Genomic DNA, 56,273 nt, shown 5'->3' with positions numbered 1-56,273 from the left:
GCTTTTTTCTCCAGAGCGGAGACGTATTCACGCTCTCTTCGTGATAAAATGTGATTTAAACAGTACGCGCGATAATATCCGTTCCGTTCGGAAGACAGGACGGCAGCATCGCGCGGCGAAACCGACAAACGACGAAAGAGAGCGCCTCCCGATCGCTGGAGAAGCGACGCCGCGCGATGGAGAAAACATGGAAAACGACGACAAAAGATCCTGTCTCTGCAATCTGCCCTGCGCGACCCCCTCGCCGCTGCTTTCCTTTCTGCCCGGGAAGGCTCGCCTGCGGCTGGTCAGGTACTCGTCGCAGAAGGATTGCGCCCGCGGCGAAACGCTGTTCCGCGAGGGCCAGCCGATCCGGTCGGTCCTGTTCATCGTCGCCGGAAAGGTCAAACTCTGCCGCTACGACGCCGAAGGCGAAGAACACATCTTCGACATCCTGCACGACGGCGACACCGTCTGGGACGGTCTGCTCATGGAGAACACCGTCTATCCCTACGCCGCCGTCTGCCTCACTCCCGTCAGGCTGTGCCTGGTCGGCCGCGGCGAATTCCTGCGCCTGCTCGGCGAGCAGCCGCAGATCGCCATGACGCTGATCTCCCTGCTCGGCCGGAAGCTGCGCCAGGCCAACGAAAAGAACCTGCTCCTCTCCGTGCGCGATCCGCGCCTCCGCCTCGCCGGCTTTCTGCTGGACCGCGACCGGCGCTGCATCGGCCCCGACATCGAACTGAAACTCGACGACATCGCCGCCTCCGTCGGCCTGCGTCCGGAAACGGTCAGCCGCGGCCTGAGCCGCTTCGAGAGAGACGGCCTGATCCGCCGTACCGGGCAGGGGCGAATCCTCGTCGTCGACCGCCCGGGGCTGGAAGACATCTATCGGGCCGAGAGCCAAAGTTGACTGCAATCAAGGAATCGTTCCCGAAAAAACGCTATATTGGTCCCGAAGGCGAAAGCCGCAGGGGCGGAAAAAACACGGCGCGGAAAGCCTTCTCAGGTTTTCCGCGCCGTTTCCGTCTCCGCCGTTGGGACAAAAGGGGGAGAGGACAATGTTGCAGGGAAGGATCCATTCCACCGAATCGTTCGGTTCCGTCGACGGGCCGGGCGTCCGTTTCGTGATCTTTTTCAAGGGCTGCGCCATGCGCTGCCGCTACTGCCACAACCCCGACACGTGGGGCTGCCGCGGCGGCGAGCTGAAGACCGCGGCCGAACTGCTCGACCGGGCGGAACGCTACCGCAGCTACTGGGGCAAGGAGGGAGGAATCACCGTCAGCGGCGGCGAGCCACTGCTGCAGATCGACTTTCTGCTGGAACTGTTCAGGGAAGCCAAAAAGCGCGTCATCGACACGGCCGCGCAGCCCTTCACGCGCGAAGAGCCGTTTTTCGGGACCATTGCCGAGCTGATGGAATACACCGACCTGCTCATGGTCGACATCAAGCACATCGACCCCGGACCGCACAAAAAACTGACCGCCTGCGGCAACGAGAACATCCTCGACTGTCTCCGCTGGCTGTCGGGGATCGGCAAGCCCGTGTGGCTCCGGCACGTGCTCGTCCCCGGCGTCACCGACGACGACGGCGCGCTGTTCCGCATGCGGGCCTTCATCGAAACGCTGGCCAACGTCGAAAAGATCGAAGTGCTGCCCTACCACGCCTTCGGCGAGTACAAGTGGAAGCAGAGGGGGCTGCCGTATACGCTGTCCGGCGTCCTGCCGCCGGCGCCCGACCGGGTCGCCAACGCCGAGGCCGTCCTGCGCGGCCAAAAGAGCCCCGGCCGCCCGATCCCGTTCGAAACGATCAAACGCGATCACAATCAGGGAGTCGCCGCGAAAAAGGCGGCACACTGCTGGCACGGCGAGCGGGAGAAAACCGCGCGTCTTCCGTAAAGAAATTTTAACGCGGCCGCCGCGGCCGCTTCAAAGAAAGGGAGCATGAACATGAGGGAAGAATGGAGAGGCTTCACCGGAGCGCATTGGCGCGACGACGTCAACGTCCGCGATTTCATCCAGCGCAATTACAGCCCCTACGACGGCGACGCCGCCTTTTTGGCCGGACCCAGCGCCGCCACCGCCAAGCTGTGGGACGACGTGCAGAAACTGCAAAAGGAGGAGCGCGCCAAAGGCGGCGTGCTCGACATGGAGACCGAGACCGTCTCGTCGATCACGGCCTACGGGCCAGCCTACATCGGCGAGGCCGACAAAGCGCTCGAGAAGATCGTCGGGCTGCAGACCGACAAGCCGCTCAAGCGCGCTTTCATGCCCTACGGCGGCATCAAGATGGCCGAGGAGGCCTGCACGACTTACGGCTACACGCCCAATCCCGAGCTGCACAAAATCTTCACCGAATACCGCAAGACCCACAATCAGGGCGTGTTCGACGCCTACACGCCGGAGATGATCGCCGCCCGCCGCAACAAGATCATCACCGGCCTGCCCGACACTTACGGGCGCGGCCGCATCGTCGGCGACTATCGCCGCGTGGCGCTCTACGGCGTCGATTTCCTGATCGAAAAGAAAAAGGCCGACTTCGCCAACTGCGGCTGCGGCATCATGACCGACGGCGTGATCCGCCAGCGCGAAGAGCTGAGCGAACAGATCCGCGCCCTCGAACAGATGAGGGAGATGGCCGCCGCCTACGGCTTCGACATCTCCCGTCCTGCGCGGAACGCCCGCGAGGCCGTGCAGTGGCTCTATTTCGGCTACCTTGCCGCCGTCAAGAGCCAAAACGGCGCGGCCATGAGCGTGGGGCGCGTCTCCACCTTCCTCGACGTTTACGTCGAGCGCGACCTGCGCGAAGGGACGCTTACCGAGGCGGAAGCGCAGGAGCTGATCGACCAGTTCGTGCTCAAGCTCCGCATCGTCAAGTTCGCGCGCATCCCCTCCTACAATCAGCTTTTCTCCGGCGACCCCATCTGGGCTACGCTGGAACTGGCGGGGCTGGGGCTGGACGGCCGCCACATGACGACCAAAAACGACTTCCGCTTCCTGCATACGCTGGAGAACATGGGGCCCGCGCCCGAGCCGAACCTGACTGTGCTTTACTCTTCGCGCCTGCCGGAGAACTTCAGGCGCTACGCCGCCGCCGTTTCCGTTTCGACCAGCTCCATCCAGTACGAAAACGACGACGTGATGCGTCCCGTCTGGGGCGACGATTACAGCATCTGCTGCTGCGTGTCCGCCACGCAGACCGGCAAGGAGATGCAGTTCTTCGGCGCCCGCGCCAACCTCGCCAAGTGCCTGCTCTACGCCATCAACGGCGGCGTCGACGAGAAGACCGGCGCGCAGGTCGGCCCCGAGTTCCGTCCCATCACCGCGGAGACGCTGGATTACGATGAAGTCATGGCCAAGTTCGACGCGATGCTCGACTGGCTGGCGGGGCTGTACGTCAACACGCTCAACCTGATCCAGTACATGCACGACAAATACTATTACGAGGCCGCCGAGATGGCGCTGATCGACACGGACGTACGGCGCACCTTCGCCACCGGCATCGCCGGATTTTCCCACGTCGTCGACTCGCTCTCGGCCATCAGATACGCGCGCGTGTCCCCCGTCCGCAACGAGCGGGGCGTGACGACGGATTTCAGGATCGAGGGCGACTTCCCGCGCTACGGCAACGACGACGACCGCGCCGACGAGATCGCTGTGTGGCTGCTCAAGACCTTCATGACCAAGCTGCGCCGCTTCCACACCTACCGCGGTTCGGAGCCCACCACGTCGATTTTGACGATCACTTCCAACGTCGTCTACGGCAAAAACACCGGCGCGCTGCCCGACGGCCGCAAAGCCTTCGAACCGCTCTCGCCCGGCGCGAACCCCGCTTACGGCGCGGAAAAGAACGGCCTGCTGGCCTCGCTCAACTCCGTCGCCAAACTGCCCTACGAGTGCGCCCTCGACGGCATCTCCAACACCCAGACCATCAGCCCCGGCGCGCTCGGCCACACGGCGGAAGAGCGCAGCGCCAATCTGGTGCACGTGCTCGACGGCTACTTCGACCGCGGCGCCCATCACCTCAACGTCAACGTCTTCGGCGTCGACAGGCTCCAGGACGCCATGGACCACCCCGAAAAGCCCGAGTACGCCAACTTCACGATCCGCGTTTCCGGCTACGCCGTCAAGTTCATCGACCTCACCCGCGAGCAGCAGCTCGACGTCATCGCCCGTTCCGCCCACGAGCGCATGTAGCTTTCAAACAAAGGGCGCTGCGAAGATGGCGGGAAAAGCGGTACAAAATGAAGAAAGCGCGGCATCCAGTCGGACGCCGCGCTTTTTTTCATCTGTGGGTTTCGCCGCAAAACAACGTTTCTTCGCGGTGCCCTTCCGTCTTGCCTTATCTGGCGGCGTTCTTGACGCGCTCTTCGAAGTTCGTTCTCAGTTCGGCGCGTTCGTCGAGGCAGCGCTGCCAGTTCACGGGCATGGAGTTGGCGACGATGCCGGCGGTGGCGGCCGCGTCGTAGGGCGCTTCGGGGTGATCCTTGCGCACGGAGTGCATCCACGCCTTGACGATGTACTTTTGCCCCTCGGCAGAGAGGAACCAGTCCGTCAATTCCTCGCAGACTTTTTCGTGGCCGTGGGCGCTCCACTCGTCCTTCACGGTCATGATTGGCGAGGGCACGCAGATCGTGCCGTCTTCGGGATAGATCACTTCGATGGCGCTGCCTTCTTCCTCGCGCTTTTTCAGCACCGATTCCTCGAGGATCATGATCTCCTTGCATTCGCCCGTCTCCAGCTTGGTCAGCGCCACCGAGCCGGACTCGACCATGACGCGGTTGGCGCCCAGCCTGTCGTAATACCCGTAGCCGTACTTGTCCTTCAGCGCCGAGATGGCGACCAGCGCCGTGCCCGAGGTGAGCGGGTTGGACATGGAACCGACGCCTTTCATGGATTCGCCGGCGAAATCGCCGAACGTGCGGGGCACGTCTTCTTTCCCGTACTTCTCGGGATTGTACGCCAGGATCATGTTACTGACGCGCACGGGATACCAGCACCCCTCCGCGTCGTATTCGAAGGCCAGATGCGCCGCTTCCTTGGAAACGTAGGGATGCAGGAGGCCCTTCGCCTTCAGCTCCAGCGCGTAGGACGGGTCGGCCACCATGAGGATGTCGCAGCCCAGCTTTTGAGTGTCCATCTCCGCCGCGATCTTGGCCTGCAGTGTGCCGGTGCCGCCGTAGAAGAACTCGACGTCGTAGTCGGGGAACTTTTCCGCGAGCACGTCCGTCATCGCCTCGATGATGTCCTCGTACATCGAGGTGTAGATCGTCACCTTGGGCCTCTCCGCCGCGCCGGCCGCGCCGGCCGTCACCCATACCGCCAGAACCAGAGCCGCAAACTTTTTCATGTGCATCCTCCCGAACCGTTGATTTTTATGGTACGGCCCCAGTCTAACACAAAGAAAGGAAAAATGCAGACGCGCTTTCCGGTTTCCCGGCGCGGAAGAAGCGTCTCGTTTCATCGTTCCCGCCGCAAAGCGCGATTTGGAAAGTTTGCCCTGAAGCGTGCTTTATCGTATATGATGCGGACAAAACGCGAGACGGAAGTTCGGCCCCGCGCCGAACGCCCGAATCGAATTCAAATGAGGAGGCAACGTCATGCCGGGAAATCTGATCGTCTACTATTCGCGCAAGGGGCAGAATTACGTCAACGGCTCGATCGTCAACCTGAAAAAAGGCAACACGGAGGTCGCCGCCGAGTTCGTTCAAAAAGCCGTCGGCGGCGACCTGTTCGAGGTCGAGCCCGTCAAGGACTATGCGGCGGACTACGCCGCCTGCACCGAGGAAGCCCGAGCCGAGCTGCGCGCCAACGCTCGTCCCGCGCTGAAAAGATACCTCGACTCGCTCGACGGCTACGACACGGTTTTCGTCTGCGGCCCCTGCTGGTGGGGCACCTTCCCGATGGCTGTGTTCTCGTTGCTGGAGCGCCTTGACTTCGCCGGCAAAAAAGTGCTGCCGCTGATGACGCACGAGGGCAGCGGCCTCGGCAGCTGCAAACGTTCGCTCAAATCCCTGTGCAAGGGGGCCTCGTTCGGCGCGGGGCTGGCCGTCCACGGCGCCGAAGCGGCCGCCTCCGAAGCCGTTATCGCCGCTTGGGCAAAGGCGAACGTGTGACATCCATCGAAAGACAGGAGGAATTTCGCATGAAAGACGTGATGATTTGGACCGGCGCCGGGCAGATCGGCATGGCCATCGCCCGCCGCGTCGGCTTCGGAATGAAGATCGTCGTCGGCGACAAGCGTCTGGAAAACGCCGAAGCCATCGCCAGGACCATGAATGAGGCCGGATTCGACGCCGTCGCCGTGGAAACCGACATCTCCTCGCGCGACTCGGTGCGCGCCCTGATCGCTGAAGCGCAGCGATACGGCAGGATCACGCGCTTTGTCAACGCCGCCGGCGTATCGCCCAGCCAGGCGCCCGTGCCCGTGATTTTAAAAGTCGACCTTTACGGCACGGCCATGCTGCTTGAAGAAGTGGGCAGCGTCATCGCCCGCGGCGGCACCGGCGTGACCATCTCCAGCCAGTCGGGGCACCGTATGCCGGCGCTCACCCCTGCCGAGGACGAACTGCTGGCCTGCACGCCGGCGGAGGAGTTGCTGTCGCTGCCTCTGCTGCAGCCGAAAAACGTCCGCGACACGCTGCATGCCTATCAGCTGGCCAAACGCTGCAACGTCAAGCGCGTCATGGCCGAAGCGGTCAAGTGGGGCGAGCGCGGCGCGCGCCTCAACTCCATCTCGCCCGGCATCATCGTCACGCCGCTGGCGCTGGACGAATTCAACGGACCGCGCGGCGAATTCTACAGGACCATGTTCGCCAAATGCCCGGCCGGTCGTCCCGGCACCGCCGACGAAGTGGCGAACGTCGCCGAACTGCTCATGGGGCCGCAGGGCGCTTTCATTACCGGCGCCGACTTTCTCGTCGACGGCGGCGCCACGGCTTCGTTTTTTTACGGTCCGCTCAGGCCGCAGAAATGAGAGGGCGCGCCATGAGAAAGCTCGGCGTCGCGCTGGCGTTCGCGTTTTTCGGCTTCGTCGCATCCGACGCGGCGGAAAGGAGAATACCCTTGCAGATCCTCATCGACGGGAAAACCTATGCCGCCGCGCTCGAAGACAACGTCACCGCGCGCGACATCGCCGCGCGCCTGCCTCTGGAACTGGACATGAAACGCTTCGGCGGGCACGAGTTCTACGCCGAGCTGCCCTTCCGCCCGGAGTTCGCCGCGGAACGCACCTCGCAGGTCAAGGCGGGACACCTCTATTACTGGGACGGCTGGAACGCCTTCGTCATCAACTACATCGACAGCGACATTGCCCCCTACGAGGTCGTCCACCTCGGCGAAATCGGCGACAAGAAAGTCTGCGAACGGCTGGCCGCTGCGCCGGAACGGATCGGCGCGCGCGTCGAAAGCGTGTCCGGCGTTGCCGCCGGCGAGAACCCTATTGGCGACTCCGTTGCGGCGAAAAACGTCCCCGGCAATTCGCCGCTCGCATTGTGAAAGAATCGTCGTCTTGCCATGAGAGCCGGCTTCAATGTTATACTGACGCCGGGCGGCGGGGTTCCGTCCCCAATCGAAAATTTTTCACACAGAAAGAGTGGTTCCACATGAAAAAGTTCATTCTCGCGCTGACCGTCCTGGCGCTGGCCGCCGGCTGCGCCCCGGCCGCGCCGCGGGGCAAAACGCTCGTCGCCGTGTTCTCCAAGACCGGCGAGCAGTACCATGTCGGCGTCATTCAAGAAGGCAACACCATGATCGTCGCCAAGATGATCGCCGCCGCCACCGGCGCCGACCTGTTCGAGATCAGGGCCGCCAACGCCTATCCCGAAGGCTACGACGAGACCACCGACATCGCCAGGAAGGAACTGCGCGCGGGCGTGCGCCCCGAACTGGCCGAGGACAAAGATATCGGCGCCTACGACACGGTCTTTCTTGGCTATCCGATCTGGTGGGGCGAAATGCCCATGGCCGTGTTCACCTTCCTCGAATCCCACGACTGGAAGGGCAAAACCGTGGTTCCGTTCGCCACCCACGAAGGCAGCGGCATGGGGCGCACGCAGGAGTCGCTGCAAAAAGCCCTGCCCGACGCCAAGATCCTTGGCGGCCTCGCCGTGCGCGGCGCCGTCGCCCAGAACGAACGCCCTCAGGCCCAACAGGCCGTAACCGAGTGGCTCGCGAAGCTGGGGCTGTGAAGGGGCGCTGCTTCTCGATAAAAGAATCTCACATGGATGTTGTCCTAATTCTCGTTATCAAAAAGGGCTCAGGGGTTCCTTGCCACCCCATGATGGCTCGAAACGGCCGAAACCCTTTGGGACAAAAATATAAATTATAATTTGCATTATGTATTTATAAAAACCTCATCGGCGGCGGCACGCAGAATTATAATTCGTTCGAAAAGCTCTGCGCTTTTTCAACCTGTCCGAAGGGGTTTTTATAAATGGCTGAAATTCAGCAAATTCTCGTGCCGGAGTATTTTCCCAAATTCCAGTGCAAGTGCGGCGCCTGCCGCTCGTGCTGCTGCAAAGGCTGGGGCGTTTGCGTGTCCCGGGACGACTACTTCCGCCTGGTGGGCATGAACTGCACGGCCTCGCTGCGCAAACGCCTGGACCGCGCTTTTTCCGTGCTCGCCGACGCGACGCCCGAACGTTACGCGGGCCTGAACCACGACTGGCGCGGCCGCTGCTACCTGCAGCGGGAAGACGGGTACTGCGCGCTGCAGCGGGAGCGCGGCGAAGCGGCGATCCCCGGCGTGTGCCGGCTCTATCCGCGCGCTCTGCGCGTCTCTTTCGAAGGGGAATGCTCCTGCGCCAACAGCTGCGAGCGCACGCTGGAACTGCTTCTGGAGCAGCGGGAGCCGCTGCGCTTTTTGCTCATCGAAAAGCCCGCTTCGCTGCCCGACTTCCGGATCGGCGAAGACGGCGAACGGGCGCGCCGCGACAGAGAGACGCGCGACCGCTGTCTTGCCGTTCTTCAGGACCGCGGTTGTCCTGTGCCGCGGCGGCTGATGAATTTAGGAGCGCTGGCCGGGCTTGTTCCCGGGGAAGCGGAGCCTGACCGCGCCGCGGCTTTTCGCCTCTGCGCGCTGCTGATGGGCGAACTGGCCTGCGACAGCCTCAGTTTGGGCGACTACGCCCGGGAAGTTTTCGCCCTCTACGGCCTCCCTCTCGATGGGGAAGCGCTCAAGACTGCCGCGGCGGCGGAGCTCGCTCCCGCCGTGGAAAAGTACGTTCGTTTTTCGGAAGACTTCGAGGCGGAATTTCCGGAATGGCCGGTTTTTGCCGAACACCTGCTGGTGAATCACGTGTTCTTTTGCGGCTTCCCCTGTTCCGCGGCGACGGAGTCGCTGAGAAAAGAACTGGCAGCGTTCTGCGCCGTTTACGCTCTGGCGCGTTTTGCAGCTGTCGGCTGGACGCGCGCGCACCGGAGCGCGGAAGCCTTGATCGACGTCTGCGCCGCCGCCTTCCGCTTCATCGAACACGGCAGCTTCGCCCGGAACGCGCCCATCGTGCTGCGCGAAGCCGGCGCGCTCTCGCCCGACGGCGTGGCGAAGCTGGCGCTGGGGTAAAAAAATGAAAACGCAAAGGCAGGAAAGGGAGACGATCTCTCCTTTTCCTGCCTTTCTGTTTCGCGAAATGCCTGGTTATTTGGCGATTTTGAGCGCGTGGTTCCTGGCGATCAGGTCGATGAAGACCAGGTCTTGGTCGTTGTCGTTGCGCAGCGCGTGGCTCTCGCCGGGGCCGGCGATGGTGACGGACTTGGGGCCGACTTCGATCTCCTTGCCGTCGCTGCCGGTAAAAACGCCCGTGCCGGCGATGATGATGTAGGCGTCGTCGTTGTCCACGTGCGGATGCATGCCGATGGAAGCGCCCTTTTTCAGGGTCATCAGGCCGATCTCCTTGATGGCCTGGTCGTCGGTGGCCTGCTCGCGGCGGAAGGCGAACTTGCCGTAGAGCACTCCCGTGCCCTTGCCCGCGCCGGCCTTCTCGACGTTCTTGTCGAAGAGGTCTTTCAGCCGGAAGCATTGGCCGGTGGGGTTCTTCGCGAGCGCTTCAAGGTCGGCGGCGTTGTTCTTGGCGATGATGTCGAGGAACACGAGGTCTTCCTTGGAGAGGTTGGCGAGGCCGTGCGACTGGCCGGGGCGGGCCAGCGTCATGTCGCCGGGGCCGACGACCCAGGCGTTGCCGTTGCCGTCGGTGAAAACGCCCTTGCCGGAGACGATCAGGTAGGCGTCCTCGTTGTCCTTGTGGGAGTGCAGGCCGATGTAGGCGCCGGGCTTCAGCGTCATCCAGCCGATCTCCTTGATCGCGTCGTCTTCGAGCGCCTGCTCGCGGCGGAAGGCGAACTCGCCGTGCAGCGTGCCCATGCCGCCGCCGGCGCCTTTCTTGTCGAGGATGAAGAGCTGTTCGGCCGTGTAGCACTGGCCGTGCTTCTGCGGCTTCAGCTCCACGGCGGCGAAAGCCGCTCCGGCGCCCAGCAGCGCGGCAGCGAGACAGAGCCCGGCACGATATTTTTTCATGAAACACTCCTCCTTCGGAAATAAAAATAACGTTAAGCATGAAAAGTATATATTTATTCCCTGAAAAACGCAAGATTTATGACGGCACGGTGCGGAAAACGGCGTTGCCGATCGGATATTTTGATCGACGAAAAGCGTCAATCTCCCGTCCGTTCGATCCTCTGCAGGATCTCTTCCCATGTCTTTGCGGACTGAGCGCCTGAGAGCGTGTATTTTCCGTCGATGACAAATCCGGGCACGTTGCCGTCCATTCCGCAGCGATCGTTCAGCACGGCATTTTCCCGAAGGCGCTCGCCCCACTCCGGAGCTCCCCACGCGACCTCGAGCGCCCGGGGGCCGAGCCCCGCCGTCATAGCCGCTTCTTCGATCACGGCCTCTTCGGAAATGTTTTTTCCCTCTTCCATATAGGCTCTCCAGATCGCGCGCAGAAAATTTTCTCCCTTGCCGATGGATTTCGCGTACTCGGCGGCGAGCAGGGCCTTGCGCGTGTTGGAGAAAACGTCCCTATCGCGGAAACGGACGCCGTAAGGTGCTCCCATCGCGTTCAGCATGGCGAAGAACTTTTTCGGTTCGGGGATGTGCCAGCTCATGGGCATCCCGCCTTCCGGCGCGTCGGGATGTATTTCCATAAAGAGCAGGGTCACGTCAAGATCGTAACGGCCGCGCAGACTGTCCAAAATCCCTTTGGCCAGGTAACACCATTCGCAAATAACGTCAAGGAACATCGTGACACGGTGCTTTTTTCCGCTTTCGTCCATCTTTTCCTCCTCGTTGTCGGGGTTTTCGATGTGCAGGAAAGGATTTGCCTTTGTCGGGCCGAAACTGTAAAAATATGGGCGCCGCGCGGCAAATGCCGACCGGCGCCCTTGTTCCTTCCGTCCTCCGTATCCCCTGCCCCTGCGTCACTCCTCTTCAAAGAACGCCAGAGTCCGCTCGCGGAAGGGTCTGTAATAATCCCTTTCCACCCAGAGCGCGTGCCCCGCGCCTTTCATGAAATTGCAGGCGGAACCGTTCGGTAGCTTGTCAAGGGCTATTTTGACCCGTCCTTTGTCGACGTACACGTCTTTGTCCCCGAAATGAAGAAGGACGGGGCACGTGGCCGTCTCCGGTTCGATCAGCCATTTGTCCCCTGCAGCCGAGATGTCGCGGTTGCCTCCGTTGGGACGTCCGTGCCCCGCGTCGTTTTTGAACACCTGTTCGACCCACAGACTCACCAAACCGTGCTCCACCGTCGCATAGTCGACTTCCGTATCCGAGCCGTTCACCCTTTGAAACACGCGCACGCAATACGGATAGGAAAGCGTGGTAAAAGGTTCTTTGACCACGGTCGTCGGAAGCGTGCCGCCAAAACAGGGGCCGACCCACGCCATTCTTCGGAACAGTTCGGGACGCATCGCGGAAGCCCGGGCGGAGGTCATGCTTCCCCAAGACCAGCCAAGGACGTTCAGCTTGTCGGCATGCTGGCGCGCGCAGATTTCCCCGGCGACGGCGACAACGTCCTTCGCCGCGTTCTCCGTGTCCACATCGAAACCGTTCTCGTATTTGTCCGACAGCCCATAGCCGCCGTAATCCATGCACCAGACGTTATAACCGTTTCGCGCGAAATAGCGCGCCACGCTGTAATCCTTGTAATCGAGGTCAAATACGTGGTTCGACGACGTCAGACCATGTACGCAAAGCAGGTTCTTCGCGTCGTAGCTGGCCGGACAGAAGCACCTGTTTACGAAGATCTTCTTGCCGTTGTCTTTTCTCCGTACAAAAACGCTTTCAAACGAGAACTCCATGAATGCCTCCTTTTTCACAATCCGAATTCGTTCGCCGCGACTCCCCGAAGTGCCCGCGCATCGTGAGCCGCGCGCCGTATCCGATGTCTGCGCGGCCCCTCCGGCAATCTGTGCGGACATCCGCTTTTTCCCATAGAATCTTAGCCACCGCGTTCCACAAACGTACAGACCATTTTCGCGCCCTTTTCGCCCGCCTGCGCGACGGTCCTCATTTCTGCGAGGCGGTACGTTGCGCCTTCGTAGACGTACTCTTTCCCCACGGAATAGACCGCGCGGAAAACGTCGACCACCGGCGGCGGCAAACGGCCAAAATCGTCGAATTCAAGAACCAGGCCGCTGTCGTTTTTCCGCACGGTCCTCGCGGCCAACGAGGGCGCTCGCAGTTTGACGCGCGCGCCGCCCAACATCAGCGCAACGACGGCGACGATGAAAACGATGCAGTTCAGCGCTGTCATAACAGATTCCTCCCCCGTTTGTGCCGGCTTAATTGGTTCTACCACTTTATTTGAGAAATAATCACACGCCGTTTCCTGCGTCTTTTTTGCCGATCCGGCCGGCCATCAGGCTGATCGTAAAATAATGCTCGTCGATCGCTGCGATGCCTGCCGCTTTGTCGTTATGGATGAAGCTTTCGAAGAGTTTCGTATGAGCTTCGTGCAGCTGCCGCATGCCCTTTTCGGGCATCGACTCCAGCACCTGCCGCACCCACCGCGAGTACACCTCGGAAATGCTGCTCATGACGATCGAAAGGATCTGGTTATCCGCCATTTTTACCAGAGCGTAATGGAACTCGTTGTCCCTCCGGATCCGCTCTTCCAGCGGCTGTTTCATAAAGTCGTCCAGTATTTCGGAGATCTTGCGCAGCTGGTTGTTTTTGTCGGGGTTGCCGAAAGCCAGATCGAAAACGGCCAATTCCGTGCTCTTGCGGTAGTCCGAAATCTCTTTCATGTCGATCTTCCGCAGCAGGAGCATCACGTCGAGAGCACGCTTGACGCTGCCGGAAATGCTGCCAGAAATGTAATTTCCCGAACCATGGCGGCTTTCGACGACGCCCATGTTCTCGAGAGCGCGTACGCCTTCGCGCACGGAGTTCCGACTGATGCAGAGCTCCGCCGAGATCTGCCGCTCCGAGGGGATCTCGCTCCCGACGACTGCCCTGCCTTCGCGGATCTCGCCGATGATGTAGTCTATGACTTTTTCGAACTCTCGCAGACAGGCCATCTGTTCCTCCCCTGACTAATTTTGGTCCTACCACTTTTCACCCGCACAATACTCCTAAAATACATCACTGTCAAGACGGCTATAAGACGCGGCAAAATTTTTCCGGCGTTAAAGCGCAAAAATGACCGCCCGCGCGCTCCAGGGGCCGGTCATTTCCATCACATCACGTTAAAAACGGCGGCGCGCTCCCGTCAGACCAACGGCTGCCGCGGACTGCGGACGTTCAGCATTTCTTCTCCCGCCAATTCTATGAGGTAATAATGTTCGTCGATCGCTTCAAGCCCCGCCGCCTTGTCGTTGTGGAGAAGGCTTTCGTATATTTTCGTATGGGCGTTGTGCAGGCGGCGCATGCCCCGCTCTGGCATCGCGCCGAGCCCCCGCGTCACCCAGCGTCCGTAGATTTCGAAGATCGCGGACATCAGCATCGTCATAACTCCGTTGTCCGTCATTTCGGTCAGCAGATAATGGAACCGCTGATCCAGCCTGATCTGCGTCTCGATATTCTCTTGCGGGAAAGCGCCGAGGACTTCTTTCATCTCCGCCAGCTCGAGCCTTTTGTTCCGATTGCGGAACGCGAGGTCGTAAACCGCCAGCTCCATGCTCTTTCGAAAAGCGCCGACGTCGCGCGGCCCGACGATCCCCAGCATCCGCATGACGTCGAACGTGTGGGTGAAGCCGTTCGATACACTTCCGAATATATAGGGTCCCGACCCGGAACGTTTTTCGACGAGGCAGAGAGTCTCCATCTCGCGAAGGGCCGCGGCGGACTCGCTTTCGGAAACGCCGAGCGCCGCGGCGAGCTCGCCGGCGGACGGAAGTTCCTCTCCGACCTTTATCCGCCCGGCGCGCACTTGCTCGAAAACGTGATCCAGGATCCACGCAAAGCGCTCTGGAACGTTTCTTTTCATCTCGGCCGCCGTCCGTATCTTCATGTCCCGTCCTCCTTTCCGCCTCTTCCGGCGCGGCGCGCAAAAAAGCCGCACGCCGGTCAACGCGCGTGCGGCCCCATAGATTGCGGCTACTTGTTCAGGAAGTCGAGGATCGTCTCCCTGGTCTTCTTGTAGTAATCCTTCTCGAGGTACATGCAGTGGCCGGCGCCGTGCAGGTGAAGAAGCTGAGAACCTTCCGGCAGTTCCTTGGCCGCTTGGTAGACGCGGTCGATATTCACATAGAAATCGCAGTCTCCGGTAACGATCAGAACGGGACACGGGACTTTCTTGGTCTCGACCGACCATTTGTCGCCGCAGCCAAGAATTTCCCTGTTTCCGCCGTTCGGGCGGCCGTGCTTGCCGTCGATCTTGTAGACATGGTCGCACCAAAGTCCTACGATTTCGGGCTCGACAGTGTCCATGTCGACGTCTTCATCGCTGCCGGGAAGATGCTGGAATACCCGAACGACGTACGGATACTGCAGGAAAGTAAACGGATCCTTGCACTCGGCGGGAGGGAAAGCGCCGCCCAGGAACGGTCCCATCCAGACGATCTTGCTGATATGGGTACTCTTGTCGAGTTCGGCGGCCTTCGCCGTCGTCATGGTTCCCCAGGACCAGCCGACGACGGGGACCTTCTCGACCTTCTGGAGTTCGCAGATTTTCTCCACAGCGCAGAGGATATCTTTCGCAGCGTTCTCGGTCGTGACGTCGAAACCGTTTTCGTATTCTTCCGAACGTCCGTATCCGCCGAGATCGACGCGCCACACCGTGTAGCCGTTTTTCGCAAAATATTCGCAGACGCTGTAATCCTTGTACTTGATGTCAAAAACGTGCTGGGTGTAGGTCAAACCGTGTACGAGCAGTACATTCTTGTCGCCCCAGCTGGCGGGACAGTCAAATTTCGTAAAGTACAGTTTCTTGCCATTGTCTTTCCTTGCCAGATCGATCACTTCGCAATTGTACTTCATAAAACCGTCTCCTTTCAGGTCTTTCGATGAACGCTGGATTCCCGGCGCTCTCTCGTTAAAAACATCATACTATGCGCGCTTTCCGTCCGCATTCTTCACATAACGAAATTGTCTCCATTTTGCGCAGTTGTGAAAAATGCTCATCTTTGGCCATTTACTCCTCGATAAGCGTGTGCTGTCCAGCTTCCGGTTTTTCTTCCAGCATGTCGAGAGCCTTTTCCAAGCGTTCCTCGCGGTATTTGAATTCCTGCTCCTTCGGCAGTTTCGGGTTCCCAAAGACGTGCAGGACGCTGTTGCCCCTGAGGATCCTGTGACTGCCGATCCCCTTGGAGATTTCCGTCAGGTTCGTCACGTGGATGACCGGGATGCCGGCACGTTCGATCTCTTTCGTCATCACTGCACCGCAGCGTGAAGACGTGCCTCACGTGCTGGTCAGGATGACCGCGTCGACATCCTGCTTGCGCAAGTCCGCGGCGATCTCGCTGCCGAATTTTTTGCCCATTTCCATCGGCGTCATCACGCCGGCCGTCGTGTAGTACGAATCCAGCAATTCGCCGATCACGCCCTTCTTCTTGAGATCAAGCGCTGCGTCCACGGGAACGAGGCGGTTCGGGTCGTCCAACACGAAAGCGTTGTTGTAGCCTTGGTGGCTGACTTCGTAATCTTTTGCGTCAAGGCGCGCCACGTTGCCGATTCTGTATTTGTTGAAGGTCTTGGAATTGGTCGGCACCATGCTGTCCGGATTGCCCTTGGGTACAAGCCCCCCGTCCGTGACCAGAGCGAGTTTGATCTCTTTCAGCGGTTTATGCAGCACCGGAAGCGGGATCTCCTCGTGATTCGGCATGCGGACTTCCGTCGCGAAGGGCTTGTTATGATATTTGGCAAGCAGCATATTCACTCCCCGGCGGCTGGCGGGAACGGAATAATCGATCTCCACGGCGGGACCGGAGCCATGGTAGCCTTCCTTCTTCCCGTCGCCGATTGGGCTTCCCGCCGCAAGCCGTTTGGCGAACGCCGCCAGCTTGGGAAGCGTTTGCCGCATGCCCGCCGCGCTGTTGTCGGTCTGCAGGATGTAACAGCGGTCCTTGTAAAGATCCGTGCCGGGATTTTCGGAGTATAGCGCGGTCACCGCGGGAAGTTTCATCTTTTCCGTTACGTAGGCAGTCGAAGCGCCGCAGCCGATCCCGTAACGTCCCGCGTTAAAGCCGGGCCCGGCGATGAACAGCTGGGCGTCGTACTTCCGGATCAGCTTGTCGAATTCGGCGAGAATCTCGTCTGTTTTTTCGGCGATCGTGTTGTCGCCGCAGATGATCGTCGCAACGATCTTATAGTCGTCCCCCAGTTCCTTCTGCAGCCCGAGTCCGGGGCCAACCGGCTCCTCTCTGACGGAAACGCCGACGCTCGCGGTATCTTCCGCGCCCATGCCGGCGAAGAACTGATTGATGTAGTGCACCACTCTGATCGGTTCAGACATGTCGATTCCTCCTTTCCCGGTCACTTGGAGTAGGGAAGGTCCGCGTCCGTCGTCACGTAACAGTCGCCGAGCTGCGACCAGATCCCTTGATACGCGAAGTTCGTCGTATGCGTGAACGGCCCCTTCGCGTCCACGCCCAGCAGCGAGGGCACGTTCGTCCCCTCCCCGATCAGGCGCTCCACGCGCGGATGGTGCAGATCGTAGTTCCGGCCGCTGTTGATGACCGCGTCGATCCTCGGGTCGGCGATGACCAGCATGTCGCCGGGCCTGTCGTTGGAAACGGCGCTCAGATTCATCACGCACCGCATGCCCATCTTCTCTTCCCAGTTGAAGGCGAGCGCCTGATCCAGCTGGCAGTGCCCCATGCCGGACTTGTTGACGATGACGCAGTCCGCCTTCAGCGTTTCCTTGCAGAGCGTCGCCGCAATCATGCCCATGGTATCCTTGCCGTCGATCTTCATGACGTTGTTGGAGAAGACCACGCCGGCAAAATCAATATCTTTGCCGTGGCGTTCCATCAGTTCCTTGATGTAGATCTCTTCCTGCAGGAAGTAGTTCGGCTCCCAGTAGCGCCAGATCATCGCTCCGTCCAATATCTCGGTCGGCTGCACGACGATCGGCAGGAAGTTCAGCGCGCTCTGCCCGTACATCAGGAAGTTCCAGGTATCGTGCGAGGCCATGTGGACGACGTGATACGCCACCCGGGGAAGCGGCTTGCCGTCGGGGCCCGGGCCTACCGGACCGAGCTGGTACGTTTTCGTCTCGTCCGGGGTTTCGCCGATGCCGAGTTTTGCCAGACGGACGTTGATCGTCAGGGACGCGTATTTCAGCGCTTCCGCATAGCTCAGGTCGCTGACCCCTTCCGCCGGTTCGGCGTCCAGGATCACGTGGAAGTGGCGCGAAAAGTTCGTGTACCTGGCGCACTCTCCGCCCATGTCAAGATAGTATTTGACGTTGCACTTGGCGTAGTAAATGTCGGAAACGACCACGCCCTTGAGCGCCACCGTGCGTCCCTCGCCCACGGGGGCGAGTTTCCCCCAAATGCCGGGATACGACGTCTCGGGCGCGTCCGCTTTGCACCGGGGCTGCATAATGTCGTGGATGCCGAGGATGCGGCAGTTTTCGCCGGGACGGGCCAGTTTGATGTCCAGCTTTCCGAACAGCTCGCTGCCCGCCATATCCAGCAGTTCCTGTTTGTCGATGGTCAGGACGCCGTGATCGAGCGCCGTTCGGTCCCCGAACTTCACGTCTTTAATGTGGATGTAATCAATCTGCAATCTCTTGCTCATTGATTTTCCTCTCCTTTCCGTTTACATCGTCGCACAATGTTTCGCCGGAACTCTTTCATACGCACATTCTCCATCCGCACAAAAAAACAGACAATAGGCAAAGGACGCCTATGTCTGTTTTCTTTACATATTATTAATCTGTTCAAAAAGACCTCGCTCAAGCGTCATCCGGCACGTCTAGGCAAAGTCCGCGCACAGCCTGCGCAGCGCCGAGCAGACGATGCGCCGCCGCCGTCGGCGTTCCTCCTGCTGCGAAAGCCCCGCAAAACCAACCGGACTCCCCACGCTGGCGCCCTTTTCGACGTGCCGCACGCCCATGCTCCACGCGATCTCCGTGAGGTTCGTGATCTGCACTGCGGGAATCCCGCGATCTTCCAGCGCAAGCGCGATGCAGGCGCCGCATCGCGTGCTGGTTCCACAGGTTGAAACAATAAGCACGGCGTCAATCGAACAGGCCGACACGCGGACGGCAATCTCGCGCCCTATCCTGCGCGCCGTCTCGGAAGGCATCATGACGCCCGTCGTCGACAGAAAACGCGGATAAACGCCGCCGATCTCCCCTGCGCGCGTCATCTCCCGCAGGATATCCAGCGGGAGCAGGCGGTTCGGGTCTTCGTCGACGTCGCCGTGATCGTAGCCCTGATGAGACACTTCGTATTCTTCGGCTTTGAATCGCTCTGCAAAACCGAAACCATAGGCGTGGAACTCCCGCGCGTTGGACGGCGGCAGGCAGTCGGGATTCCCTTTCGGCACCAGCCCCCCGTCCGTGACCATCATGATCCGCGCCGCCGCGAGCGGAACGGAAAGAACCGGCGTCACGTGCTCTTCCGGTACGGGCATTTTCACTTCCGAGCAAAACTTTTCCCCGTAATACTTGGCGAGCAACATGTCGAGACAGCGTTTGGGCGCCGGCGTATGGTACGCGATGAACGGGATGACGTTATCCCGCGCCTCGCCCGATTCCTCCGTCACAGAATAAATGATTTCCGCTTTGTTCATGACGCCTGTATTCCCCCAATGTTTTTCGTCGCACCGCCGCGTTTCGATATCTGTTTATTTTCGGACATGATGGCGTACATCTCGCTCTGTACGCGGAATATCTCGCTGACTTGCTCGAAATAACTCCTGTAATTGTCGCGCATCCCCGCATGGATCCAGTCCCGCATCAGCCCCACCAGAGCGTGAGCGTTCATTTTCGCGTAAACGGTGATCTCGTACTCGCTCAGCTTGAACCCGGACGCCGCATACACCATGTCGATGTTGAGCTTCCACAGTTCGAAGAAAAAATCCGTCAAATGCTGGTACAACGAATCCTGACCGTCGTACTGCATGCAGGGGTAGTAAAACTTCTTCCTCCGGTACATAAAACCGCACATGGACACAAACGTTTCGGGAATGCGCATGGGGTCGTCATAATTTTCCACGTTCTTCGCCATGTCGTCGTCTAGGATCCAGTTCATCAGCTCGTACTTGTCCTTGAAGTGATAATAGAATGTATTCCGGCTGATGCCGCAGGCTTCAGTAACGTCCTTTACGGGGATCTTCGAAAACTGCCTCTCCAGGAGAAGGCTCTCCAGCGTCGAAGCGATCGCTTCCTTCGTAATAAGATTTACAGACATTTTCCGTCTTCTCCTTCCTGGCCGGTTCGGATCGACGCTGCATATCGTTTCGGCACGTTTGGAATACAGATATTCCCATGAAAATTACATGCTTTTAACAATCTATTACATACATTTTATAGCACACTTTCGGTTTAAAAAAAAGGGATTTTCCATTCTTCCACGTTATAATTTGCGCATATCGTGATACTGTACGATTTTTGTGCATTTTTTCGCATGCACGTCGGGGCTGTGTTAAAAATTCATACATTTCCAGAGTCTGTACGGTTCATATTTTTTCGCAAACACGTACTATAAGGGCGACGTCGGAACGTCCTTTCATCAAATCTCATCGCGGCCTTTATTCCCTGCGCTTCCGGGGGCACAAGGCGAAAGGAGACTTACCCGCATGTATGCATTGATTGCCGCCGTACCGATCTTGCTCACTATCGTCTTCATGGTCTTTATGAACTGGTCCGCCAAACGATCGCTGATCATTTCATGGCTCGCGGCTTTTGCTGTCGCGTGCTCCGTCTGGGGCATGGGGATCGGAGAAGCCGCCGCCCGAACGGTCGCCGGCTTCCTGGCTTCTTTCGAAACGAGCGCCATCATTTTCGGGGCCATCCTGCTGATGAACGTGCTCAAGCAGTCGGGTGCCATGGCTTCCATCAACGGAATGTTCTCCGGCATCACCGAAGACGCGCGTCTTCAGGCTATCATCGTCGGCTACTGCTTCGCCGGATTTATCGAGGGGGCGGCGGGGTTCGGCACGCCGGCCGCCTTGGGCGCGCCGATTCTGATCAGCCTGGGATTTCCCCCTCTCGCCGCGGCGGCGATCTGCCTCGTCTGCAACTCGACGCCTGTCAACCCCGGCCCTGTCGGCGTGCCGCTGCTCACGGCTTCCAAAGTCGTTGCGGACGCGGTGAAACATCTCGGCGGCGATCCCGAAAAATTCACGACGGTGCTGACACGCTGGGTCTGCATCCCGAACATGATCGGCGGTCTGTTTATCATCATGGCCGTCGTCTTCATGATGTGTAAGGCGTTCGGGAAGAACCGTTCGTTCAGGGACGCCGTCCCTGCCGTTCCGTTTTGCCTGCTCACCGGCGTCGTCGTTGGCTCGATCTACATCGTCATGTCGTTCTTCGCCGCCCCCGAATTGATTTCCATGACGGCTTTCCTCGGCGGCATGATCGTGATGATGTTCTGCGCGAAAAAAGGCGTCTGCGTCCCCAAAAAGGTCTGGACCTTCGACGGCTACAAAGAATGGGGCGAGCCCTCCTGGCAGTCCACCACAGTTGTCACATCCGTCAAGGACAAGAGCATGAAGCCACTTCTGGCCTGGACGCCCTACATCGTCATCGGCGTTATCCTGGTGCTGACGAGGCTGAACGCTTTCGGCCTCAAAACCCTTTTTAACAACGATCCGTTTATCCTGCGCGTCGGGAACATCCTCGGCTTCGAGGGAATCGGCTGGGACTTCAAATTCCTGTACAACCCCGGCATCATGCCCTTCGTCCTCGTCGCAATCCTGACGGTTCCGCTGCACCGCATGTCGCGGGAAGAGACCAAAATCGCCGTCGTAGATTCCGTGAAAAACTGGTCCGGCGCGGCCACAGCCTTGCTGTTCGGCGTCGCCATGGTCAACCTGTACCGCTACACGTCGAGCGCGCAAATCGGGGCGGCTGTCGCCGGCGCCGCGGCGGGCTCGGAGTTCACGTTCAAGAACAGCTCGATGCTCTACGTCATGGCCGACGCGCTGGCGAAACTCTTCCAGGGGACTTACTTCATTATCGCTCCGCTCATCGGCGTTCTCGGAGCGTTCATGTCGGGTTCCTGCACGGTGTCAAACACGCTGTTCGCTTCGCTGCAGTTCGAGACCGCGACCCTCGTCGGCCTGTCCCAGGTCCTCATCGTGGCGCTCCAGACCATGGGCGGCGGCATCGGCAACATGATCTGCGTCAACAATATCGTTGCAGTCTGCGCCACCACCGGCACCAACGGCAACGAAGGCAAGCTGATCCGTACGAACATCCTTCCCTGCCTGGTCTATGCCGCTGTCGTCGCGGCGGTAGTCGGGCTCCTTCTGGCCGCCGGGGTCGATCCGATGCCGGAACTACTGACACAGTAGCAACTCTATGGACGACGTATCGATGAGAAAGCTCGAAAAGAGTTCCATCTGCAATACGCGTTGGGGTGAGGCGAACGACGTCGTTCGCCTCACCCCAACGCGTATTGTGGAACCGGAGAACTTCATCCCGCGGAAACAACGAAGGACCGGGAACGTTCTTCTGATACTACTTCTTTATAGTATAGCCAAAGTCCCCGTAACTCAGTTATAACGCCTCCGAGGTGATATAGAATGTCCGTGAAATACGAGATCACATCAGAACAGCAAGCGGAAATCGAAGCCGCGCGGAAAAAGAATCGCAACAAGAAGATCAAAGCCAAACTGAGAATCCTCAGCTTGCGCGCCGGGGGGAAAACCTTGAAAGAAATCAGCGAAATCACGGAATACCACTTCACGAACGTCAGCAAGATCATCTCGCAGTTTATCGATCGCGGCCTCTCGTATATGCTGCATGCCATTACCTTGGCAACCATCGGAACATGACCTGTGAGCAGGAAGAAGCCGTACTTGCGCCTTATCTGGAGAAAGCCGAGAAAGGAGAAATCGTTTCGGTGGCGGAAATAGCCCATCAGACCGCGGTGGGACATACTATCAGTCCGACTCATATTTATGCGGTCCTGAAACGTCATGACTGGAGAAAAGTCATGCCGCGCAGCCATTACCCCAAGAAAGCGCGCGAGGAGGCCATCGAGGCCTCAAAAAAAATTAACGCTCAAGTTCAGGAATTAAAAGAGTTATCCACATCAGGGAACGTCAGACCGATGTTCCAGGACGAAGCCGGCTTCGGCAGGATCGACAAGCCCAAATACTGCTGGTACAGAAGGCGTCCGCCCGAACGTTCCCTGCCTTCACATCCGCGAATACCGCTATGCTTACGGCGCCATAGAGCTGCTTACGGGAGAAAGCCTCTTTTTGATCATGCCCAGCTGCGACAGCGATTGTATGAACATTATCCTGCGGGAACTTTCACGCCGATTTCCGGAAGATCATATTCTGCTCTGCTGTGACGGAGCCGCTTGGCACAAGTCCAAAGCGCTTCAGGTTCCCGCCAACATCCCCTGTTCCATAATACCCCCGAGATGAACCCCATCGAGCGTCTGTGCCGCACGATCGGAAATCTCACCGTTCAGACCATAAGGAGTATTACCGCAAGACAATGGGTCGTTAGGTGCTTTAAATGAGAAGGAGTATGAATAACTATTTCTCGATAACAAGGCCAAACATAAGGGCGTGGGAGGAAGTCCCGTCGCTCAGGACTACCTCGACCGCGGCGCGGCCTGTGCGGCTCGCTTGGTGGATCTTCCTCGTCGCGCCCGGCAGGCTCTGTTAACGCTTTTTAGCGAGAAAGAGCATGGGGGAGATGAGCGTCTCCCGATCCCGATGAGGGAGTGCTGCTGTTTCAATAAAACGACGCGGGCAACAATGAGAACAAAAGCGAAAAACGAAGCGTCGCGTTTGTCGTCGCGAGTAAAAATCCTGCGGAATCATATGATTTTCCGTAAAGAAACGTTCCCTTTCACTTGGTGCATTCCTGTGGTAGAATTTTCTTGGTTAATTAAGACTAACTAAGGGAGGATGGCTTCAATGGACTCTTCAAAAAAAGCGAACTACGGCAACTGGATCCCCCGGAAGCTGATGAACGCCTTGTGGGGAATCTTGCTGGGGGTGCTGCTCCTGCTGATCGTGAACGCGCTGTTCTGGCGCAATGCAGCCGCGGCGCTGCTGCTGGGCGCGCTCAGCGGTCTGTCGCTGGTCGCTGCCGTATACATGCAGTACTGCCGGAAGACGATCGACCTGCGCGGCGGCGGCCTTGCGGGGAAGTTTTACGACGATCTGCTGGATCATCTTGCCTGGCAAGGGCAAGGACGGCTGCTGGATATCGGCTGCGGCTCGGGAGCGCTGTCGATCCGCTGCGCGCGCCGCTTCCCCGGCGCGCAGGTTATCGGCGTCGATTACTGGAGCGGCGTGTGGGATTACTCGCAAAAGCAATGCGAGGAGAACGCACGACTCGAAGGCTGCGACGGCCGGATCGATTTCCGGCACGGCGACGCGGCCCGTCTGGAATTCGCCGATGAAAGTTTCGACGCCGTCGTCAGCTGTTTTGTCTTTCACGAGGTGAAGACGATCTCCGGCCGGTCGAAGCGGCCTGTCGTCGAGGAGGCGCTGCGCGTGCTGAAAAAGGGAGGAAGCTTCGCCTTCGTCGATTTGTTTGGCCGCTCCGCTCTTTACGGCGACATGGAGGAGCTTGTGCAGCAGATGAAAGACAGCGGACTGCGGGAAGTTGGTTACGTTTCCCGCGCCGGCGCGTCCTTCGTCCCCGCGCTCGCGCGTCCCGTGATGACCGCGGGCGTGGGGCTGCTCTACGGCGTGAAATAGCGCTCCGCTTGCCCCGGCGCAGCGGCGCGGAGCAATATCGAGTTTTTAGCATGCAATATCGAGCCAGCTTTTATAATGTTCGGAGCGAAATGTTCCACGTGGAACACTTCGCTCCGAAAAAACTTTACGGCCCCGGCGGCGCGGCGGCGTAAACGAAAAGCCGTTCCGGAGAGCGTTGATGATTTCTTCAGCGCTCTCCGGAACGGCTTTTTCGGGCTGTGCCCGCATCGCGGCGGGGGACGGTCACATGGCCTGACGCATGTACTCCGCGATGACGCAGGGGGACTGCAGGGCGAGACTTTTTTTCACGTCGAGGATGCGCTGGTTGGACGAGCCGCGAAAGCGCAGCGACAAATCGCGCTTGTCGCGCTCGAAGCGTCCGTCGACGAGCACGTCGATCTGTTCGAGCAGAGCCATGCGGTCCTCCCAGGCCGGATTTTTGCGGTCGGTCAGCTGCTCGAAGGTGAAGCCCGTGAAGGCCCACACGTTCAGTCCGCGCAGATGCGCCGCGCGGGCCACTGCGGCCAGGGCGCGCGCCTGCAGGAACGGCTCGCCGCCGGAAAGCGTCAGCCCCTGCTGCAGATGGAGCGAGTCCAGCTGGGCGATCAGGTCGTCCGCGTCCATCTCGAAGCCGCCGAACGGGTTGTGCGTACACGGATTGTGGCAGCCCGGGCAGTTGTGGAAGCATCCCTGAGCCCAGATCACCGCCCGCAGCCCCGGCCCGTCGACGATGCTGTCGCGGGTCATCGGACTGGCGAGGCGGATCTTCATTTGGCGTTCGCCTCTTCCTCCGCTCCGCACTGATTGTGCTTGACGCGGTCGCGGACTTCGGCGCGCTTGGCGTTGTTGAAGCGGTCCAAAGTTCCCACGAGATAGCCGGTGATGCGGCGGATGCGCTCGAAGCCGACGGGGCCGTCGGATTCATGGCGCCCGCAGTGGGGGCACACGTCGCCGGAAATGACGCCCGTGTAGCCGCAGACGGGGTCGCGGTCGACGGGGTGATTGATGCTGCCGTAACCGATCCCCGCCTCCTTCATGGCGCGCACGATGGTTTCGAAGGCTTCGGGGTTGTTGGCTCCCAGCCCGTCCAGCTCCACGTAGCTGATGTGCCCGCCGTTGGTCAGCGCGTGGTAGGGCGCTTCGCGGGCGATCTTCTCGAAGACGCCGATCTTGTAATACACGGGCACGTGGAATGAGTTGGTGTAATATTCGCGGTCGGTGACGCCGGGGATCGCGCCGAATTTTTGGGCGTCGAGGCGGGTGAAGCGCCCCGACAGCCCTTCCGCGGGCGTGGCGATGAGGGAGAAATTCAGGTCGTACTGTTCCGAAGCCTGATCCATGCGTTCCCTCATGTGGCGGACGATCTTCAGCCCCAGCTCCTGCGACTCGTCGCTTTCGCCGTGGTGCTTGCCCGTCAGGGCCACCAGACACTCGGCCAGGCCGATGAAGCCGAGCGTCAGCGTGCCCTGGCGGATCACGTCGCGCAGTTCGTCCTCGTCGTTCATGCCGTCGGAGCCTTTCCACACGCCCTGTCCCATCAGGAACGGGAAGTTTTTGACGCGTCGGCGGCTCTGGATCTCCAGACGCTCCAGCAGCTGATCGACGACCAGGTCGATCTTGCCGTCGAGGTCCCTGAAAAAAGCGTCGAGATCGGTCGCGCCGCCCAGCGCCCGTCCGTGGACGATGCCGAGGCGGGGCAGGTTGATCGTGGTAAAGGACAGGTTGCCGCGCCCGCTGACGGTCGATTCGCCGCAGCGGTTGCCGACCACGCGCGTGCGGCAGCCCATGTAGGTGGCTTCCGTGTCGGGGTCGCCGGGCTTGTAGTATTCGGCGTTGAAGGGCGCGTCGAGGAAGCTGAAGTTGGGGAAAAGCCGCTTGGAAGTGACGCGGCACGAGAGCCGGAGCAGGTCGTAATTGGGATCGCCGGGATTGTAGTTGACGCCTTCCTTGACCTTGAAGATGAGGATGGGGAAGATCGGCGTCTCGCCGTCGCCCAGCCCTTTTTCGGTCGCCAGCAGCAGATTGCGCGAGACCATGCGCCCCTCGGGAGACGTGTCGGTGCCGAAATTGATGCTCGAGAAAGGGACCTGCGCGCCGGCGCGGGAATGCATCGTGTTGAGGTTGTGGATAAACGCCTCCATGGCTTGATAAGTGCGGTGGTCCGTTTCGGCGAGGGCTTCCCTGCGGGCGAAAGCCTGAAGTTTGATCAGCTCCGTCTCGTCGGTTTTCAGCGACGCGGCGAGGATCTTCCGCTCGGCCTCGTCCCGTTCGGCGTCGTCCGTCAGGCTGATGGCGCGCCCCGTTTCGGCTTCGGCGCGGTTTTCCGCGTCTTTGACGGCGGACTTCGCGTCGAGGTCGCGAAGCAGTTCCAGCCCCTTGGCGAGATTGCCCGCGTACAGCTTGCGGAACGTCTTGCGCACGCCGTCGGCGATGCCGTAATCGAAATACGGGATGCTCTGGCCGCCGTGCTGGTCGTTTTGGTTGCTCTGGATGGCGATCGCCGCCAGCGCCGCGTAGCTCATCACGTCCTGCGGCTCGCGCAAAAAACCGTGCCCCGTCGAGAAGCCGCCCTTGAACAGCTTGCGGATGTCGATCTGGCAGCAGGTCAGCGTGCCCATGTTGAGGAAATCCATGTCGTGGATGTGGATGTCGCCCTCGTCGTGCGCCCGGGCGTGAGCCGGGTGGATCACGTGCGTCTTGCAGAATTCGCGCGACACGGCGCTGCCGTATTCCAGCATCGTGCCCATGGCCGTGTTGCCGTTGATGTTGGCGTTTTCGCGCTTTACGTCGGCGGTCTTGGCGTCGGCGAACGTGATCTCTTCGATGGCCTTCATCAGGCGGGTATGCGAGTCGCGCACGCGCGTGCGCTCGTTGCGGTAGGTGATGTAGGCCTCGCTGGTGCGGGCGTGGCCGTTTTCGATCAGCACCTTCACCACCATGTCCTGCACGTCCTCGACGCTGGGCGAGCCGGAGGCGTACTTTTCGTTGAGGCGGCGCACGACCTGCGACGTCAGCCCCTCGGCGATGCGGTAGTCGGCCGCCGTGCCTTCCTTCTCCGCCACGGCGGACGCGGCGAGAAAAATGGCGCGGGTGATGCGGTCTTCGTTGAAGGGGGCCAGACGGCCGTCCCTCTTCTTAATCGTCTCGATCACTTGAAAGGCCTCTCTTTCTTCATTTGCGGCCGGAATGCCGCGCCCTCGGCGGGCGTGCTCTTCCAAGCCGAACGGATGGATTCCGTCTCGGAATGAAATTTGCCGTCATCATACACCATAAAAAGCGTCTCGTAAAGAGATAAACGCTAAATATACGAATAGATTTAATTTTTGTACGCTAAATATAGTCATGGAGCGGCGGGGCGATGCCCGCGGAACGCTTCCGCCGGGGATCCCGGCGCTCGCCGCGGCGGCCTAGCGGGCTTCCGCGGCCTTTCTTTCCAGCGCTTCGTTGCGGAAATAGAGCAGCATGTCGATCGAGACCATCGTCACGTTCACGACGTAAAGCGCGACCACGCTCCAGTGCGTGGCGCCGTCCAGCAGGCATTTGCCGATGCCCGCCAGATAACCGACGATGATGACGACGAGGAAAAGCAGACTCTTGCCCCTGCTGCTGCGCGAGGTCCACGATTTGTAGATGGAGATGGGCCAGGCGGCGCCGAAGCAGATCAGCATCGTGATCTCGAGAAGCGATTTCAAAAACATGATTTCAGTCATTCCCTTTCTCTGATTCGTTTTCTTCGGGGCGATAATCCCGCATCCAGCGTTGCGGATCCTCCGGCGCGAAGCCGTGACGGAAGCCGGGGCGCGCGGCGCTGCGCTCGACGAACGCCTGCAGCGCCGGGCGGAACTTGGGGTGCGCGCAGTTCTCGATCAGCGCGCGGGCGCGCTCGTAGGCCGTGAGCCCGCGCAGATCGGCGCAGCCCTGTTCGGTGATGATCACGTGAGGGTCGTGTTCCGTGTGGTCGACGTGCGCCACATGCGGGACGATGCAGGAGATCGTTCCGTTCTTCGCCGTCGACGGCGTGGTGAACACCGAGAGCGCGGCGTTGCGCGCGAAGTCTCCCGAGCCGCCGAGGCCGTTGACGATCTGGCAGCCGCCGATGTGCGTGGAGTTGACGTTGCCCTCGAGGTCCACTTCCAGCGCCGTATTCACGGCGATGACGCCGAGGCGGCGGATCACTTCCGGCGAGTTGCTGATCTCCACGGGGCGCAGGATGATCTTGTACTTGTACATCTCCAGACTCTTGTAAAAGGCGTCGATGCGCTCGGGCGAGATGGTCAGCGCCGTCCCCGAGGCGAACGAGACGCGCTCCGTCTCGATCAGGTCGAGCACGGAGTCCTGCAGCACTTCCGAATAGATGGAGAGGTTGCGGAACTTCGATTTCTGCAGGCCGCCCAGCACGGCGTTGGCCATGTTGCCGACGCCCGACTGGATCGGCGGCAGCTTGCGCGGCAGCCGCCCGCAGGCCACTTCGTTCTCGAGGAACGCGACCAGATAGTCGGCCATGATCTGGGACCTTGCGTCGGTCTGCGCCAGATGGCGCGTCGAATCGGGAATGTCGGTGACGACCACGGCGGCGATCTTGTCGGGACGGCAGCGGATGTAGGGCATGCCGACGCGGTTGTTGGGGCGCACGATCGGGATCGGTTCGGTCTCCTTCATGCGCCGCGGGCTGTACACGTCGTGCATACCTTCCAGCTTGACGGGCTGCGCCGTGTTGACCTCGACGATCACCTTTTCGGCGTACTCCGCCAGCACGTTGGAACAGCCCACCGACGTGGAGGGGATAATGTTGCCCTCGTCGTCGATGCCGATCGCTTCGATGATGGCTATGTCGATTTTGCCGAAGTAGCCGTTTTTGATCCAGAAGGGCACCTGGCTGAGGTGCATGTCCACATAGGCGAGGCGGTCGTCGTTGGCCAGCTCGCGCACGCTCTGGTTGGTCTGATAGGGATAACGCCGTTCGATCACGCCGGCGCGCGCCAGCCGCCCGTCGAGTTCGTCGCCGACGGACGCGCCGGTGATCAGCTTGATGCGGATCTTCTCGCCGCGTTCGGCGCGGCGGGCCAGCGCCATGGGCACGGCCTTGGGGTACCCGGCCATGGTGAAGCCGCTCGTGCCGACGGTCATGCCGTCCTTGATCAGTTCGGCGGCCTGCGCCGCCGACATGGTCTTGGCCTCGGCCTCGTGATTGCTGATGCGGTTGTACACGTTTCTTCCTTCCTTTCGGCGCGGCGGCGGTCCACGCGAAAAAAATTCTTCCGGCACTCAATGCCGAAAGAACGTACGCCGCCGGGGCCTCGGTCAAAAAAGAAGGTCTGAAGCAGCACACACGTTCCGTCGCTCGCGAGAACTTTTTCGTGCTCAGCGCGGCAAGTCTTCTGGCTCAAGCCCATGGAGCCTTCTCCGCCTTCCCATGAGCGCGAGGCTCACAGTGGCGCGTGGAGAAGCTGAGGCTTTTACAGCGGCGGGACCGCTCGGGATTCTCACCCGGTTCCTTTTTGATCGAGACGCAGCGTCTCGAACCGTGCTGATTATTCGATTGGGTTTCTGAGACAGATTATAGCAGAAAAAAATAAAAGAGGAGAAAACGTTCCACGTGGAACGTCTTCTCCGCTTTTTTCGGATCGGCTCGCGCCCGGCGATCGCTGGCGCGGCGGAAAAACATCTACCGCCCGGCGTGGAACAGCTCGCGCTCCATCACGTCGATGATCTCTTGGGCGGCCTGCGTGGGCGGCAATTTGCCCGCGGTGACCTCCTCCTCGATGCGCGCCTTGGCGGCGGCGATGGCCCGGTTGGCGCCGATGAGGTTTTCCAGATGCTCCTGCGCCATGTCGTTGACCCATTTGAGCACCTGTTCTTTGCGCCGTTTTTCGAAGACGCCGTTGCCGCGCACGGTCTTGAAAAACTCCTCGATCACGCCCCACATCTCGGGAATGCCCTCGCCCGTCAGCGACGAGCAGGTGTAGGCGTGGCTGCCCCAGCCCTCCGTGGCGGGACGCAGGTAGTGGAGCATCATGTCGAAGTCGGCGCGCGCCGACAACGCTTTGACTTTGTTGTCGCCGTCGGCCTTGTTGACGAGAATCGAGTCGGCGATCTCCATAATGCCCTTTTTGATGCCCTGCAGGTCGTCGCCCGCGCCGGTCAGCGCCACCATGAGGAAGTAATCCACCATGTTGCGCACGGTCGTTTCGCTCTGGCCGACGCCGACGGTCTCGACGAGGACCACGTCGTAGCCCGCCGCCTCGACGAGCAGCAGCGTCTCGCGGCTTTTGCGCGTGACGCCGCCGAGCGTGCCGCCCGACGGGGACGGACGCACGAAAGCGTTGGGGTGGCGCGACAGCTTTTCCATGCGCGTCTTGTCGCCGAGGACGCTGCCCTTGGTGACGGTGCTGCTGGGATCGACGGCGAGCACAGCGACGCGGTGCCCGCGGTCGCACAGCCACGAGCCGAGCGCTTCGATGAAGGTGCTTTTGCCGGCGCCGGGCACGCCGGTAACGCCGACGCGCATGGAACCGCCCGTGTGGGGCAGCAGCTTTTGGATCAGTTCCTGCGCCGTGGCGAAATGCTTGGGAGCGTTGCTCTCGATCAGCGTGATGGCCCGCGACAGGATCGCGCGTTCGCCATTCAGGATGCCTCGCGCGTATTCGTCGACGGAGAGGTTGCGCCGCACGGGCTGGACGTTGGCGGCGGTAGGCGCGCCGGTGCCGTCCACGCCCTTTGTCACGAAGCAGGCGAATTCGCCGCCGGCGTTCTGCGGCTGCCACTCGGGCTGGTAGGTGGTGTTTTCGGTGTTCATCGTTTTTTCTCCTTTTCGGGGGGAGGAGACTTTTATTTCGCGGCTCCTTCCTGGGCGGCAAGGCGCTTGTTCAGCACCTGCAGCATCTCGCGGGCGGCGGCGGGAATGACCGTGCCGGGGCCGAAGATGCAGGCGGCGCCGTGGTCGTACAGGAACTGATAATCCTGCGCGGGGATGACGCCGCCGGCGACGACCATGATGTCGCCGCGGCCGCGTTTTTTCAGCTCTTCGACGAGCTGGGGCAGCAGCGTCTTGTGCCCGGCGGCCAGCGAGCTCATGCCGACGATGTGGACGTCGTTGTCCACAGCGTCCTGAGCGGTCTCGGCCGGCGTCTGGAACAGCGGACCGACGTCGACGTCGAAGCCCATGTCGGCGTAGGCGGTGGCGACGACTTTGGCGCCGCGGTCGTGACCGTCCTGTCCCATCTTGGCGACCATGATGCGCGGGCGGCGCCCTTCGCGCTTCTCGAAGTCGTCGGTCATCTGGCGGACTTCCTTGATCACTTCGTCGTCGGCGAATTCGCTGCTGTACACTCCGGAAATCGAACGGATCACGGCTTTGTGCCTCCCGCATACTTTTTCGATGGCAAAGGAAATTTCGCCCAGCGACGCGCGCGCGCGCGCCGCCTCGACGGACAGCTCGAGCAGGTTGCCCTCGCCGCTTTCCATGGCGTGGGTGATGGCGTCGAGGCACTGCCGCACTTTTTCGGGGTCGCGCCCGGCGCGCAGTTTTTCGAGGCGCGCGATCTGCGCCTGACGCACGGCGGTGTTGTCGACGTCGAGAATGTCGAGCGGGTCTTCCTTTTCGAGCGGGAAGTAGTTGATGCCGACGATCTTCTCGTTGCCGGAGTCGATGTGGGCCTGGCGGCGCGCCGCGGCCTCTTCGATGCGCATCTTGGGCAGGCCGGTGTCGATGGCCTTGGCCATGCCGCCGAGGCTTTCGACTTCCTGGATATGCGCCCAGGCGCGGCGGATCAGCTCGTCGGTGAGGGCTTCCACATAGTAGGAGCCGCCCCACGGGTCGATGACCTTGCAGACTTTGGTCTCGTCCTGAATGTAGAGCTGCGTGTTGCGCGCGATACGGGCGGAGAAATCCGTGGGCAGGGCGATGGCTTCGTCGAGGGCGTTGGTGTGCAGCGACTGGGTGTGCCCGAGCGCGGCGGCCATGGCCTCGACGCAGGTACGCGTGATGTTGTTGAACGGATCCTGCGCGGTCAGGCTCCAGCCCGAGGTCTGCGAGTGCGTGCGCAGCGCCATGGACTTGGTGTTCTTTGGATCGAACTGCTTGACGATCTTGCCCCAGAGCATGCGCGCGGCGCGCATCTTGGCCACTTCCATGAAGTAGTTCTTGCCGATGGCCCAGAAGAACGACAGGCGCGGCGCGAAATCGTCGATGCCCAGCCCGGCCTTCATGCCCGTGCGGATGTACTCGAGCCCGTCGGCCAAAGTGTAGCCCAGTTCGATGTCGGCGGTGGCGCCGGCTTCCTGCATGTGATAGCCGGAGATGGAGATGCAGTTGAACTTGGGCATGTTGCGCGAGGTGAAGGCGAAGATGTCGCCGATGATGCGCATGGAGGCCGCGGGCGGATAGATGTAGGTGTTGCGCACCATGAATTCCTTGAGGATGTCGTTCTGGATCGTGCCGCTCAAGACTTTCATGTCGACGCCCTGTTCCTGCGCGGCGACGATGTAGAAGGCCATGACGGGCAGCACGGCGCCGTTCATGGTCATGGAGACGGACATCTGCCCCAGCGGGATGCCGGAGAACAGAATCTCCATGTCGAGGATCGAATCGACGGCCACGCCGGCCTTGCCGACGTCGCCGACGACGCGCGGGTGGTCGGAATCGTAACCGCGGTGCGTGGCCAGGTCGAAGGCGATGGAAAGTCCCTTCTGCCCGGCGGCGAGGTTGCGGCGGTAAAACGCGTTCGACTCCTCGGCCGTGGAGAAGCCGGCGTACTGGCGCACCGTCCAGGGACGGGCCACGTACATGGTGGGGTACGGGCCGCGCAGGAACGGCGGGATGCCCGCCATGAAGCCGAGGTGATGCATGCCGGCGTAATCGTCGGCGGTGTAGAGCGGCTTGACGTCGATCTGTTCCATGGTGCGCGTGCACAGTTCGGAAACGGAACGGCCCGTTTCCCTGAGGACGCGCGCTTCCCACTGCTGGCGCGACTCGGCGCGGCTCTCTTCCTTGAAGGCGATCTTGGTGAAATCAGGATTCTGATACATGGTCTAGCACATCCCCTTTTTTTTCTGCATGGCGGAGAGGACTTGGAGGCAGTTGGCCTTCACGTGGATGAAATCGTCGACGCCGGCGTCGAGATAGCTCTGCTTGAACTCGGGGGCGGGCGCGCCGGCGAGGAATACGGTCATGTCCGGGCGCTTCTGCTTGATCAGCCGGGCCAGCGGCGGCACGAGCTCGGGATAGGTGTCGTCGGTGGAACAGATCACGGCGGCGTCGGCGCCGCTCTCCGCGGCGGCTACGGCGGCCAGTTCCACGGTCTCGAAGCCGTCGTTCTTCAGCACTTCGAAGTGGCCCACTTCGAAGAAGCCCGTGCTGAAATCGGCGCGGGGCTTGTGCTGGGGGATGGGGCCCATGTTGGCGAGGAAAACTTTGACGTTGCCGCCGGTTGTGGCGGCGTAGTCCTCGGTACGTTTCCTCAGCGCTTCGTATTGTTCGGTCCAGCGGTGCGGCTCAAGCGGCGCGACTTTCAGATCGCAGGGCCCGGCGGCGTCGAGAGTTTTCCACAGATCGGACAGCAGCGCGTCGGCCGCGAACGCTTCGGCGGCGTGGACGACCTGGCCGCCCTTGCCGCACTTGGAACTCTCGGCCACGTCTTTCAGCGCCTTGGCGAGGCAGTCGGGGCAGCGGCGCTTTTTGATCTCGGCCACCTTGGCCTCGCGGTCGGCCTTGAACTCGGCCAGGTCGCTTGCGGGCACGTCGAGCGGCGTCTCCGCCATGTTGGCGTACATGTTGTTGCCGACGGCCCGTTCGGCGCGGGTGGCGAGCTTCTTGAAGCGATCGGCGAGCACGGCGCCGATCTCGTTCTGGATCAGGCCGGACTGAAGGGCCTTGACGATTCCGCCTTCGGCCTCGACCTTCTGGAACAGCTCCCAGGCGCGGTCTTCGACCTGGCGGGTCAGAGTCTCCACGTACCAGGAACCGCCGGCGGGATCGACGGCGGCGTCGAGGTTGAACTCGGTCTGCATCATGATCTGCTGGTTGCGGGCGATGCGGCGCGCCTGTTCGGTGGCGGGGCGGACGGCCCAGTCGAAGCAGTTGACGTTCATGGAATCGACGCCGGCCACGGCGGCCGAGAAGGCCTGCGTGGACGTGCGCAGGATGTTGACGTAGGGATCGTAGACCGTCACGGTGAACGGCGAGGTCTTGGCGATGACGTTGACCTTCGCGCTCTCACCCTCGCAGCCGAAGGCGCGCGCGACGTGCGCCCAGAGCACGCGCAGGGCGCGCAGGCGGGCGATCTCCATGAAGAAGTTGGCGCCGAGGCCGACCTCGAAGCGAAGATGGCGGGCGGTCACCTCGGGGGCGATTCCGCGTTCCGACATGGCGCGGATCACGGCGACGGCGTCGGCGAGCGCGCAGGCCGTCTCCTGAACGGCGGACGCTCCGGCGTCGGCGTAGACGCTGCCGCGGATCAGGACCGTGCGCAGCGCGCATTGGTTGTTTTCGGCCCAAAGCAGCGTCTGCGCCATTTCATCGTACAGGCTGCCGAGCGACCGGCTCAGGGAGCCGTCGCGGGCCAGCGCGCCGATGGGGTCGGCGCCGACGCAGCCTTTCAGGCTGGAAGGCGCGACGCCGTGATTTTTACACCAGGCGGCGATCATGCCCAGCATCGGCAGGGCGGACGCGCCGGCGGCGACGTGCAGCTCGTGCGCGCTCGGATCGGCGTCGGCGAAAAACTTTTCCAGATGCTCGAGCGAGCAGATGCTGACGCCGCGGCGCTCGCAGGCGGGGACGTCCATGCCGTGCGTGCTGGAGTAATCGAGCACCGGGTGGATGGCCGTGGCGCCCCTTTTCAGTTCCTCGGCGGCCAGTTCGCCGGCCCGGCGCGGGCCGCGCGCGTCGACGCCCTGGGCGATCTCCCAGAGTTTGCCGTGCGCAGGGGCGCTCCTGACGCCCCGCAGATAATCCTGTTCGCCGGGAAAAGTTTGGCAGTCTTTCAGATCCTTGACGTCCTCGGCCGTGTAGATAGGCTGAAGTGTGATGCCTTCGCAGGTCGGCGTGAACATTTTTTTGTCGAAGGGCGCCCCCTTCAGAGCCGCTTCGGCGGCCTGCTTCCACTCCTCGTACGTGGGGACTTTGAACTCGTCAAAGGTGACAGGAGTGATCGGCGCAGACTTCTGCTGGTCTTTTTCCATGGTGAATCAAATCCTCCCTGACGCTGAAAATTTGCCCGTTCCCCCGCCGGCGGAAAAAAATCAGCGAAGAAAACGCGCTTGCGCGGCGAAATCCCGCCCGCGCAAGATTCGCTCTCTGTTCCCCCGTTTCAGGCCGGTATCCTGACTCGCGCGCAAAACGCTCACAGTGGCGGGGCCGCTTTGGTCTTTCACCAAATTCCCCGGGCTGAAACTGCATATCATGACTTCTTATTTTACAATAAAAATTTCCTCGAATCCACCTCAAAAGAGTAAAAAGAAACGTTCAGAGAGAAAAAGACGGTTCAAGTTTCAGTGTTGTGTTTCGCGTTGTCGGAAAATGCGAAAGAAAAGACGAGAAGCAGCGGCCCCCGTCCGCCCAAAGGATTGTTGTTTTCTCTCATGTGCGGGCATTTCCCGTCTGCTAGAATCAGGGCGTAACTTCCGGAGGCGTCCGTAAGTCCTCCGGCGGCAAAGGAGGTTCGTGTTCATGAAAAAAATATCGGCGTCGAGCGTCGCCCTGCTGACGATGCTGTTCTTTTTGTCGGCCGCGCGTCCTCTGCCGGCAATGAGCGTCAATTTCTACGGCCTGTCGGTCGAGATCCCCGACGGCTGGTCCTTCAGACAGGGCGAACAGGTCCTGATCTATAATCAGAACGAAAGCGCGGCCGTCATCGTCGATCAGGCCGCCACCACCCAGAGCGGCACCGTCAAGAGCGTGGCCGAAAATCTGGCCGACGCGGTGGGCGTGAAAAAGAACGACATCCGCCGCGACAAAAAAGGCTCGCTGCGCCTGGATTTCGTCCAGAACGGCGAGCCGGTCAACGTCCGCGTGCTGGAAAGCCGCGGGCGCATCCTCATGGTCTACGTCTTCGGCAAAGACTCCGAAGCCAACGACATCGCCGCCTCCATCGGCGAAAAAAGCGCCGCCGGCCATTGACCGTGCGGCGACAAAAATACGCTGCGAAAGGGTCGCTTTGTCCCCTTTCCGCAGCGTATTTTTATCCGGCGCGCGAGCCGCCGCCCGAAGGCGGGCTGAACGTGACTCTTGGCCGTCTGTTTTGCCCCGCTTCGTTTATAATAAGGCCGTTTTCACGCCTCAAAATTTACGCTCTCAAGGAGAATCATCGATGACAGATCCTTTTCGGACAAAAGAATCCGCTTTCTGCGACTATGCGGAACAAATCATGGCGGCCCATCGCGCCCGCGGCATTGCCGTCGCCGTCGTCGATCGGCGCGGTACGGCCTATCAGAAATTTTTCGGTTCCCGCGACGCGGCGCGACGCCTGCCCGTCGACGAAAACACGATCTTCGGCCTGGCCTCGGTGACCAAGTCCTTCACCGCGCTGGCGCTGATGCAGATGGCGGAAAAAGGCCTCGTCGATCTGCAGGCGCCGGCGTCCGCCTACTGCCCGGAATTCAAAAACGCCGGGCAGGCCCCCGTGAGCGTGGCGCACTTCCTGAGCCACAGCGGCGGCTATTTCCCCATGCCGCGCGCGTTGCTGCCCGACCTTTTGAAAAAACTGGGCGTCGATCCGCGCTCGCAGGAAACGGCTTACGACGACCGCGTCGCGCAGGCGGCGATCGAGCTGGTGACGCAGGCCATGGACGATCCCGCGCCGCGGCTGGGGCGCCCCGGCGAATACATGAGCTACTGCAACGACGGCTACGGCATCCTCAGCGACATCGTGCGCCGCCGCGGCGGCGAAGGGTCGTACGCCCGCTACGTGGAGCGCCGCATCCTCGCGCCGCTCGGCATGAACCGGAGCACCTGCGGATTCCTGCGCCCCGCCGCCGACGCCGACACGTCGCTGCTGTACAGCGACGACCTCGGCGTGAGCGAGGGCAACCTCGACTTTTACCGCAGCGCCTTTGTACTCAACGGCGGCGGCGCGATGAAATCCACGCTGGGCGACATGAAAAAGTATCTGCGCATGTATCTCAACGGCGGCCGCGGCGAAGCGGGCGCGATCGTCGCGGAACGGAGCGTCCGCGACATGGTAAGCCCGCGCGTGGCGGCGAAGCATCATCAGTTCTACGGCTACGGACTGAGCGTCGGCTTCATGCGCGACCTCACGGTGTACCGCCACGGCGGCAGCCTGCCGGGAGTTTCCTCGCACATCGCCTGGTCGCCGGAACTCGAACGCGGCGCGGTCGTGCTGTGCAACACGCAGAACGTCCCCGTCTCGCTGATCGCCGACGCGCTGCTCCGCATCGCCGCCGGCTGGGAGCCGCAGCCGGAAGACCTCTGGACCGACTGCCCCTGGGAGCCGGAAGTCATTGAGGCCGCCTGCGGACGCTACCGCTCCGGCGAAGGCGCGGAGGTCGTCATCGAAAGGGACGGCAGCGGCATTTCCGTCCTCAACGACGGCAAACCGGCGAACGTTCGCATGGTGCGCGGCCGCATGGCGCTGCTGCGCAGCGGCTTCGCCGTATCCGAGCTGCGCCCTTGCTTCAGCGAAGACGGAACCGTCTGGGGCCTGCGCCTGAACGACCGCATCGTGCCGAAAGTCGGCTGATCTGCGGCAGAGTTTTTTGAACAGATTTTTAGCCCAAGTATTTTCTCATCCGATAATTTTCCACAGCAATAAAGGATCCCGTACAAAGCAAAGAAAGGAACTCCGCGACGGGAATGGCGTACCAGACGCCGTCTGTCCCCCAGAACTGCGGCAGGATGTAAAGCATCGGGATCAAGAAGACGGTTTGGCGAAGCACGCTGAGCAGCAGCGTCTTCTTCGGCTTTCCGATCGACTGAAAATACACCTGTCCGACCGCTTGGACGGTGGCGAGAGGAAACAGCAGCGTCAATTTTTCCAGACCGTCCGCGGCGTAAGACATGATCCGTCCGTCCCCGTTGGTGATGGCCGACATCACTTCCACTGACTGGAGATGAAAGAGCAGCCAGCCGCCTATACCGATGAGAAAGGCGAGGAGCAGAGATTTGTAAAGAGCTTCTCTTGCCCTCGCGTAAAATTTCGCTCCATAGTTGTAGCCGATAATCGGCTGACTGCCCTGTCCGATCCCGAAAACCGGCATCAGAACGGCGGAATACGTGATGTTGATAGCGCCGTAAGCGCCGACCGCGAAATAGTTTTCATAGCGCAGCAGCTGATTGTTCGCCGCCGCGGCGATCAGCGAAGAAACGACCTGGGTGAAAAACGTGGAGAGCCCAGCTATGTAGATATCCAGCGCGTCGCGGTATCGTAACTTTAAATTTTTCAGACGGACGCCGTATGCCGTCGTCTTTTTCAGCAAGAGCCGCAGCAGGCACAACAACAGGATGAACTGCGAAATCACCGTGGCCAGCGCCGCGCCGCCGATCCCCATGTCGAAAGGAAAGAGAAAGACGAAATCGAGGAGAACGTTGAGCAGCGCGCTGACAGCTGTGAACAGCATCGCCTCCGTCGGATAGCCGATCACCCTGTTTATGTGGTACAGCCCCGTGCCCGTTATCATGAACGGCAACCCACACGCGATCACGATCAGATACTCTCTGCCGTAAGGGATGGTGCTGCCGCTGGCGCCGAAAAAATACAGCACGTCGTCAAGAAATGCGGATACGCCCAAGAAGACGACGGCCGAGGTCGTCGCCAGAGTGACCAGCGCGCCGCCGATCAGCTCTTCGACCCGCTGCGGCCGTTTTTCTCCCATTTTGATCGCAATCAAGGAAGCCGCGCCAATGCCGATCCAGGTTCCGAAAGCCTGCAGCACCAAAAAGACCGCGCTGGCGACGCTCATACTCGAGAAAGCTTCCGCGCCAACGGCATAGCCGATGAAGATCCTATCCGCCAAGTTGTAGACGGCATTGACAAGCATACCTACCGTCGCCGGCACGGAATGATAAAATATCAGCTTGACGATATTGTCTCTGCCCAGATCCATTTTTTCCTCCCGCAAAGTTCTCCATGATGCGAACGCCGTTTTATACTCGGACGACACGAAGATTCTCGGATGCTCTTGTCTTGCCGCATATATTGCTGCCGTTCATGTCTTTCTACAGAATATTCTACATGAAAAATCCCGCTGATCAAAATGACCAGCGGGATTTTTTCGCAGCTCGCCCCCGTCGGCGAAACAGCCGAATTTTGCTTCGCGTACGGTTCCGGAGATAGCGGTTATTCGTAAAAAACGCTGTTCAGCGGGTTCAGCGTGCCGTGATAGAATCCGTCTGCGCCTTTGAGATCCTTGTTGGTCCCGTAGAGCGTGTCGGCGATCGCCAGACAGCACCAGGGATTCAGTTCGTCGATGCGTTCGCAGAGACGCGCGTAAATTTTAGCGCGCTCCGGCCCGTCCTCGGTCACGGCTCCCTGTTCGAGAAGTTCGTCCACTTCTTTGTCCTTCAAGCAGACTCGGTTCGTCGAACCGGCAAAACGCGAGTGCATGGCGGTCTTGATGTAGGCATCGGGGTCGGGGTTGACGCTGGAACCCCAGCCGATCATGAAGACGGGAAGATTGCCGTTCTTGAGCTGTTCGAGGAAGCTGCCCCACTCGAGCACGTTAATCTGCACGGTCACGCCGATGTCGGCGAGCATGGACTGAATGATTTCCGCGTAGTTGCGGCGCTGCTTGCTTTCGTTCGTGTAAAGGGTAAACGAAAGATTGGGCACGCCCGCTTCTTCGAGGAGTTTTCGCGCCTTGTCCGGATCGTATTCCGGAGCGGCCAGTTCGGGGAAATAGTTGTGGATCGGCAGCAGCACGCTGGTCGGCACGACGCCGAGCCCGTGGTAAACGACGTTCAGAGCGGCTTCGCGGTCGATGGCGAGGGTGATAGCCTTGCGGATCTTGGGGTTATCGAATGGCGGGATCTGAGTGTTGAAGCCCATGTAGGTGAGCGCCAGCCCGGGATTATGATACACTCTGACTTTTTCTTCGTTTTCAAGGCGTCTGAAGTCGCTGTTGGGGATGTCGTAGATGAGATCGACGTTTCCTGTCTCAAGCTCGATAACTCGGCTGGCGGGTTCGGGGATGGTGCGCATGATCAGGCTTTTGAAGCGCGGCTTGAGACCCCAGTAATCGTCGAATCGCTCAAAAGAGACGTGATCCCCCTTGAGCATTTCCGAAAATTTGAAAGGCCCCGTGCCGACAGGATGCCGGCCGTAATTGTCGCCTTCGGCTTCGACGGCGTTTTTGTTCATGATGTAGCTGGAAGAGTGGTTCAGGTAAGAGAGAAAGGCCGCCATGGGGGACGTCGCTTTGACTTGGAAGGTGTAGCGGTCGATGATTTTGAATCCGGCGGGGTCGATGTTTGCGCCGTAAGCTTTGACGGCCGCCGCTTTGGGCGTCGTCATGCGGCGCAGCGTGAAAACGGCGTCTTCCGCGGTCAGCTCGTCGCCGTTGTGGAACGTGACGCCTTTGCGCAGAGTGATCTCGTAGGTGAGAGGATCCAGCTTTTTCCAGCTCTCGGCGAGGCAGCCGATCAGTTTTTTGTCGCGAGAGAAGTCGAAGAGCGGCTCGTACATCTGGATCATATAAGTGCTGGAGACCGTGTCGCTGGTCATCTGCGGATCGAAAGACTTCGCGTCGGCAGGCATACCGACGGCCAGCCGGTCTTTTCCCGCCGCCCGGGTGCAGCCGACGAGCAGGAAGCAGAGAAAAAGCGCGCAGAAAATCGTTTTGGAATGTTTTCCGTTCATGAGTTTTTCCTCCCGATAAAAAATTTCTTGGCGATAGACCGCCGATTCTTTCCAGATATGAAAGCAGGTGTCGAAAACGATTTCGGCGCCTGCTTTTTGTTATCGGTGAACCTTATTCGTAATAAACGCGGTCCAGGCGGTTGATCGAGCCGCGGTAGAAATTCTCCACGCCCTTCAGGTTCTTGTTCGCGCCGTAAAGCGTGTCGGCGATCGCCAGGTAGCACCAGGGGTTCAGCTCGTTGACGCGGTCGCAGAACTTTCTGTAGATCTCCGCGCGCTCGGGGCCGTCGGGGGTGACGGTGCCCTTGTCAAGCAGCTCGTCGACCAGATCGTCCTTCAGCCAGACGCGGTTGGAGGGGCCGGCGAACTTGGAGTGCATGGCGGCCTTGATGTAGGCGTCGGGATCGGGGTTGATGTTGTCGGCGGCCCAGCCGATCATGAAGACGGGCAGCTTGCCGCCCTTGAGCTGTTCGAGGAACGTGCCCCACTCGAGAACCTGGATTTTGACGGTGATGCCCAGGTCGCCCAGCATGGCCTGGATGACTTCGGCGTAATCCTTGCGCTGCTTGTTCTCGTTGGTGTAGATGGTGAACTCGAGGTTCTTGATGCCGGCCTCTTCGAGCATTTTTTCGGCCTTGTCGGGATCGTACTCCACCGGTACGGGATCGGGGAAGTAACTGTTCACGGGGATCAGCGGGCTGGTGGGCACGCGCCCCAGTCCCTTGTAAACGACGTCGAGCGCGCCCTCGCGGTCGATGGCGATGGTGATGGCCTTGCGGACTTTGGGATTGTCGAACGGAGGCGTCTGCGTGTTGAATCCCATGTAGGTGATGGAAAGGCCGGGTTTGTTGTACACGGCGACCTTGCCCTCGTCCTGCAGGCGTTTGAAGTCGTTGTTGGGGATGCCGTAAGCGATGTCGATGTTGCCGGTCTCGAGCTCGATGACGCGGCTGGTGGCCTCGGGGATCGTGCGCATCAGCAGCTTCCCGTAGCGGGCCTTGTCTCCCCAGTAGTCCTCGAAACGCTCGTAGGACACGTGGTCGCCCTTGAGCTTTTCCACGAACTTGAAGGGGCCGGTGCCGATCGGGTGTTTGGCGTAATCTTCGCCGGCGGCTTCGACGGCGGCCTTGCAGAGAATGTAGGCCGACGAATGGGTCAGGTACGAGAGGAAACCGGCCATCGGCGAAGTCGCTTTCACCTGGAAGGTATAGCGGTCGATGACTTTCAGGCCTGAGGCGTCGATGTTCGCGCCGTAGGACTTGACCGCCGCCGCCGCGGGTGTGGTCATGCGGTTCAGCGTGAACACGGCGTCGTCGGCGGTCACTTCGGCGCCGTTATGAAACTTGACGCCTTTGCGCAGCGTGATCTCGTAGGTCAGATCGTCGAGCTTCTTCCAGTTTTCGGCCAGGCAGGGGACCAGTTCCTTGTCCTTGTTGATCTCGATCAGCGGCTCGTACATCTGGATCATGTAGGTGCTCGACGTGGTGTCGTTGGTCATCTGCGGATCCAGCGACTTGGCGTCCGCCGCCATGCCCACCGTGATGGTGTCCTCGGGAACGGCCGCGGCCGCGCCGCAGAACATCAGACCCAACGCAAGAACAGCGCACAAAACGGAATACCTCTTCAAATTCATGAACACACTTCCTTTCACAATGATAAAGTCCATGGAAACCGCCCCGCCGGCCCATGCCGGCGAGGGAAAAACCTGTGGGAAAAACTCTCTCGCTATACGGTAGCGCCCGTCCTCGCGCCGATGAACGCGAGCGCCTCGGCGTAAATCTTTTCGTCGGGACAGTACACCCGCATCAGCGTGCCGCGTTTCCCTTTGAGGACGATCACGCGCAGGCTGTCAATCCGCTGCGCCTTCGTCACGTCCTTCCATAAAGCCCGGCGTTCCACGCTGCGGATGGGATCTCGTACCGGCTCGATAGGATAGGCCGTGAAGCGCAGCGCCCGCCATTCCAAAGCGCGCGGATTGCAGCGCATGTTTTCGCACAGGACGGCGTCGCGGCCGCAGCGGTACAGCGCCGCGTAGCGGTTGCGCGTGATGACGAAGCAGACCACGCCGTAAAAGCCGATGAAGATCAACGAGAGGAACGAAGCGACGGCGGCGGCGCCTTTGTAATGCGAAACGTCCACGTATCCGCCGAGGACGAACTGCGTCGCCACCAGCGCGCCCCATGAGACGACCCAGGCGATCGCCAGCAACGTGAAAAAATCGAGCAGGATCAGCGGATTCGTTCCCAGCGGCACGCCGGCGAACCAGCGCAGCGTCGCGTCGTCAGAGTCCTGCGGACGCGGCGGCAGGGGCGCGAGGTCAGGCATGAAGCCGCAAGTCCCGCGCGAAGTGGCAGGCCACGAAGTGGGACGGCTCGATCTCGCGCAGCTCGGGCGTCTGCGCCATGCAGACGTCCTGACGGTAAGCGCAGCGGCCGGCGAAGCGGCACCCCTGCGGCGGATTGACGGGGCTGGGCACGTCGCCTTCGAGAAGGATGCGTTTTTTCTTGCGGTTCAGCCGCGCCACGGGAATGGCCGAAAGCAGCGCCTGCGTGTAGGGATGCACGGGATCCTGGAAGAGACGGAGATTGTCGGCCTTCTCCACGATCTGGCCGAGGTACATGACGGCGATCTCGTCGGAGACGTAGCGCACGACGCTGAGGTTGTGGGAGATGAACAGGTAGGTGTAGCCGCGCTCCTTTTTCAGTTCGCCGAGCAGGTTGAGGATCTGGGCCTGGATGCACACGTCCAGCGCCGAGACGGGCTCGTCCAGCACGATGAATTCGGGATCCAGCGCCAAGGCGCGGGCGATGCCGATCCTCTGGCGGCGTCCGCCGTCCAGCTCGTGCGGGAAGGAGTTCGTCAGCCGTTCCGCCAGGCCGACCGTGTCCATCAGCTGCTTGACTTTGTGATCCAGTTCGGAGCGGTGGGAATAGGCCCTGTTGATCACCATCGGCTCGGCGATCAACTGCGAGACGGTCATGCGCGGATTCAGCGACGAAAACGGATCCTGAAAGACGATCTGAGCGTGCTTGCGGAACTGGGCGCGCTCGGAAGGACCGTACTTGAGCGAGTCTTTGCCGTTGAAAAAGATTTCGCCGTCCGTCGCGCCGATAAGGCCGATCACCACGCGCCCGAGCGTCGATTTGCCGCAGCCCGACTCGCCGACCAGTCCCAGCGTTTTGCCGCGGGGGATCGAGACGGTCACGTCGTCCACGGCGTGAAGCTGGCCGCCTGCGACTTGGAAGTATTTTTTCAGGCGCCTGATCTCGACGATGGGGTCTGTCTTTTCGATTGTGCCGGTCATGCGCGCGAACCTCCCTCGTATTGATGCGGGAAATAACAGTCGATGAAGTGGCCGGGCTCGATCTCCCTCATGCCGCAGGGCTTTTCAAGACATTCCGCCTGCGCGTAGGGGCAGCGGGGCGAGAAACTGCAGCCGCGCGGCAGATTGGTGGGATCGGGCGGCAGCCCCTGGATGACGGCGAGCTTTTCGCCGATCGGGCTTTCGAGGTCGGGAACCGCGTCGAACAACCCCTGCGTGTAAGGATGCAGCGGATTGCCGTACAGATGCTGGATGTCCGCGTACTCCACAAGACGTCCCGCGTACATGATGGCGACGCTGTCGCACGTTTCCGCGACGATGCCGAGGTCGTGAGTGATCAGCAGCATCGAAGTCTTGACCTGCTTCTGCAGCTCTTTGATCAGCTCCAGCACCTGCGCCTGGATCGTCACGTCGAGCGCCGTCGTCGGCTCGTCGGCGATCAGCAGACTGGGCTTGCAGGCCAAGGCGATGGCGATGCCGACGCGCTGGCGCATGCCGCCGGAAAACTGATGCGGATAGTCCTTCGCCCGTTCGGGACGGATGCCGACAAGGCGCATCATCTCCAGCGCGCGCTCGCGGATCTCGCTGCCTTTCAGGTCGGAGTGGAGCGAGATCATCTCCATGATCTGCTCTTCCACCGTCATGATCGGGTTCAGAGACGTCATCGGATCCTGGAAGATCATGGCGATCTCGCGGCCGCGCATGTTGCGCAGTTCCGCTTCCGTCATCTCGCGCACGTTCTGCCCCTTGAACCAGATCTCGCCGCTGGTGATCTCGCCGGGAGGCGACTGGATCAGCTGCAGGATCGCCAGCGCGGTCGTCGTCTTGCCGGCGCCCGTCTCGCCGACGAACCCCAGCGCCTTGCCCTCTTCCAGCTGCATGTTGAGATGGTTGACGGCGTGGACGACGCCGGAGTCGGTGTCGAACTGAACGGTCAGATCGCGGATATCGAGAAGTTTTTTCTGAAAGTCTGCCATGTTTTACGCTCCGTTTATCGTTTCTGCTTGGGATCCAGCGCGTCGCGGAGCCCGTCGCCGATGAAGTTCAGGGCGATGATCGTGACGACGATGGCGATGCCGGGGAACATGCTGAGATACGGGCTGCTGCGCAGGTAGTCGCGGGCGCTCGACAGCATGCCGCCCCATTCGGGGTAGGGAGGCTGGATGCCGAGGCCGATGAAGCTCAGCGACGCCGAGGACAGGATCGCGCTGGCGACGCTCAGCGTCGCCTGGACGATCAGCGGCGCGCAGCAGTTCGGCAGGATATGCAGCACGATGATGCGGAAATCGCTGGCGCCCATGGCCCGCGCCGCTTCGACGAACTCCATCTCCTTGACCGAGAGCACCGAGGCGCGCAGCAAGCGCGCGAACCGGGGCACCGAGGAAATGCCGACGGCGATCATCAGGTTGAACAGACCCGGCCCGAGCGCCGCAGCGATCGCGATGGCCAGCAGCGTCGAAGGCACGGCCAGCTGCACGTCCATCAGGCGCATGATCAGATTGTCGAGCTTGCCGCCGTAAAAACCGGCGATCGCCCCCAGCGATCCGCCCACGAGCAGCGAGATGGAGACGGCGACCAGCCCTACCTGCAGCGAGACGCGGGCGCCGTAGATCAGGCGGCTCAAAACGTCGCGCCCGAACTCGTCGGTACCGAGCAGATACTTCGCGTTCGGCGCCTGCAGCGTTTCGCGCAGATGCTGGCGCGAATATTTGAACGGCGCGATGTAATCCGCAAAAACGGCCACGAAGATCAGCGTCAGCACGATCGCCAGCCCGATCATGGCCAGATGGTTTCTTCTGAGACGCACCAGCGTCAGGCGCAGCATGCTGTTTTTCTTGAGAAGCATCGAAAAAGCCCTCCTAGCGGTACTTTGCCTTGATGCGCGGATCGACCCAGGCGTACAGCAGATCCACGGCCAGATTGATGAAGCAGAAAACCAGCGCGATGTACAGCACGCCGCCCTGAACCACGGGGAAGTCGCGCATCTTGATGGACTCCACCATCAGACGGCCGACGCCGGGAATGGAGAACACTGTCTCCGTCAGGATCGCGCCGCTCAGAAGGCCGCCGAACTGCATGCCGACGATGGTCAAAATCGGGATCAGCGCGTTCGGCAAGGCGTGACGCCAAATGATGACCGATTCGCGCTGCCCCTTGGCACGCGCCGTGCGCACGTAGTCGGACTTGATGACTTCCAGCATGCTGGAACGGGTCATGCGCGTGATCACGGCCAGCGTGCCGCCGGACAGCGTGAAAACCGGCATCGCCATTTCGGCGAAGGTGGTGAAGCCCGAGGGCGGCAGCCAGTTCAGCTTTACGGAAAAGAGCAAAATCAGCAGGACGCCCAGCCAGAAGTTCGGCATGGCGACGCCGATCAGCGCCAAGACCATCGACACCGAATCGAAGATCGAATACTGCCGGATCGCGCAGATGATGCCGAAAGGCAGTCCCAGCGCTACGCCGAGCACGACCGCCCAGAAGGCGAGCTTCAGCGTGGTGGGGAAACGAGTGAGGATCTCCTCGCTCACCGACGACTTCGTAACGTAGGAATCGCCGATGTCGCCGTGGAGCAGCGCCTTGTAGCAGTAGCGCCCGAACTGCACGAAAAACGGGTCGTCAAGCCCGTAATTCTTGCGGAACTGCTCGACCGCCTCCTGCGGCGCGTCCTCTCCCAGAGCCATGCGCGCCGGATCGCCGGGCGTGATGTAGAGCAGCGTAAAGACCAGCAGCGCCACGCCCGCGAGAACGGGGACAAGCAAAATAAGCCTTCGTATCGTGTACTTGAGCATACGGTTCTCCCTTCCCTTTGCCAAAAAAAATTATTTCCGCACAAACGCCGCCGTTTGTGTTTTCCCCGTCAAATAAAACGGCCGCTCCCGTTTTCGAAAAACGAGCGAAAGCGGAGCGCCGTCTGGAGTTCATGAAAGGCAAGCGATGTTATCGAAATTAGATTCTTAACGTAAAATTTTACTTTGTCATGTTTGTGTACAGTATATCATAAAGCTATAAAAAATGCATTACGGTCCCATAGGCGTCTTGACAGCACATAAAAGCCTTAGTAATCTAATAAAACAGTTTGCTGGCCGATGGCTGAGACGTCCTGAAATCAGCAAGCGAGAAGAGTATGTTATATACAAATATACAGCGTCAGCGCGACGAAAAGTGGAAAATTTTATCTTGTGGATCAGGAGTTGAAGAATGTGGCGCGAAATTATTTCATCCATAACGCGAAAATTTGCGACGGGACCGGAGCGGCGTGGTTCCGGGGCAGTCTAAGAACGGAAGACGGAAAGATCGCCGCCGTCGGCCGCGGCGTCAAAGCCGGCCGGAACGACGAAACGGTCGAAGCCTCGGGGCTCATGCTCGCTCCCGGCTTCATCGACATCCACAGCCACGCCGATTTCGGCATGACCTACAATCCCGAGGCCGCCAACATTATGCTGCAGGGCGTCACTACGGTGATCATGGGGCAGTGCGGCATCAGCCCCGCGCCGATCTGCCCCGAGCGCAAGGCTGAACTCGACGAGTACGCCGGCGTGACCAAAAGCGGTCGTCGCGTCGACTGGGACTGGAACAGTTTCGGCGAATGGCTGGCGCGCCTCGACCGTCAGCCGCTCGGCGTCAACGCCGGTTCGTTTGTCGGTCAGGGGACGGTGCGCCTCTGCGTGATGGGCTTCGACAGCCGCGACCCTTCGCGCGAGGAACTGGAACGGATGCGGGCGCTCGTCGGACAGAGCATGGAAGAGGGCGCGTTCGGCTTGAGCAGCGGCCTGGCGTACCCTCCCGGAATTTACTCTTCCGACGAAGAGCTCGAGTTCGTCGCCGGCGGACTGACGAAGCGCCGCGGCCTGTATCTGTCGCACATGAGGAATCAGGCCGACAAGTCGCCGGAGTGCGTGCGCGCGACGATTAACGTGGCGCGCGTCAACCGTATCCCGGCTCAGGTCGTGCATCTCAAGGCGCGCGAGAGCGACCGTCCCGGCATGGCCGAACATCTTTTTTCCATCATCCGCGCCGCCCGCGCCGAGGGGCTGGACGTCACCGTGGACCAGTACCCTTACACGGCGGCCAGTTCCAATCTGCGCTCGCTGATGCCCAAATGGGTGCATTCGGGCGGCGTCGCCGGCATCGTGAAGCTTCTTTCGGATCCCGAGGCGCGGCGGGCGCTGCACGACGAAATGGCGGACTCGGAACGCTGGCGCAAGACGATGGAGCACGGCGGCGGCGCGAAGGGGATCGTGCTCGGCGAGCTTCCGCTCACGCCCGAATACCGCGGCATGAACCTCGAAGACGCTGCCCGGAAGATGGGGACCGATCCGCTCGACGCGCTGCTCGAAGTGATCCTCCGCAATCAGGGCGCCGATCACGGCGTTTACTTCACGATGACGGAACAGGACGTCCGCAACGTCATCGCCGATCCGCTGGTGATGATCGGCTCGGACGGCGCGGTCGCCGCGCCGGAAGAGTTCGTGCATCCGCGATACAGCGGCACGTTCCCGCGCGTTCTCGGACGTTACGCGCGCGAGCTGAAGCTCTTCTCCATGGAAGAGGCCGTGCGCAAGATGACGTCGCTGCCCGCGGCGCGCCTCGGCCTGAGCGGCAAGGGGATCCTTCGTCCCGGCATGGACGCGGACCTGGTGCTCTTCGATCCGGAGACGGTCGCCGACCGCGGCACGTACGAACGCCCCATGACGCCGCCTGTCGGCATCGAAGCCGTATGGGTCGACGGCCGCCTCGGCGCCTGCCGCGGCAAAACGACCGGCGAGCGCGCGGGGCGGGTTCTGCGTTACTGGACGCCCGACGACGAATGAAACTTTTTTCGAAAAAAACGAATCGCCGCGGACGGATTCCCTATAGGGATTCTCGCTCGCGGCGATTCATGAATAAATTCTCTTGATCTCTTATGAAACGGCACGTTCCGACGCGGCGGCCGGCTCGGCGTAAAACGTTCCGCGTCCCGTCACGCCGGAACGAATCAGGCGCCGATCTTGTGACCGTCTTTGAAGGCGGCGCCGGCGCGCTCGCCGATGACGCGGTACGCGAAAGCGGCGGGATCGTAGCAGAGGAACTCGCCCTTGCCCAGATCGACGTGCCCTTTTTCGTCGAGGATCGACTTGTCGGCGCTCATGTTGACCACCTCGCCGACCACGCGGGTGCCGCCGAACTCCTCGCTGACGCTGACGAGCCGGCACTCCAGCGTCAACGGAAAGTCGGTGATGACGGGCGCGTCCACGTGAGCGCTTTTTTCCACATGCGCTCCCGTTTGGGCGATCTTGTCTTCCTTACGGCGGGAGACGAGGCCGAAATAATCGGCCATGACGAGGTTTTTGCGGTCGGCGAAACTGACCGTGAAAGCTTTTCTCCGTTTGATGTTGTCGGTGGTCAGATGTGAGTTGTCCAACTCGACGTGGACCATGTCGTTGTCAACCTGTCCGCCCCAGGCGGCGTTCATGGCGTCGGGGCGCCCGTCGTCGCCGTAGGTCGCGATGATAAGCACGGGCAGCGGCGTGACGATCGTTTGCTTGCCGAAATCCTTGCGCATAAAAATCATCCCTTTCATGATATGACACCTTTCCGAATCCATTATAGGGGAAGCTGTCAAGCTGAAGCGGGCTCGAAGTTTTGCCCCGCGCGCCTTTTGACAGCGCCGCCGATATGGAGTATGGCAGGCGGAAGCGGTAAAGCGGCGGCGCTGCTTTCCGTACGAAAGCCTTTTTGTGAAGGAACTTTGCGGCGAGCCTTTTTTATTTTTGCGCCCATGCATTATAATGTGAACATGAGCATCCATCGATTGGACGGTGAGAACATGACCATTCTGGACAGCATCTTGAAATCCATAGGGCTGATGCGGATCAGAAATCTCCCGCCGCCTCCCGCGCCGCTGCCGCCTCAGCCGCTTTCCGAAGCCGAAGAGGAGATCCCCCTCAGCGATGAAGAGCGCGAGGAAGTGGAGCAGTGGGCGGGCTGGGCCGCGCAGATGGGCGACATCGTCCCGCAGCGGCTGGAAGTGGTCGAATTCGATTACGAGCCGTCCGTTCCCGCCGCGGACAAAGCGACGGGAGCGGAAGAGCCTGCGGCGGCGGAAGACGTTCCTCCCCGAGCGGAACCGGTTGCGGACGAAAAAAACGCGGCGGACGGCGAGCCCCGAAGCGCCGCCCGCGCCGCGCAGAAGCGCGTGGCGGTCTCCATGCTCAAGGGCGGCGTCGGCAAGACCACGATCACCTGTTTCATCGCCACGGCGATCCAGAAAATTTGGGACGAAGAAAAACGCGACGGGCGCCTGCTGGTCGTCGACACCGATCCGCAGGGCTCGGCGACCGATTTCTTCCTGCGCGCCGAGGACGTTCCCGCCGACCTCAGCCTGCGCGCCCTGCTGGATCCCCAGCCCTATGCCGGCAATCCCGAGCTGCTGATCCGCTCCACCCGCTATGCCAGCGTCGACATCCTGCCGGCCCACCCTTCCGCGGCCGACGTCCTGCCGGCGGCGGAGGGCGCGCTGGAAGACCGACTGGCGCACTTTCTCGACCGCGCCGCGCGGGAATATCAGCTGGTGCTGATCGACACGCCGCCTTCGGCGACGCTGGCGTTGAAGAACGCGCTGCTGGCCGCCAGCGACGTGCTGCTGCCGATCGACCCGAGCCGCCAGTGTCTCAAAACCCTGCCGCATTTTTCCGCGACGCTGGCGGAGTACAAACACCGCAACCCCGGCCTGCGCATCTGCGGCGTCATCTTCTCTCGCTGCGACCGACGCCAGCGCCTCGACCGCGAAATCCTCGCGGCGGTGACCGAGCAGCTGGCCAAAAGCGGCATCCCGCTGTACGAAGTGCCGCGCCGCGCGGCCGTAGCCGACTGCTATAACCGCTTCCTCGGCGTCGAGGGGCTCGAGGCGAAAGAAAAGGAAGCGCTGGCGGTCTTCGGCGAACTGGCCCGGCAGACGCTTTCGCTGCGGGACTGACAACGGAAAGGCGGTGCCGTGATATGGAAAAAGATTCCTTCAAACTGGACAAAAACGTCGCGGAAGCGCTGCAGAGCTTCGCGGCCTTCAATCAGCGACCGGAAACGCCCCCCGCGGCGGCTGAGAGCCCATCGCTCGAAGAAGAACCCTCGCCCGTCGCCGCGGAACCGGCCGAATCCGTTCCAGCCGCCGCAGCGCCGACGGTCGAGGCGCTTTCGGGACAGGATGCCGTGTGGGACTGGTACCAGGCCATGAAACCCGGCGTGATGAACAAATTCGACTGGCTCGTCATGCTGAGCTGCCAGGCCGCCCGCAGCGGCGGCGTCATCGTCATCGACGAGCTGGCCGGAAAAATGAGAGTGCGCGCCGACAAGCTGGCGCGGGCGCTGAACGAGCTGGCGCTGGCCGGGTGGATCACCGTGCTCCATACCGAGCGTGGCGGCCGCGGCCGCACCATCAGCAAGACAATTCGCGTGAACAGAACGCCCGCAAAGTAAACGCGCTGCGGCGAAACTGAGGGATTGACATCCTCCTGTATTGTGGATCAAAGTGATTGAACGGCTCTAACAGGCGCCCGTCTGGCGCGTAAAAAATTCCGCGGCTTTTCTCACACGCCGCGGAATTTTTGTATACTGGATTTTCGGTGCGCGTTTCTCGATAACGAGAACGGCGGCTTTTGACAACGTCGTGTCGGATGAATTTGGGCGAGCGGGCGGCGTTGATTCAATTTCGGCGGCAAAATTCCCTTGACAAATAAGCGCCCTTGTCGTAATATTCTTTTCAAATAGATTGTATACAAACAAGCGTGAGAGCATCGCCTCGCAATTCTGATGGGCGTTTTTCGTTTTGTGCTCTTGAAAAAACGCGGCAGACGGCGAGCGATGAATGACGGGCGGGCAAAAAACTTTTGCCCCCTGTTCGCGTCGGTCGCTTTTTTGTATACGGGTTTTTATGACAGGGAGGCGTCGTCATGTTGGATTTGAACGAACTGTGCGGCATGAGGGGCAAAAACGCCGTCATCACGGGAGCTGCGTCGGGGCTGGGGGCGGGGATCGCCCGCTTCTTCGCCGACGCCGGCGTGAAGGTGATGCTGCTGGACATCAACGAGAAGGGCGGCGAGGAAGTGGCCGCGAAAATCAGGGCCAGCGGCGGCGACGCGGCGTTCATGCGCTGCAACGTCACCAGTCAGGCCGACTGCGCCGCGGCGGCCGAAGCGGCGTTCCAGCGCTGGGGCAGCATCGACAGTCTCGTCAACTGCGCGGGAGCGACCCGCCGCCGCACGGTGGAAGATCTCGAAGAAAAAGACTGGGATCTGGTGCTGAACGTGACGCTGAAAAGCGTTTACCTGATGTGCCACAATGTGGTGCCCTACATGAAGAAGCAGGGGCACGGCAAGATCGTCAACATCGGTTCCGGTTGGGCTTTGAAGGGCGGCGATCAGGCCGTGGCGTACTGCGCATCCAAGGGCGGCGTATGGAACATGACCCGCGCTCTGGCGATCGACTGTGGCCCTCATAATATCAACGTCAACTGCGTTTGCCCCGGCGACAGCGACACGCCGATGCTCAAGAGCGAATGCGAGCAGCTGGGCGGCACGTACGACTCGGCGTTCAAGGCTTCGTGCGCGGCGCGCCCGATCGCCCGGCTCGGCACGCCGGAGGACGTGGCGATGTGCGTGTTCTTCCTGTGCAGCGGCATGTCGCCGTGGGTCACGGGTTCGGCGCTGGTCGTCGACGGCGGCGGCATCGCCTAGCGCGCGGCGCGTGATTTTTCGAGGAGGTCTTACGATGTCGAAACGGAATTATCCCTACATTCCCAACTCCGATCCGGCCGTTCAGGCCGAGATGCTCAAGTTCATCGGGGCGGAATCCATCGACGAGCTGATCGGGCAGAACATTCCCCGGGAGCTGCTCATGAAGGAACCGCTCAAGCTTCCGCAGCCCTACGCGGCGGAATGCGATCTTGTCCGCCACGTGTCGGGCATCCTCGCCAAGGACAAGACGGCCAACGAGATGACCAGCTTCCTCGGCGCGGGCTGCTACAACCGCTACGTTCCCGCGCTGGTGGACGAGGTGATCAACCGCTCCGAGTTCCTTTCGGCCTACGCCGGCGAGCCGTACGAGGATCACGGACGCTTCCAGGCCTGTTTCGAGTACGAGAGCATGATGGCCGAGCTGTTGGACTGCGACGTGGTCAACGTGCCCAATTACGACGGTTCGCAGGCCGCGGGCACGGCGCTGCGCATGGCGACGCGCGTGACGAAGCGCGACGAGGTGCTGATCCCCTCGACGCTGAATCCCGACGTGGCGCGCGCCGTGAAGACGTATCTGCATCCCGACGTGAAGGCGACCTCCGTCGCCTACGACCGCACGACCGGCCGTCTCGATCTGAACGATCTCGAGGCGAAACTGAGTGATAAAACCGCGGCGGTAATGGTGATGAATCCCAACTTCTTCGGCGTCGTCGAGGAAGAGGCGTCTCGGATCGCCGATCTGGCGCACGCGGCCGGGGCGTTGTCCGTCGTTTACGCCGAACCTTCGACGCTGGGCGTGATGAAGCCGCCCTTCCAGTACGGCGCCGACCTTGCCTGCGGCGACATCCAGGCGCTGGGCATCCACATGAACTACGGCGGCGGCGTGGGCGGCTACATGGCCGCCAAGGACCGGCCTGAGATCGTGCGCGAGTATCCTTCGCGCCTGTTCGGCCTGGCTCCGACGACTCACGGCGAATGGGGCTTCGGCGACGTGATGTGGGAGCGCACCTCGTTCGCCGTCCGCGACCGCGCCAAGGAATTCGTCGGCACGCACGCGGCGCTGTGGAGCATCGGCGCGGCGGTGTACCTCGCCAGCCTTGGGCCGAAGGGCATGCAGGAACTGGGCAAGACCATTTTGCAGCGCAGCCTGCTGCTGCGCAAACGTTTGGCTTCCGTAAAAGGGCTGACGGTCTGCCCGCTGAGCGGCGCGACGTTCCAGGAGTTCGTCGTGCGCTTCGAGAACAAAACGGTCGCCGAGGTCAACGCGGCGCTTTTGAAAAAGAATATTCTCGGCGGCTTCGATTTGAGCCGCGACTTCCCCGAGCTGGGACAGTGCGCGCTGCTGTGCGTCACCGAGCGCACCGGCGAAGACGACGTGGACGCGCTGGTCGAGGCGCTCTCCGAAATTCTCGCCTGAAGGACGGAAAGGAAGGATCGTTATGGATAAAATCGCGGATAAAAGAGACACCCGACTTGACCGTTTCCATCAGGCGAGCTGGAACGAGCCGATCATTTACGAACTGAGCGTCAAGGGCGAGCGCGGCGTGCTGGTCCCAGAAGTTTCGCCGGCCGTCGCGGCCGAAGTGGGCGACGGCGTTTCCAGCCTGCCCGAAAATATGAGGCGCGAAAACGCGCCCGACCTGCCGGAGATCGGCCAGCCGCAGCTGGCCCGCCATTACAACCATCTGGCCCAGGAAAACCTCGGCGTGGACAGCAACATCGACATCGGCCAGGGCACCTGCACGATGAAGTACAGTCCCAAGGTGGACGACCGCCTCGCCGGCTGTCCCAAGGTGGCCGACATGCACCCTCTGCAGCCCGACGGCACGGCGCAGGGCATTCTCGAAATCATCTGGCGTCTGGGCGAGCTGTTCAGGGAAATTTCCGGCCTCGACTGCTTCAGCATCCAGCCCGGCGGCGGCGCCCACGGCATCCTCGCCATGGCGTCGGTGGTGCGCGCCTATTGGGAAGCGAGGGGCGAAAGCGACCGCGACACCGTCGTCACCACGTTCTTCTCGCACCCTGCCGACGCGGCCTGCCCGATCGTCAAGGGGTACAAGGCCGTCGTGCTGCCGCCCGACGCCGAGGGCCTGCCCGACATCGAAGCCTTCAAGGCGACGCTGAAAAACAACAAAGTCGCCGCCATCTTCATGACCAACCCTGAGGATACGGGCATCTTCAACCGCCGCATCCGCGAGTTCACGCGGCTGGCCCACGAAGCGGGCGCGATCTGCTGCTACGACCAGGCCAACGCCAACGGCCTGCTCGGCATCACGCGCACCGTCGAGGCCGACTTCGACATGTCGTTCTTCAACCTGCACAAGACCTTCTCGTCGCCGCACGGCTGCGGCGGCCCAGCCGTCGGCATGGTGACCTGCCGCAAAGAGCTGCGCGATTATTTGCCCGCGCCGCTGGTCGAACGCAACGAGGAGAAAGGCTATTTTCTCGATTTCGACCTGCCCCGCAGCTGCGGCAAGGTCAAGTCCTTCTGGGGCGTCGCGCCCGTGGCGGTGCGCGCCTACGCTTGGATCATGAGTCTGGGGGCGGAAGGGCTGCGCGAGGTGAGCAGGGTGGCGATCCTCAACAACAACTACTGCATGAAAAAAATCCTCGCCATCAAGGGCGCGTCGATCAGTTTTCCCAATCACAAACCGCGCATCGAACAGGCCCGTTACAGCTGGGAACGGCTCAAGAAGGACACGGGCTTCGGCACCGCCGACTTCTCGCGCCGCATCCCCGATTACGGCACGCATTACTGGTCGAGCCACGAGCCGTGGGTGATCCCCGAACCGTTCACGATCGAACCGAGCGAGTCGTATTCAAAGGCCGACCTCGACAGATACTGCGATATCCTCGCTTCCATCGCGCGCGAGTGCTACGAGCGGCCCGAGGTCATCCGCGAAGCGCCGCTGAACAGCACCGTGCACCACATCAGCCACGACTATTTCGACGACCCCGCCAAGTGGGCGCTGTCGTGGCGCAATTATAAGCAGAAGTACGCAGGCTACTTCCAGCCGAAAAAGAAGTAGATGAAGATCGGCTTTTTCGTCAATCCCGTGGCGGGAATGGGCGGTCCCGTGGCGCTGAAGGGCACCGACGGGGCGGAAACACTCCGCCGCGCCCGCTCCCTCGGCGCCGTGCCCCGCGCCGCGGAGCGCATGGCTCAGGCGC

At 61.0% G+C, this 56,273-nt stretch carries 48 protein-coding genes and 2 riboswitches; of the genes, 20 read left to right on the top strand and 28 right to left on the bottom strand.

Annotated elements, in window-relative coordinates; translation table 11 throughout:
• Positions 1 to 187: 187 nt before the first annotated feature.
• The 3 genes from HMPREF7215_RS00925 (at position 188) to pflB (ending at position 4,175) form a co-directional block, all read left to right on the top strand.
• Entirely contained in the window at positions 188 to 892 is a 705-nt protein-coding gene (locus tag HMPREF7215_RS00925) for a Crp/Fnr family transcriptional regulator (RefSeq protein ID WP_009163684.1), read from the top strand.
• 148 nt (positions 893 to 1,040) lie between these two features.
• On the top strand, positions 1,041 to 1,877 hold the full coding sequence (pflA, locus tag HMPREF7215_RS00920) for a pyruvate formate-lyase-activating protein (RefSeq protein WP_040549989.1): 837 nt from the start codon (positions 1,041 to 1,043) through the stop codon (positions 1,875 to 1,877).
• A gap of 51 nt (positions 1,878 to 1,928) precedes the next feature.
• Entirely contained in the window at positions 1,929 to 4,175 is a 2,247-nt protein-coding gene (pflB, locus tag HMPREF7215_RS00915; RefSeq protein WP_009163681.1) for a formate C-acetyltransferase, read from the top strand.
• 145 nt (positions 4,176 to 4,320) lie between these two features.
• Here pflB and HMPREF7215_RS00910 read toward each other — a convergent pair whose 3' ends face one another.
• A complete protein-coding gene (locus tag HMPREF7215_RS00910) occupies positions 4,321 to 5,328 on the bottom strand; it encodes an ABC transporter substrate-binding protein (protein WP_009163680.1) in 1,008 nt (335 codons plus the stop codon).
• A gap of 250 nt (positions 5,329 to 5,578) precedes the next feature.
• Between HMPREF7215_RS00910 and HMPREF7215_RS00905 the strand changes: the two genes are divergently transcribed.
• The 5 genes from HMPREF7215_RS00905 to fliB all read left to right on the top strand — a co-directional run bounded on the left by HMPREF7215_RS00905 (position 5,579) and on the right by fliB (position 9,540).
• Positions 5,579 to 6,094: a flavodoxin gene (locus HMPREF7215_RS00905; RefSeq protein ID WP_009163679.1), complete on the top strand. Its 516-nt coding sequence runs from the start codon at positions 5,579 to 5,581 to the stop codon at positions 6,092 to 6,094.
• A gap of 29 nt (positions 6,095 to 6,123) precedes the next feature.
• Entirely contained in the window at positions 6,124 to 6,954 is an 831-nt protein-coding gene (locus tag HMPREF7215_RS00900; RefSeq protein ID WP_009163678.1) for an SDR family oxidoreductase, read from the top strand.
• Between the two features lie 11 nt (positions 6,955 to 6,965).
• Positions 6,966 to 7,475: a cyclophilin-like fold protein gene (locus tag HMPREF7215_RS12215; protein ID WP_009163677.1), complete on the top strand. Its 510-nt coding sequence runs from the start codon at positions 6,966 to 6,968 to the stop codon at positions 7,473 to 7,475.
• A gap of 107 nt (positions 7,476 to 7,582) precedes the next feature.
• Positions 7,583 to 8,167: a flavodoxin gene (locus HMPREF7215_RS00890; RefSeq protein WP_009163676.1), complete on the top strand. Its 585-nt coding sequence runs from the start codon at positions 7,583 to 7,585 to the stop codon at positions 8,165 to 8,167.
• A 245-nt stretch (positions 8,168 to 8,412) separates the two neighbouring features.
• Complete coding sequence (gene fliB / locus HMPREF7215_RS00885) at positions 8,413 to 9,540, top strand: flagellin lysine-N-methylase (RefSeq protein ID WP_009163675.1); 1,128 nt, start codon at positions 8,413 to 8,415, stop codon at positions 9,538 to 9,540.
• Positions 9,541 to 9,615: 75 nt separating this feature from the next.
• Here fliB and HMPREF7215_RS00880 read toward each other — a convergent pair whose 3' ends face one another.
• From HMPREF7215_RS00880 to HMPREF7215_RS00825, 11 genes are all read right to left on the bottom strand, one after another.
• Positions 9,616 to 10,491: a cupin domain-containing protein gene (locus HMPREF7215_RS00880; protein ID WP_009163674.1), complete on the bottom strand. Its 876-nt coding sequence runs from the start codon at positions 10,489 to 10,491 to the stop codon at positions 9,616 to 9,618.
• A 137-nt stretch (positions 10,492 to 10,628) separates the two neighbouring features.
• Positions 10,629 to 11,249, bottom strand: a complete 621-nt coding sequence (locus HMPREF7215_RS12210; RefSeq protein ID WP_009163673.1) for a DsbA family oxidoreductase — start codon at positions 11,247 to 11,249, stop codon at positions 10,629 to 10,631.
• Positions 11,250 to 11,393: 144 nt separating this feature from the next.
• On the bottom strand, positions 11,394 to 12,275 hold the full coding sequence (locus HMPREF7215_RS00870) for an alpha/beta fold hydrolase (protein WP_009163672.1): 882 nt from the start codon (positions 12,273 to 12,275) through the stop codon (positions 11,394 to 11,396).
• A 140-nt stretch (positions 12,276 to 12,415) separates the two neighbouring features.
• The gene (locus HMPREF7215_RS00865; protein ID WP_009163671.1) at positions 12,416 to 12,730 is read right to left on the bottom strand and encodes a hypothetical protein; all 315 of its coding nucleotides are present in this window, start codon (positions 12,728 to 12,730) and stop codon (positions 12,416 to 12,418) included.
• 61 nt (positions 12,731 to 12,791) lie between these two features.
• Positions 12,792 to 13,496: a FadR/GntR family transcriptional regulator gene (locus tag HMPREF7215_RS00860; RefSeq protein ID WP_009163670.1), complete on the bottom strand. Its 705-nt coding sequence runs from the start codon at positions 13,494 to 13,496 to the stop codon at positions 12,792 to 12,794.
• A 191-nt stretch (positions 13,497 to 13,687) separates the two neighbouring features.
• Positions 13,688 to 14,428 carry a FadR/GntR family transcriptional regulator gene (locus HMPREF7215_RS00855; protein ID WP_009163669.1) on the bottom strand — a complete coding sequence of 247 codons (741 nt, stop codon included), beginning with the start codon at positions 14,426 to 14,428 and terminating at the stop codon, positions 13,688 to 13,690.
• Positions 14,429 to 14,514: 86 nt separating this feature from the next.
• Positions 14,515 to 15,396: an alpha/beta hydrolase gene (locus tag HMPREF7215_RS00850; RefSeq protein WP_009163668.1), complete on the bottom strand. Its 882-nt coding sequence runs from the start codon at positions 15,394 to 15,396 to the stop codon at positions 14,515 to 14,517.
• 154 nt (positions 15,397 to 15,550) lie between these two features.
• Positions 15,551 to 16,870, bottom strand: a complete 1,320-nt coding sequence (locus tag HMPREF7215_RS00840; protein WP_269621650.1) for a glycine/betaine/sarcosine/D-proline family reductase selenoprotein B — start codon at positions 16,868 to 16,870, stop codon at positions 15,551 to 15,553.
• A 20-nt stretch (positions 16,871 to 16,890) separates the two neighbouring features.
• Positions 16,891 to 18,159, bottom strand: coding sequence for a glycine/sarcosine/betaine reductase component B subunit (locus tag HMPREF7215_RS00835; RefSeq protein ID WP_009163665.1), 1,269 nt, complete (start codon positions 18,157 to 18,159; stop codon positions 16,891 to 16,893).
• A 177-nt stretch (positions 18,160 to 18,336) separates the two neighbouring features.
• Positions 18,337 to 19,158, bottom strand: coding sequence for a glycine/betaine/sarcosine/D-proline family reductase selenoprotein B (locus HMPREF7215_RS00830; protein ID WP_009163664.1), 822 nt, complete (start codon positions 19,156 to 19,158; stop codon positions 18,337 to 18,339).
• Positions 19,155 to 19,778, bottom strand: coding sequence for a TetR/AcrR family transcriptional regulator C-terminal domain-containing protein (locus HMPREF7215_RS00825; RefSeq protein WP_009163663.1), 624 nt, complete (start codon positions 19,776 to 19,778; stop codon positions 19,155 to 19,157). Before HMPREF7215_RS00825 ends, HMPREF7215_RS00830 begins: the two co-directional genes overlap by 4 nt.
• A 388-nt stretch (positions 19,779 to 20,166) precedes the next feature.
• On the opposite strand from HMPREF7215_RS00825, the gene HMPREF7215_RS00820 reads away from it, so the two are divergent.
• From HMPREF7215_RS00820 to HMPREF7215_RS00810, 4 genes are all read left to right on the top strand, one after another.
• A complete protein-coding gene (locus tag HMPREF7215_RS00820) occupies positions 20,167 to 21,888 on the top strand; it encodes an L-lactate permease (RefSeq protein ID WP_009163662.1) in 1,722 nt (573 codons plus the stop codon).
• 231 nt (positions 21,889 to 22,119) lie between these two features.
• Positions 22,120 to 22,371, top strand: a complete 252-nt coding sequence (locus HMPREF7215_RS13760) for a hypothetical protein (RefSeq protein ID WP_009163661.1) — start codon at positions 22,120 to 22,122, stop codon at positions 22,369 to 22,371.
• Positions 22,368 to 22,895: a winged helix-turn-helix domain-containing protein gene (locus HMPREF7215_RS13755; RefSeq protein ID WP_009163660.1), complete on the top strand. Its 528-nt coding sequence runs from the start codon at positions 22,368 to 22,370 to the stop codon at positions 22,893 to 22,895. Before HMPREF7215_RS13760 ends, HMPREF7215_RS13755 begins: the two co-directional genes overlap by 4 nt.
• Before the next feature lie 577 nt (positions 22,896 to 23,472).
• The gene (locus tag HMPREF7215_RS00810; RefSeq protein WP_009163658.1) at positions 23,473 to 24,264 is read left to right on the top strand and encodes a class I SAM-dependent methyltransferase; all 792 of its coding nucleotides are present in this window, start codon (positions 23,473 to 23,475) and stop codon (positions 24,262 to 24,264) included.
• A gap of 243 nt (positions 24,265 to 24,507) precedes the next feature.
• Here the strand turns inward: HMPREF7215_RS00810 and nrdG are convergent, their stop codons facing one another.
• The 7 genes from nrdG to HMPREF7215_RS00775 form a co-directional block, all read right to left on the bottom strand.
• Complete coding sequence (gene nrdG / locus HMPREF7215_RS00805) at positions 24,508 to 25,035, bottom strand: anaerobic ribonucleoside-triphosphate reductase activating protein (RefSeq protein WP_009163656.1); 528 nt, start codon at positions 25,033 to 25,035, stop codon at positions 24,508 to 24,510.
• A complete protein-coding gene (locus HMPREF7215_RS00800; RefSeq protein ID WP_009163655.1) occupies positions 25,032 to 27,416 on the bottom strand; it encodes an anaerobic ribonucleoside triphosphate reductase in 2,385 nt (794 codons plus the stop codon). Before HMPREF7215_RS00800 ends, nrdG begins: the two co-directional genes overlap by 4 nt.
• 255 nt (positions 27,417 to 27,671) lie before the next feature.
• Positions 27,672 to 27,974 (bottom strand): hypothetical protein, encoded by a 303-nt coding sequence (locus tag HMPREF7215_RS00795; protein ID WP_009163653.1) that lies wholly within the window; start codon positions 27,972 to 27,974, stop codon positions 27,672 to 27,674.
• Complete coding sequence (locus HMPREF7215_RS00790) at positions 27,967 to 29,472, bottom strand: succinate CoA transferase (protein ID WP_198004526.1); 1,506 nt, start codon at positions 29,470 to 29,472, stop codon at positions 27,967 to 27,969. Before HMPREF7215_RS00790 ends, HMPREF7215_RS00795 begins: the two co-directional genes overlap by 8 nt.
• 143 nt (positions 29,473 to 29,615) lie before the next feature.
• A riboswitch (cobalamin riboswitch) is annotated at positions 29,616 to 29,806 on the bottom strand.
• Between the two features lie 123 nt (positions 29,807 to 29,929).
• Positions 29,930 to 31,060: a methylmalonyl Co-A mutase-associated GTPase MeaB gene (gene meaB, locus HMPREF7215_RS00785; protein ID WP_009163651.1), complete on the bottom strand. Its 1,131-nt coding sequence runs from the start codon at positions 31,058 to 31,060 to the stop codon at positions 29,930 to 29,932.
• A 32-nt stretch (positions 31,061 to 31,092) separates the two neighbouring features.
• Positions 31,093 to 33,291, bottom strand: a complete 2,199-nt coding sequence (scpA, locus tag HMPREF7215_RS00780; protein WP_009163650.1) for a methylmalonyl-CoA mutase — start codon at positions 33,289 to 33,291, stop codon at positions 31,093 to 31,095.
• 3 nt (positions 33,292 to 33,294) lie between these two features.
• Positions 33,295 to 35,442 (bottom strand): methylmalonyl-CoA mutase family protein, encoded by a 2,148-nt coding sequence (locus HMPREF7215_RS00775; protein WP_009163649.1) that lies wholly within the window; start codon positions 35,440 to 35,442, stop codon positions 33,295 to 33,297.
• A 114-nt stretch (positions 35,443 to 35,556) separates the two neighbouring features.
• Positions 35,557 to 35,717: riboswitch (cobalamin riboswitch) on the bottom strand.
• 212 nt (positions 35,718 to 35,929) lie between these two features.
• On the opposite strand from HMPREF7215_RS00775, the gene HMPREF7215_RS00770 reads away from it, so the two are divergent.
• Positions 35,930 to 36,379, top strand: coding sequence for a hypothetical protein (locus HMPREF7215_RS00770; protein WP_040549983.1), 450 nt, complete (start codon positions 35,930 to 35,932; stop codon positions 36,377 to 36,379).
• Positions 36,380 to 36,569: 190 nt separating this feature from the next.
• Positions 36,570 to 37,958: a serine hydrolase domain-containing protein gene (locus tag HMPREF7215_RS00765; protein ID WP_009163645.1), complete on the top strand. Its 1,389-nt coding sequence runs from the start codon at positions 36,570 to 36,572 to the stop codon at positions 37,956 to 37,958.
• Between the two features lie 28 nt (positions 37,959 to 37,986).
• Here the strand turns inward: HMPREF7215_RS00765 and HMPREF7215_RS00760 are convergent, their stop codons facing one another.
• From HMPREF7215_RS00760 to HMPREF7215_RS00725, 8 genes are all read right to left on the bottom strand, one after another.
• Positions 37,987 to 39,321 (bottom strand): MATE family efflux transporter, encoded by a 1,335-nt coding sequence (locus HMPREF7215_RS00760; protein ID WP_009163644.1) that lies wholly within the window; start codon positions 39,319 to 39,321, stop codon positions 37,987 to 37,989.
• Positions 39,322 to 39,554: 233 nt separating this feature from the next.
• Entirely contained in the window at positions 39,555 to 41,072 is a 1,518-nt protein-coding gene (locus HMPREF7215_RS00755) for an ABC transporter substrate-binding protein (protein WP_009163643.1), read from the bottom strand.
• 112 nt (positions 41,073 to 41,184) lie between these two features.
• Complete coding sequence (locus HMPREF7215_RS00750; RefSeq protein WP_040549981.1) at positions 41,185 to 42,705, bottom strand: ABC transporter substrate-binding protein; 1,521 nt, start codon at positions 42,703 to 42,705, stop codon at positions 41,185 to 41,187.
• Positions 42,706 to 42,797: 92 nt separating this feature from the next.
• The gene (locus HMPREF7215_RS00745) at positions 42,798 to 43,397 is read right to left on the bottom strand and encodes a hypothetical protein (protein ID WP_009163641.1); all 600 of its coding nucleotides are present in this window, start codon (positions 43,395 to 43,397) and stop codon (positions 42,798 to 42,800) included.
• Positions 43,390 to 44,376, bottom strand: a complete 987-nt coding sequence (locus HMPREF7215_RS00740) for an ABC transporter ATP-binding protein (protein WP_009163640.1) — start codon at positions 44,374 to 44,376, stop codon at positions 43,390 to 43,392. The genes HMPREF7215_RS00745 and HMPREF7215_RS00740 overlap by 8 nt, the downstream gene beginning before the upstream one ends.
• On the bottom strand, positions 44,373 to 45,371 hold the full coding sequence (locus tag HMPREF7215_RS00735) for an ABC transporter ATP-binding protein (protein ID WP_009163639.1): 999 nt from the start codon (positions 45,369 to 45,371) through the stop codon (positions 44,373 to 44,375). Before HMPREF7215_RS00735 ends, HMPREF7215_RS00740 begins: the two co-directional genes overlap by 4 nt.
• Before the next feature lie 14 nt (positions 45,372 to 45,385).
• Positions 45,386 to 46,240, bottom strand: coding sequence for an ABC transporter permease (locus HMPREF7215_RS00730; protein WP_009163638.1), 855 nt, complete (start codon positions 46,238 to 46,240; stop codon positions 45,386 to 45,388).
• 13 nt (positions 46,241 to 46,253) lie between these two features.
• Positions 46,254 to 47,183: an ABC transporter permease gene (locus HMPREF7215_RS00725; protein ID WP_009163637.1), complete on the bottom strand. Its 930-nt coding sequence runs from the start codon at positions 47,181 to 47,183 to the stop codon at positions 46,254 to 46,256.
• Positions 47,184 to 47,594: 411 nt separating this feature from the next.
• On the opposite strand from HMPREF7215_RS00725, the gene HMPREF7215_RS00720 reads away from it, so the two are divergent.
• Positions 47,595 to 49,205, top strand: a complete 1,611-nt coding sequence (locus HMPREF7215_RS00720; RefSeq protein WP_009163635.1) for an N-acyl-D-amino-acid deacylase family protein — start codon at positions 47,595 to 47,597, stop codon at positions 49,203 to 49,205.
• 164 nt (positions 49,206 to 49,369) lie between these two features.
• Here HMPREF7215_RS00720 and HMPREF7215_RS00715 read toward each other — a convergent pair whose 3' ends face one another.
• Positions 49,370 to 49,954 (bottom strand): flavin reductase family protein, encoded by a 585-nt coding sequence (locus HMPREF7215_RS00715; RefSeq protein ID WP_009163634.1) that lies wholly within the window; start codon positions 49,952 to 49,954, stop codon positions 49,370 to 49,372.
• Positions 49,955 to 50,200: 246 nt separating this feature from the next.
• On the opposite strand from HMPREF7215_RS00715, the gene HMPREF7215_RS00710 reads away from it, so the two are divergent.
• The 5 genes from HMPREF7215_RS00710 to gcvPB all read left to right on the top strand — a co-directional run bounded on the left by HMPREF7215_RS00710 (position 50,201) and on the right by gcvPB (position 56,131).
• Positions 50,201 to 51,349 (top strand): ParA family protein, encoded by a 1,149-nt coding sequence (locus tag HMPREF7215_RS00710; protein ID WP_040549978.1) that lies wholly within the window; start codon positions 50,201 to 50,203, stop codon positions 51,347 to 51,349.
• Positions 51,350 to 51,372: 23 nt separating this feature from the next.
• Positions 51,373 to 51,846 (top strand): hypothetical protein, encoded by a 474-nt coding sequence (locus HMPREF7215_RS00705; RefSeq protein WP_009163632.1) that lies wholly within the window; start codon positions 51,373 to 51,375, stop codon positions 51,844 to 51,846.
• A 473-nt stretch (positions 51,847 to 52,319) separates the two neighbouring features.
• On the top strand, positions 52,320 to 53,102 hold the full coding sequence (locus HMPREF7215_RS00700; protein WP_009163629.1) for an SDR family NAD(P)-dependent oxidoreductase: 783 nt from the start codon (positions 52,320 to 52,322) through the stop codon (positions 53,100 to 53,102).
• 34 nt (positions 53,103 to 53,136) lie between these two features.
• Entirely contained in the window at positions 53,137 to 54,519 is a 1,383-nt protein-coding gene (gcvPA, locus tag HMPREF7215_RS00695) for an aminomethyl-transferring glycine dehydrogenase subunit GcvPA (protein WP_009163628.1), read from the top strand.
• A gap of 22 nt (positions 54,520 to 54,541) precedes the next feature.
• The gene (gene gcvPB / locus HMPREF7215_RS00690) at positions 54,542 to 56,131 is read left to right on the top strand and encodes an aminomethyl-transferring glycine dehydrogenase subunit GcvPB (RefSeq protein ID WP_009163627.1); all 1,590 of its coding nucleotides are present in this window, start codon (positions 54,542 to 54,544) and stop codon (positions 56,129 to 56,131) included.
• The last annotated feature ends 142 nt before the right edge of the window (positions 56,132 to 56,273 follow it).

Origin of the sequence: Pyramidobacter piscolens W5455 (assembly GCF_000177335.1) — a bacterium.
Lineage (GTDB): Bacteria > Synergistota > Synergistia > Synergistales > Dethiosulfovibrionaceae > Pyramidobacter > Pyramidobacter piscolens.
Note: the sequence above shows the minus strand (reverse complement) of the source record. Positions and strands in the feature narration are given on the sequence as shown.

Coding starts and splice junctions, on each gene's coding strand:
- HMPREF7215_RS00735 (WP_009163639.1), bottom strand. CDS start 45,371: ATGGCAGACTTTCAGAAAAAACTTCTCGATATCCGCGATCTGACCGTT.
- HMPREF7215_RS00865 (WP_009163671.1), bottom strand. CDS start 12,730: ATGACAGCGCTGAACTGCATCGTTTTCATCGTCGCCGTCGTTGCGCTG.
- HMPREF7215_RS00880 (WP_009163674.1), bottom strand. CDS start 10,491: ATGAAAAAATATCGTGCCGGGCTCTGTCTCGCTGCCGCGCTGCTGGGC.
- HMPREF7215_RS00830 (WP_009163664.1), bottom strand. CDS start 19,158: ATGAACAAAGCGGAAATCATTTATTCTGTGACGGAGGAATCGGGCGAG.
- HMPREF7215_RS00835 (WP_009163665.1), bottom strand. CDS start 18,159: ATGAGCAAGAGATTGCAGATTGATTACATCCACATTAAAGACGTGAAG.
- HMPREF7215_RS00745 (WP_009163641.1), bottom strand. CDS start 43,397: ATGCCTGACCTCGCGCCCCTGCCGCCGCGTCCGCAGGACTCTGACGAC.
- gcvPB (WP_009163627.1), top strand. CDS start 54,542: ATGGATAAAATCGCGGATAAAAGAGACACCCGACTTGACCGTTTCCAT.
- HMPREF7215_RS00710 (WP_040549978.1), top strand. CDS start 50,201: ATGACCATTCTGGACAGCATCTTGAAATCCATAGGGCTGATGCGGATC.
- HMPREF7215_RS00775 (WP_009163649.1), bottom strand. CDS start 35,442: ATGGAAAAAGACCAGCAGAAGTCTGCGCCGATCACTCCTGTCACCTTT.
- HMPREF7215_RS00700 (WP_009163629.1), top strand. CDS start 52,320: ATGTTGGATTTGAACGAACTGTGCGGCATGAGGGGCAAAAACGCCGTC.
- HMPREF7215_RS00910 (WP_009163680.1), bottom strand. CDS start 5,328: ATGAAAAAGTTTGCGGCTCTGGTTCTGGCGGTATGGGTGACGGCCGGC.
- HMPREF7215_RS00765 (WP_009163645.1), top strand. CDS start 36,570: ATGACAGATCCTTTTCGGACAAAAGAATCCGCTTTCTGCGACTATGCG.
- HMPREF7215_RS00825 (WP_009163663.1), bottom strand. CDS start 19,778: ATGTCTGTAAATCTTATTACGAAGGAAGCGATCGCTTCGACGCTGGAG.
- HMPREF7215_RS00860 (WP_009163670.1), bottom strand. CDS start 13,496: ATGGCCTGTCTGCGAGAGTTCGAAAAAGTCATAGACTACATCATCGGC.
- HMPREF7215_RS12215 (WP_009163677.1), top strand. CDS start 6,966: ATGAGAAAGCTCGGCGTCGCGCTGGCGTTCGCGTTTTTCGGCTTCGTC.
- meaB (WP_009163651.1), bottom strand. CDS start 31,060: ATGAACACCGAAAACACCACCTACCAGCCCGAGTGGCAGCCGCAGAAC.
- HMPREF7215_RS00850 (WP_009163668.1), bottom strand. CDS start 15,396: ATGAAGTACAATTGCGAAGTGATCGATCTGGCAAGGAAAGACAATGGC.
- HMPREF7215_RS00900 (WP_009163678.1), top strand. CDS start 6,124: ATGAAAGACGTGATGATTTGGACCGGCGCCGGGCAGATCGGCATGGCC.
- HMPREF7215_RS13760 (WP_009163661.1), top strand. CDS start 22,120: ATGTCCGTGAAATACGAGATCACATCAGAACAGCAAGCGGAAATCGAA.
- scpA (WP_009163650.1), bottom strand. CDS start 33,291: ATGTATCAGAATCCTGATTTCACCAAGATCGCCTTCAAGGAAGAGAGC.
- fliB (WP_009163675.1), top strand. CDS start 8,413: ATGGCTGAAATTCAGCAAATTCTCGTGCCGGAGTATTTTCCCAAATTC.
- nrdG (WP_009163656.1), bottom strand. CDS start 25,035: ATGAAGATCCGCCTCGCCAGTCCGATGACCCGCGACAGCATCGTCGAC.
- HMPREF7215_RS00795 (WP_009163653.1), bottom strand. CDS start 27,974: ATGACTGAAATCATGTTTTTGAAATCGCTTCTCGAGATCACGATGCTG.
- pflB (WP_009163681.1), top strand. CDS start 1,929: ATGAGGGAAGAATGGAGAGGCTTCACCGGAGCGCATTGGCGCGACGAC.
- HMPREF7215_RS13755 (WP_009163660.1), top strand. CDS start 22,368: ATGACCTGTGAGCAGGAAGAAGCCGTACTTGCGCCTTATCTGGAGAAA.
- HMPREF7215_RS00770 (WP_040549983.1), top strand. CDS start 35,930: ATGAAAAAAATATCGGCGTCGAGCGTCGCCCTGCTGACGATGCTGTTC.
- HMPREF7215_RS00715 (WP_009163634.1), bottom strand. CDS start 49,954: ATGAAAGGGATGATTTTTATGCGCAAGGATTTCGGCAAGCAAACGATC.
- HMPREF7215_RS00870 (WP_009163672.1), bottom strand. CDS start 12,275: ATGGAGTTCTCGTTTGAAAGCGTTTTTGTACGGAGAAAAGACAACGGC.
- HMPREF7215_RS00855 (WP_009163669.1), bottom strand. CDS start 14,428: ATGAAGATACGGACGGCGGCCGAGATGAAAAGAAACGTTCCAGAGCGC.
- HMPREF7215_RS00730 (WP_009163638.1), bottom strand. CDS start 46,240: ATGCTTCTCAAGAAAAACAGCATGCTGCGCCTGACGCTGGTGCGTCTC.
- HMPREF7215_RS00725 (WP_009163637.1), bottom strand. CDS start 47,183: ATGCTCAAGTACACGATACGAAGGCTTATTTTGCTTGTCCCCGTTCTC.
- HMPREF7215_RS12210 (WP_009163673.1), bottom strand. CDS start 11,249: ATGGACGAAAGCGGAAAAAAGCACCGTGTCACGATGTTCCTTGACGTT.
- gcvPA (WP_009163628.1), top strand. CDS start 53,137: ATGTCGAAACGGAATTATCCCTACATTCCCAACTCCGATCCGGCCGTT.
- HMPREF7215_RS00740 (WP_009163640.1), bottom strand. CDS start 44,376: ATGACCGGCACAATCGAAAAGACAGACCCCATCGTCGAGATCAGGCGC.
- HMPREF7215_RS00905 (WP_009163679.1), top strand. CDS start 5,579: ATGCCGGGAAATCTGATCGTCTACTATTCGCGCAAGGGGCAGAATTAC.
- HMPREF7215_RS00890 (WP_009163676.1), top strand. CDS start 7,583: ATGAAAAAGTTCATTCTCGCGCTGACCGTCCTGGCGCTGGCCGCCGGC.
- HMPREF7215_RS00820 (WP_009163662.1), top strand. CDS start 20,167: ATGTATGCATTGATTGCCGCCGTACCGATCTTGCTCACTATCGTCTTC.
- HMPREF7215_RS00810 (WP_009163658.1), top strand. CDS start 23,473: ATGGACTCTTCAAAAAAAGCGAACTACGGCAACTGGATCCCCCGGAAG.
- pflA (WP_040549989.1), top strand. CDS start 1,041: ATGTTGCAGGGAAGGATCCATTCCACCGAATCGTTCGGTTCCGTCGAC.
- HMPREF7215_RS00755 (WP_009163643.1), bottom strand. CDS start 41,072: ATGAACGGAAAACATTCCAAAACGATTTTCTGCGCGCTTTTTCTCTGC.
- HMPREF7215_RS00760 (WP_009163644.1), bottom strand. CDS start 39,321: ATGGATCTGGGCAGAGACAATATCGTCAAGCTGATATTTTATCATTCC.
- HMPREF7215_RS00705 (WP_009163632.1), top strand. CDS start 51,373: ATGGAAAAAGATTCCTTCAAACTGGACAAAAACGTCGCGGAAGCGCTG.
- HMPREF7215_RS00925 (WP_009163684.1), top strand. CDS start 188: ATGGAAAACGACGACAAAAGATCCTGTCTCTGCAATCTGCCCTGCGCG.
- HMPREF7215_RS00750 (WP_040549981.1), bottom strand. CDS start 42,705: ATGAATTTGAAGAGGTATTCCGTTTTGTGCGCTGTTCTTGCGTTGGGT.